The organism is Arthrobacter sp. Helios, assembly GCF_023167125.1.
Classification (GTDB): Bacteria; Actinomycetota; Actinomycetes; order Actinomycetales; family Micrococcaceae; genus Arthrobacter_B; species Arthrobacter_B luteolus.
In genome coordinates, this window is sequence record NZ_CP095402.1 from 3693721 (window position 1) to 3751049 (window position 57329).

General features: G+C 66.9%; 47 protein-coding genes and 2 tRNA genes (2 of these 49 only partly in view). 19 read left to right on the forward strand and 30 right to left on the reverse strand.

What is annotated here, in order from left to right; translation table 11 throughout:
* The 3 genes from ArtHe_RS16970 to ArtHe_RS16980 form a co-directional block, all read right to left on the reverse strand.
* A protein-coding gene (locus tag ArtHe_RS16970) for an HNH endonuclease signature motif containing protein (RefSeq protein WP_248318035.1) crosses the window boundary here: on the reverse strand, positions 1-1022 show its 5' portion. Its footprint begins 700 nt before the window's first position; only the first 1022 of its 1722 coding nucleotides appear in the window; the start codon lies at positions 1020-1022; its stop codon lies beyond the left edge, outside the window.
* A 316-nt stretch (positions 1023-1338) separates the two neighbouring features.
* On the reverse strand, positions 1339-2148 hold the full coding sequence (locus ArtHe_RS16975; protein WP_248318036.1) for a DNA-formamidopyrimidine glycosylase family protein: 810 nt from the start codon (positions 2146-2148) through the stop codon (positions 1339-1341).
* Positions 2149-2264: 116 nt separating this feature from the next.
* Positions 2265-7331 (reverse strand): crosslink repair DNA glycosylase YcaQ family protein, encoded by a 5067-nt coding sequence (locus ArtHe_RS16980; protein WP_248318037.1) that lies wholly within the window; start codon positions 7329-7331, stop codon positions 2265-2267.
* A gap of 176 nt (positions 7332-7507) precedes the next feature.
* Between ArtHe_RS16980 and ArtHe_RS16985 the strand changes: the two genes are divergently transcribed.
* Genes ArtHe_RS16985 through ArtHe_RS17000 form a run of 4 tightly spaced genes read left to right on the forward strand, consistent with a single transcriptional unit; the run spans position 7508 to position 12828 of the window.
* Positions 7508-9769, forward strand: coding sequence for an HtaA domain-containing protein (locus tag ArtHe_RS16985; RefSeq protein WP_248318038.1), 2262 nt, complete (start codon positions 7508-7510; stop codon positions 9767-9769).
* Positions 9762-10889 (forward strand): ABC transporter substrate-binding protein, encoded by a 1128-nt coding sequence (locus ArtHe_RS16990; protein ID WP_248318039.1) that lies wholly within the window; start codon positions 9762-9764, stop codon positions 10887-10889. The genes ArtHe_RS16985 and ArtHe_RS16990 overlap by 8 nt, the downstream gene beginning before the upstream one ends.
* A complete protein-coding gene (locus ArtHe_RS16995; RefSeq protein ID WP_248318040.1) occupies positions 10889-11995 on the forward strand; it encodes an iron ABC transporter permease in 1107 nt (368 codons plus the stop codon). Before ArtHe_RS16990 ends, ArtHe_RS16995 begins: the two co-directional genes overlap by 1 nt.
* Before the next feature lie 2 nt (positions 11996-11997).
* Positions 11998-12828, forward strand: a complete 831-nt coding sequence (locus ArtHe_RS17000) for a heme ABC transporter ATP-binding protein (protein ID WP_248318042.1) — start codon at positions 11998-12000, stop codon at positions 12826-12828.
* 27 nt (positions 12829-12855) lie between these two features.
* Here ArtHe_RS17000 and ArtHe_RS17005 read toward each other — a convergent pair whose 3' ends face one another.
* The 3 genes from ArtHe_RS17005 to ArtHe_RS17015 form a co-directional block, all read right to left on the reverse strand.
* On the reverse strand, positions 12856-13560 hold the full coding sequence (locus tag ArtHe_RS17005) for an alpha/beta hydrolase (protein ID WP_248318043.1): 705 nt from the start codon (positions 13558-13560) through the stop codon (positions 12856-12858).
* Positions 13561-13610: 50 nt separating this feature from the next.
* The gene (locus ArtHe_RS17010) at positions 13611-14273 is read right to left on the reverse strand and encodes a DUF4232 domain-containing protein (protein ID WP_248318044.1); all 663 of its coding nucleotides are present in this window, start codon (positions 14271-14273) and stop codon (positions 13611-13613) included.
* A gap of 194 nt (positions 14274-14467) precedes the next feature.
* The gene (locus ArtHe_RS17015) at positions 14468-14923 is read right to left on the reverse strand and encodes a 23S rRNA (pseudouridine(1915)-N(3))-methyltransferase RlmH (RefSeq protein ID WP_248318045.1); all 456 of its coding nucleotides are present in this window, start codon (positions 14921-14923) and stop codon (positions 14468-14470) included.
* A 115-nt stretch (positions 14924-15038) separates the two neighbouring features.
* Here ArtHe_RS17015 and ArtHe_RS17020 point away from each other — a divergent pair, with 115 nt between their 5' ends.
* On the forward strand, positions 15039-15929 hold the full coding sequence (locus ArtHe_RS17020; protein ID WP_248318046.1) for a patatin-like phospholipase family protein: 891 nt from the start codon (positions 15039-15041) through the stop codon (positions 15927-15929).
* A 47-nt stretch (positions 15930-15976) separates the two neighbouring features.
* Here ArtHe_RS17020 and ArtHe_RS17025 read toward each other — a convergent pair whose 3' ends face one another.
* A complete protein-coding gene (locus ArtHe_RS17025) occupies positions 15977-16252 on the reverse strand; it encodes a hypothetical protein (RefSeq protein ID WP_248318047.1) in 276 nt (91 codons plus the stop codon).
* A gap of 281 nt (positions 16253-16533) precedes the next feature.
* Between ArtHe_RS17025 and ArtHe_RS17030 the strand changes: the two genes are divergently transcribed.
* The gene (locus ArtHe_RS17030; protein WP_248318048.1) at positions 16534-17556 is read left to right on the forward strand and encodes a DUF808 domain-containing protein; all 1023 of its coding nucleotides are present in this window, start codon (positions 16534-16536) and stop codon (positions 17554-17556) included.
* A gap of 40 nt (positions 17557-17596) precedes the next feature.
* On the opposite strand, the gene ArtHe_RS17035 is transcribed toward ArtHe_RS17030, so the two are convergent.
* The 6 genes from ArtHe_RS17035 to tadA all read right to left on the reverse strand — a co-directional run bounded on the left by ArtHe_RS17035 (position 17597) and on the right by tadA (position 21479).
* Positions 17597-18601 (reverse strand): hypothetical protein, encoded by a 1005-nt coding sequence (locus ArtHe_RS17035; RefSeq protein ID WP_248318049.1) that lies wholly within the window; start codon positions 18599-18601, stop codon positions 17597-17599.
* A gap of 111 nt (positions 18602-18712) precedes the next feature.
* The gene (locus ArtHe_RS17040; RefSeq protein ID WP_248318051.1) at positions 18713-19540 is read right to left on the reverse strand and encodes a CPBP family intramembrane glutamic endopeptidase; all 828 of its coding nucleotides are present in this window, start codon (positions 19538-19540) and stop codon (positions 18713-18715) included.
* Between the two features lie 74 nt (positions 19541-19614).
* Positions 19615-20061: a rhodanese-like domain-containing protein gene (locus ArtHe_RS17045; protein WP_248318053.1), complete on the reverse strand. Its 447-nt coding sequence runs from the start codon at positions 20059-20061 to the stop codon at positions 19615-19617.
* A gap of 160 nt (positions 20062-20221) precedes the next feature.
* Positions 20222-20311: transfer RNA gene (locus ArtHe_RS17050), tRNA-Ser, on the reverse strand.
* 104 nt (positions 20312-20415) lie between these two features.
* A complete protein-coding gene (locus ArtHe_RS17055; RefSeq protein WP_248318054.1) occupies positions 20416-20904 on the reverse strand; it encodes a pyridoxamine 5'-phosphate oxidase family protein in 489 nt (162 codons plus the stop codon).
* Positions 20905-20987: 83 nt separating this feature from the next.
* Positions 20988-21479, reverse strand: a complete 492-nt coding sequence (gene tadA / locus ArtHe_RS17060; protein WP_248318055.1) for a tRNA adenosine(34) deaminase TadA — start codon at positions 21477-21479, stop codon at positions 20988-20990.
* 80 nt (positions 21480-21559) lie between these two features.
* Between tadA and upp the strand changes: the two genes are divergently transcribed.
* From upp to ArtHe_RS17075, 3 genes are all read left to right on the forward strand, one after another.
* Positions 21560-22195 (forward strand): uracil phosphoribosyltransferase, encoded by a 636-nt coding sequence (upp, locus tag ArtHe_RS17065; protein WP_248318056.1) that lies wholly within the window; start codon positions 21560-21562, stop codon positions 22193-22195.
* Between the two features lie 512 nt (positions 22196-22707).
* The gene (locus tag ArtHe_RS17070; protein ID WP_248318057.1) at positions 22708-23562 is read left to right on the forward strand and encodes a winged helix-turn-helix domain-containing protein; all 855 of its coding nucleotides are present in this window, start codon (positions 22708-22710) and stop codon (positions 23560-23562) included.
* A 56-nt stretch (positions 23563-23618) separates the two neighbouring features.
* Positions 23619-24146: a histidine phosphatase family protein gene (locus ArtHe_RS17075; RefSeq protein ID WP_066299901.1), complete on the forward strand. Its 528-nt coding sequence runs from the start codon at positions 23619-23621 to the stop codon at positions 24144-24146.
* Between the two features lie 30 nt (positions 24147-24176).
* Here ArtHe_RS17075 and ArtHe_RS17080 read toward each other — a convergent pair whose 3' ends face one another.
* Positions 24177-25601, reverse strand: a complete 1425-nt coding sequence (locus ArtHe_RS17080) for an NAD(P)/FAD-dependent oxidoreductase (protein ID WP_248318058.1) — start codon at positions 25599-25601, stop codon at positions 24177-24179.
* A gap of 136 nt (positions 25602-25737) precedes the next feature.
* A tRNA-Arg gene (locus tag ArtHe_RS17085) sits at positions 25738-25813 on the reverse strand.
* A gap of 304 nt (positions 25814-26117) precedes the next feature.
* On the opposite strand from ArtHe_RS17085, the gene ArtHe_RS17090 reads away from it, so the two are divergent.
* Positions 26118-28013, forward strand: coding sequence for a phosphoenolpyruvate carboxykinase (GTP) (locus ArtHe_RS17090; protein ID WP_248318059.1), 1896 nt, complete (start codon positions 26118-26120; stop codon positions 28011-28013).
* A 107-nt stretch (positions 28014-28120) separates the two neighbouring features.
* Here ArtHe_RS17090 and ArtHe_RS17095 read toward each other — a convergent pair whose 3' ends face one another.
* Both ArtHe_RS17095 and ArtHe_RS17100 read right to left on the reverse strand, forming a co-directional pair.
* The gene (locus ArtHe_RS17095; RefSeq protein ID WP_248318060.1) at positions 28121-28606 is read right to left on the reverse strand and encodes a hypothetical protein; all 486 of its coding nucleotides are present in this window, start codon (positions 28604-28606) and stop codon (positions 28121-28123) included.
* Between the two features lie 4 nt (positions 28607-28610).
* Positions 28611-30017, reverse strand: a complete 1407-nt coding sequence (locus ArtHe_RS17100; protein ID WP_248318062.1) for a phosphomannomutase/phosphoglucomutase — start codon at positions 30015-30017, stop codon at positions 28611-28613.
* A gap of 132 nt (positions 30018-30149) precedes the next feature.
* Between ArtHe_RS17100 and ArtHe_RS17105 the strand changes: the two genes are divergently transcribed.
* Positions 30150-32336 carry a RecQ family ATP-dependent DNA helicase gene (locus tag ArtHe_RS17105; protein ID WP_248318064.1) on the forward strand — a complete coding sequence of 729 codons (2187 nt, stop codon included), beginning with the start codon at positions 30150-30152 and terminating at the stop codon, positions 32334-32336.
* Positions 32337-32533: 197 nt separating this feature from the next.
* Here ArtHe_RS17105 and ArtHe_RS17110 read toward each other — a convergent pair whose 3' ends face one another.
* From ArtHe_RS17110 to ArtHe_RS17150, 9 genes are all read right to left on the reverse strand, one after another.
* Positions 32534-34285 carry an FAD-dependent oxidoreductase gene (locus tag ArtHe_RS17110; RefSeq protein ID WP_248318066.1) on the reverse strand — a complete coding sequence of 584 codons (1752 nt, stop codon included), beginning with the start codon at positions 34283-34285 and terminating at the stop codon, positions 32534-32536.
* Positions 34286-34331: 46 nt separating this feature from the next.
* Positions 34332-35174 carry an aldo/keto reductase gene (locus ArtHe_RS17115; RefSeq protein ID WP_248318068.1) on the reverse strand — a complete coding sequence of 281 codons (843 nt, stop codon included), beginning with the start codon at positions 35172-35174 and terminating at the stop codon, positions 34332-34334.
* 14 nt (positions 35175-35188) lie between these two features.
* The gene (locus ArtHe_RS17120) at positions 35189-36022 is read right to left on the reverse strand and encodes a sugar phosphate isomerase/epimerase (RefSeq protein ID WP_248318070.1); all 834 of its coding nucleotides are present in this window, start codon (positions 36020-36022) and stop codon (positions 35189-35191) included.
* Entirely contained in the window at positions 36019-38118 is a 2100-nt protein-coding gene (locus ArtHe_RS17125; protein WP_248318072.1) for an FAD-dependent oxidoreductase, read from the reverse strand. The genes ArtHe_RS17120 and ArtHe_RS17125 overlap by 4 nt, the downstream gene beginning before the upstream one ends.
* A gap of 25 nt (positions 38119-38143) precedes the next feature.
* Entirely contained in the window at positions 38144-39346 is a 1203-nt protein-coding gene (locus ArtHe_RS17130; protein ID WP_248318073.1) for a Gfo/Idh/MocA family oxidoreductase, read from the reverse strand.
* Positions 39347-39424: 78 nt separating this feature from the next.
* Entirely contained in the window at positions 39425-40801 is a 1377-nt protein-coding gene (locus ArtHe_RS17135; protein ID WP_248318074.1) for an MFS transporter, read from the reverse strand.
* A gap of 174 nt (positions 40802-40975) precedes the next feature.
* On the reverse strand, positions 40976-41779 hold the full coding sequence (locus ArtHe_RS17140; RefSeq protein WP_248318075.1) for an IclR family transcriptional regulator: 804 nt from the start codon (positions 41777-41779) through the stop codon (positions 40976-40978).
* A gap of 47 nt (positions 41780-41826) precedes the next feature.
* On the reverse strand, positions 41827-42612 hold the full coding sequence (locus ArtHe_RS17145) for an SDR family oxidoreductase (protein ID WP_248318076.1): 786 nt from the start codon (positions 42610-42612) through the stop codon (positions 41827-41829).
* Positions 42609-43508, reverse strand: a complete 900-nt coding sequence (locus ArtHe_RS17150) for a fumarylacetoacetate hydrolase family protein (RefSeq protein ID WP_248318077.1) — start codon at positions 43506-43508, stop codon at positions 42609-42611. The genes ArtHe_RS17145 and ArtHe_RS17150 overlap by 4 nt, the downstream gene beginning before the upstream one ends.
* Before the next feature lie 199 nt (positions 43509-43707).
* Here ArtHe_RS17150 and ArtHe_RS17155 point away from each other — a divergent pair, with 199 nt between their 5' ends.
* The 7 genes from ArtHe_RS17155 to ArtHe_RS17185 all read left to right on the forward strand — a co-directional run bounded on the left by ArtHe_RS17155 (position 43708) and on the right by ArtHe_RS17185 (position 50884).
* Positions 43708-45030, forward strand: a complete 1323-nt coding sequence (locus tag ArtHe_RS17155) for an L-fuconate dehydratase (protein WP_248318078.1) — start codon at positions 43708-43710, stop codon at positions 45028-45030.
* A 1-nt stretch (position 45031) separates the two neighbouring features.
* The gene (locus ArtHe_RS17160; protein ID WP_248318079.1) at positions 45032-45343 is read left to right on the forward strand and encodes an L-rhamnose mutarotase; all 312 of its coding nucleotides are present in this window, start codon (positions 45032-45034) and stop codon (positions 45341-45343) included.
* On the forward strand, positions 45340-46302 hold the full coding sequence (locus ArtHe_RS17165) for an aldo/keto reductase (RefSeq protein ID WP_248318081.1): 963 nt from the start codon (positions 45340-45342) through the stop codon (positions 46300-46302). Before ArtHe_RS17160 ends, ArtHe_RS17165 begins: the two co-directional genes overlap by 4 nt.
* Positions 46292-47254 (forward strand): amidohydrolase family protein, encoded by a 963-nt coding sequence (locus tag ArtHe_RS17170; protein WP_248318083.1) that lies wholly within the window; start codon positions 46292-46294, stop codon positions 47252-47254. The genes ArtHe_RS17165 and ArtHe_RS17170 overlap by 11 nt, the downstream gene beginning before the upstream one ends.
* Positions 47247-48755: a sugar ABC transporter ATP-binding protein gene (locus tag ArtHe_RS17175; RefSeq protein ID WP_248318084.1), complete on the forward strand. Its 1509-nt coding sequence runs from the start codon at positions 47247-47249 to the stop codon at positions 48753-48755. The genes ArtHe_RS17170 and ArtHe_RS17175 overlap by 8 nt, the downstream gene beginning before the upstream one ends.
* On the forward strand, positions 48752-49816 hold the full coding sequence (locus ArtHe_RS17180) for an ABC transporter permease (protein WP_083521632.1): 1065 nt from the start codon (positions 48752-48754) through the stop codon (positions 49814-49816). Before ArtHe_RS17175 ends, ArtHe_RS17180 begins: the two co-directional genes overlap by 4 nt.
* 96 nt (positions 49817-49912) lie before the next feature.
* On the forward strand, positions 49913-50884 hold the full coding sequence (locus ArtHe_RS17185) for an ABC transporter substrate-binding protein (protein ID WP_248318085.1): 972 nt from the start codon (positions 49913-49915) through the stop codon (positions 50882-50884).
* Positions 50885-50958: 74 nt separating this feature from the next.
* On the opposite strand, the gene ArtHe_RS17190 is transcribed toward ArtHe_RS17185, so the two are convergent.
* The 4 genes from ArtHe_RS17190 to ArtHe_RS17205 form a co-directional block, all read right to left on the reverse strand.
* The gene (locus tag ArtHe_RS17190) at positions 50959-52332 is read right to left on the reverse strand and encodes an NAD-dependent succinate-semialdehyde dehydrogenase (protein ID WP_248318086.1); all 1374 of its coding nucleotides are present in this window, start codon (positions 52330-52332) and stop codon (positions 50959-50961) included.
* Between the two features lie 25 nt (positions 52333-52357).
* Entirely contained in the window at positions 52358-54007 is a 1650-nt protein-coding gene (locus ArtHe_RS17195) for a thiamine pyrophosphate-dependent enzyme (protein WP_248318087.1), read from the reverse strand.
* A gap of 59 nt (positions 54008-54066) precedes the next feature.
* Entirely contained in the window at positions 54067-55719 is a 1653-nt protein-coding gene (locus ArtHe_RS17200) for an amidohydrolase (RefSeq protein ID WP_248318088.1), read from the reverse strand.
* Positions 55720-55825: 106 nt separating this feature from the next.
* The gene (locus ArtHe_RS17205) at positions 55826-56731 is read right to left on the reverse strand and encodes a LysR family transcriptional regulator (protein ID WP_248318089.1); all 906 of its coding nucleotides are present in this window, start codon (positions 56729-56731) and stop codon (positions 55826-55828) included.
* A 132-nt stretch (positions 56732-56863) separates the two neighbouring features.
* On the opposite strand from ArtHe_RS17205, the gene ArtHe_RS17210 reads away from it, so the two are divergent.
* Positions 56864-57329, forward strand: the 5' portion of a protein-coding gene (locus tag ArtHe_RS17210) for an MFS transporter (RefSeq protein ID WP_248318090.1). Its footprint extends 851 nt past the window's final position; the window shows 466 of its 1317 coding nt (coding positions 1-466); its start codon is at positions 56864-56866; its stop codon lies off the right edge, out of view.

Genomic DNA, 57329 nt, shown 5'->3' on the forward strand with positions numbered 1-57329 from the left:
TTCACCGGATAGGAAGCGTCCACCAGACAGCCTCCGGCCGAGGACGAACCAGCAGAGGACAAGCCAGTAGCTGATGGGCCTGGGGCCGCTAACGGTTCTGGAGCAGGGGCCCAGCTGAGATCGGTCTCTGATCGGTTGGAGTGGAGCATCAGGGACGTGAAAATATCCGAGCGCAGCTGGTCCAATGTTCGAGGGTCGCCCGCCTTCCGCTCGCCCTGGGCGGCAAAGGTCAGAGCAGTGAAGATCGCCTGGCCCTTTCCTACGGCGATGCGGGCACAGAAATCTCCCATACCGTCCGCGGCTGGGTCGAAGCTCACTCGCCGCCGGTCGAGCGCCGATCGGTGACGGGCAGAAACGGTGTCGGGCCACCGGCGCTCCCTCAGGCGGCGGGCGGTTCGGACGAACTGGGCACATGTTCGCCCCTTAGCAGCCGAGAGCAGTTCAATTTCGAAGCCTGGAGCCTGAGCACGCGGGACGTTTTCCAGCTGGTCCAGCACGGCCCGGGCGTGGCGGTAACTGATGTGGCCATGAGAGAGTGCGGCCAGTGTTGCAGTGTGATCGGTGCAGAGCTGGCTGGACTCGCTCACGAGCTGCAGTGCGCTCATATGGGGAAGGTTCAGCACCGCACCTGCCTCGGCTGCTGTCAGCGACAATGTCATGCCCGCATCGGGTCCCTGGAACGACCCTTCCACTTCCGCTGCGATCAGCGCTTCCATGCGGTGCACAACCCGGGACTGCTGAGCCTCGGCCCAGCTGGCCAGTGCTGCCAGGCGTGCGAGGACCGTACCTGCATCTTCCGGCCCAAGCGTCTCCGGAGAAGTGAGGGCGAGCGTGCCAATAAACGCTGCGGGGCCGTTAGGTGCCGTGGAAGCCGAAAACGTATCCAGACACGACAACAGGTCCTCCGAATCCGGTTTGGCACCGGGGTTTGAACCGCCGGACTGTGAACCGCCGGACTGTGAACCGCCGGCATCAGACTCCGGTTCAAAGAGCCGGTCTTCGGAACGGGCCGTTGTTGTCATGCCATAAGGCTTCCACCCGGGGTGCGACGGGCAAAGCAAAATTGGTCATTGTGGAGGACTGGTCACTACTGGATATCGGCCAAAAATACTCAGTCTTAGAGGGCTTATCCACAAGGTGCCCACGGACGGTTGACTTTGGCAGGGCAGATGCGTCCAGGAAGGCTCGGCTGCGCCGTCGGACCCGGCTGCGTCCCTGCCCCGACCGGCTGCGCCTGCGTCCCCCGCCCGGCTGCGTCGTCGGACCAGGCCCCGCCCCGTTGCGTCGTCGGACCAGGCCCCGTCCGGCTGCGCCGGCGGACCAGGCCTGCCCGACCGGCTACTCGCTCCGCGGCTGACAGTGGGGGCAGAAGTACAGGTCTCGAAGCTCGAGTTCGTTGTCGCCGACAAGCTCATGGACGACCCGGGTGCCGCAGCGCAGACACCCACGCCTCTCCCGGTTGTAAACCCACAACGGATCCCGCCCGGTCGACATGCCCGTGGTGATGCGCCTGGAGCGGGCCTTGTTCGCTTCCAGAAGCCGCTTGGAAAGATCGACCAGCCGCGGCAAATCAGGCACCTGGGCCACAGGAGTCAACGGATGCACACCGATCAGAAAGCAAAGCTCGCACCGGTAGACATTGCCCAAACCGGCGAGATTCCGCTGGTCCAGCAGTGCCAGACCGACCGGCCGCTCCGGAACGGAACCCAGCCGCCGGAGTGCTTCATCGGCATCCCAATCCGGCCCCAGCAGATCCGGACCGAGATAGCCGACAGCCTCCTCCTCACCGCTGCGCGGGAAGATCCGCAGAAATCCGAGCTCGAAACCAACCGCCTGCCGGCCGGACGTTTCCAGCACCGCACGGGCTTTGAACGCAGGACGACGCCACCGCTCACCCCGCGCATAAACGTGCCAAAGCCCTTCCATTTTCAGATGGGAATGGATCGTCCACCCCTCAGCTTCGGCTTCCCCAGGAGCTACCCGGATCAGCAGGTGCTTCCCGCGTGAAACGACTTCCTCCACGGTCCGCCCACTGAGATCGGTGGCCGCGAAGCGCGGAACACGGAAATCTGTCCGCGTCAGCTCGGCACCGGCCAAAGCGGCATTCAGCTCCCGCGCCGCCCGCCAGACGGTATCCCCCTCAGGCACAGTTCACCGTGCCCGACGGCGGGACCTGCGCAGTCGCTTCAGCCCCGGCCCCAGCTTCAGCCCCGGCAGCGCCACGGCTCACCACAACGCGCCGCAGCCCGCATACACCAGCCAGCTCAGACACGGAACCGCAGCCCCTTCGGCGTCGAGTAGAACCCCGCAGCCATCAGCGCGGTAGCCAACGGAGTGTCCAGGACATCCACACCGTTCGCCTTCTCCACAGCCATCTTCTCCGCAGCACCCCGGCGGATAATATGCACCAGAGCAGCCGCGGCAAGCAGCAGCGTCTCAGCGTCGTCCGTATAAGCGAGCAGGGTCTTGCCGCCGCGTTCCACATAAAGGACCAGATCGCCGTCGACCATCACCACCAGCGCACCGGCCTTGCGCCCGGGACGGTGGCCGCCCTCCGAGGCAGGCCACGGCAGTGCAGCTCCATACGGATTCGCAGGATCGGTCGCTGCCAAGGCCACCGCCTGCGGCTCCGGAACGGCCAGCTGATTCTCCCGCGAGAAGGAACGGAGCCGGTCCACAGTGGCCGGGACAGCGAACTGCGCCGCACCAAGCTGCTCGATGAAGTACCCGCGCCGGCACCGGCCCATCTCCTCCAGCCGGGCCAGCACCTTGTACAACAGCCCGAAACCGCCGGGAACACCCTCGCTCATCACGGAGCCGCGGGTCAGAATGCCGTACCGGTCCATCAGCAGCTCGGCAGTGGCATGGGCATGAATGGTGGTGTCCGCTTCCACCGGGGGAAGCAGGCTCCAACGGCCCGCAGCCAGCGGCTGCGGACCCCGCGCCGGCGAATTCCCGGATGAACCGTGCACAGTTGAACCGTTCACAGTTGAACCGTGCGCCGCCGAATCCTGCCCGCCGGCCAGCCGAAGTGAAGAACTGCTCAGGTTTCCGCGCGGCATACGGCCCAACCTGCCCAGACGTGCCGTCCGTGCCCGGGGTGTCGTCGCGCGCTGCTTATGCGCCGTCTTGCCACCCGCGAGCAGGGACCGCACGGGCGTAAACGTGTCGTTCGTGATCCGGCCGGCCCACACAAGTTCCCACAGTGCGGGAATGATCTCCGAGTCCGGCAGCAGCGCACCGCCGTCCTGCAGCGGCTCGCGATTCAAGGCCTCGGCGAGCTGGCGGAAGAAAAACGCACCGGTTCCGGAAAGCAGCTCCAGCAGCCGGGACTGCAGCTCGCTGGGCGTGAAATCGGGCTCGGGATTCAGCGTCAGCGGAGCATTCTCGGCCAGATGCAGGGCAATCCAGCCGTCATTCCCCGGCAGCGACCCCGTGCCGGACCAAATGACCTCGCCCGTCGCCGTGAGCTCATCCAGCATCCCCGGCGCATAGTCCCTGACCCGTGACCCAAGAATCAGCGGCTCCCACGCGGACGCCGGAATGGGCACGCCCGAGAGCTGGTCGATCACCGTCACGACGCCGTCGAGTCCCCGCAGCGAGGACCCCACGTTCTGCCACGCGGGCAGGAAACGCCCGTAGGTGGGCGGGTCCACAGGTTCGACGTCGGAACGCAGCGCAGCGAGCGAGCGGCGCCGCAACCGGCGCAGCACCTCCGCATCGCACCACTCCGACCCGGCGGGAGCGCCCGGCACCGTGACGGTGGCAGCAGGGGTCTGGTCGACGCCGGCGGCGGCGTCGAGGATCAGCGCTTCGGTGGGGCGGAACTCGCCCTCAGCGACCCGGCCCTCGCCCGCCAGACGCTGCAGTGTAGTGGTGACGACGGCGACACCCAGTCCCAGCCGGGCCGCGGCTTCCGCAGCGGTGAACGGCCCGTGCGTGCGGGCGTAGCGGCCGACCAGATCGCCCAGCGGGTCAGGGACAGGTTCCACAAAGGCCAGCGGAACCCCCATCGGCAGCGGCACACCGAGTGCGTCGCGGAGCCGGGCCGCATCCTCAATCGCGGCGTACCGCTGGGTTCCGGCGATGCCGGCCAGCAGGGCCCGGTTCGCGCGGATGAGTTCCTGCAGCAGTCCGGCAGCTTCGGCTTCGGTGGCGTGGCCGGTGTCCGGGGCATCAGTGTCCGGAGCCGCGCCGTCACCGGCAGGCTCCAGCGGCTCCAGCCGCACGGCAACCTCGGCAGCCGTCAGCGGTCCGAGCAGCCGCAGCAGGTCCGCCACACCCTCCAGCCCGCGGGCCCGGCGGTCCGGCGCGAGCCGCTGCAGCTCGGCCTCGGTCTGCGCAATGATCCGCGCGTCCAGGAGTTCACGCAGTTCCGCCCGGCCCAGCAGCTCGTTCAGCAGCGTCGGGTCCAGCGACAGGGCGGCAGCCCGGCGCTCGGCCAACGGCGAATCCCCCTCATAGAGGAACGCGCCCACATACCCGAAAAGCAGTGACCGGGCGAAGGGCGACGGCTGCGGCGTGGTGGTCTCCACCAGCCGGATTTCACGGCGTTCGACGGCGGCGGCCAGGTCCTTCAGCGCCGGCAGGTCGTAAACGTCCTGCAGACATTCCCGCACGGTTTCCAGCACGATCGGAAAAGTGGGGAACTTCCGGGCGACGTCGAGCAGCTGCGCGGAACGCTGCCGCTGCTGCCACAGAGGTGTCCGCTTAGCCGGGTTCTGCCGCGGCAGCAGCAGCGCCCGGGCCGCACACTCGCGGAACCGGGAGGCGAACAGTGCCGACCCGCCGACCTCGGCGGTGACGATGGCTTCCAGCTCATCGGGTTCAAAGAGGAACAGCTCCGCGCCCGGCGGTTCGTCCTCCATCAGCGGCACCCGCAGCACAATTCCGTCGTCGGACGCCATCGCGGAGCCGTCCAGCCCGTAGCGCTGCTGCAGCCGCGCGCCGACAGCCAGCGCCCACGGCGCATGCACGGGCATCCCGAACGGGCTGTGGAGGACTACCCGCCAGTCGCCGAGCTCATCATGGAACCGCTCGATGACCAGGGTCCGGTCGCTCGGCACCACCTCGGTGGCCAGCTGCTGCTCGCGCAGGTAGGCGACCAGGTTCCCGGCAGCCCATTCATCGAGTCCGACGGCGGCGAGGCGTTCGCGGGCAGCGGGTTCGGATGAACCTGCCATTTCCCGGACGAACCTGCCCAGTGCCCGGCCCAGTTCCACCGGCCTGCCCTGCGAATCACCCCGCCAGAACGGCAGCTTGCCCGGCTGGCCGAACGCAGGGGAGACCAGCACCCGGTCGTGGGTGATGTCTTCGATCCGCCAGCTGGTGGCACCGAGGGCAAACACGTCGCCAACCCGGGACTCGTAGACCATCTCTTCGTCGAGTTCCCCGACCCGGCGGCTGTTCTTCCCCTCGGAATCACCCACCAGATAAACGCCGAACAGGCCGCGGTCCGGAATGGTGCCGCCGGAGGTGACGGCCAGGCGCTGCGCCCCGGGACGCCCGGTGATGGTGTTTTCATTGCGGTCCCAGATGATCCGGGGCCGCAGTTCGGCGAACTCATCGGACGGATAGCGGCCGGAGAGCAGGTCAAGCGTCGCGTCGAACGCGGAACGCGGCAGCCCGGCAAAGGGCGCCGAACTGCGCACGACGTCGAACCATTCCTCCACATCGATGGTTCCGAGGGCGGTGGCCGCCACGGTTTGCTGCGCGAGGATGTCCAGCGGATTCGCCGGAATAAAGAGCGGTTCGATCTGCCCGGCAAGCATCCTTTCCACGGTGACGGCGGAGTTGAGCAGGTCCCCGCGGTGCTTGGGAAACATAACGCCCTGCGAGATTTCGCCGACCTGGTGCCCGGCGCGGCCCACCCGCTGCAGGCCGCTGGCCACCGACGGCGGGGATTCGACCTGGACCACCAGGTCCACGGCACCCATGTCGATGCCCAGCTCCAGTGAACTGGTGGCCACGACACAGCGCAGCCGCCCGGATTTCAGGTCGTCTTCGATCAGCGCCCGCTGGTCCTTGGACACCGACCCGTGGTGGGCCCGGGCCAGGAGCGGCTCAGCGTTATCGAGGGCAGCGTCGTCGACGGCGGTGCCTCCAACAGCGGTGCCTCCAATAGCGGTGCCTTCAACGGCAGTGTCACCAACGTCGGTGCCTCGGCCTGCGTCACGCACTGATGTGCCTTTAGCTGCACCGCCTCGCTGGCCGGTGTCCTCCCGGCGGGTCCTGATGGAGACGCCGGCCTGAGCCATCAGCTGGGCCGGGACGCGCCCGGCCGATACCCGGTCAGCCGACGGGGGCACGGGAGCGCCGTCGGTTCCGGTGGCAGCCTGCGCGGCCTCCAATCGGTAGGCGTGAATTTCGTTGAGCCGGGCGGTCAGCCGTTCGGCCAGCCGCCGGGAATTGGCAAAGACAATGGTGGACCGGTTCGCCTCGATCAGGTCGGCGATCTTCTCCTCCACATGCGGCCAGATGCTGGCCTGCGGAGCGAAACCGCCTTCCACCGTGTCCTGGGCAGGAGTGTTGCCGAGGTCCGTCATGTCCTCCACCGGGACGGTGACGGTGAGGTTCCAGTTCTTCTTGGACTTCGGGGCAACAATCTTCACCGGGGCGTTTCCGCCCAGGAACCGGGCCACGGTTTCCTGCGGTTCCACGGTCGCCGACAAGCCGATCCGCTGCACCGGCTTGTCCAGCATGGCATCTAGCCGGGCCAGGGACACAGCCAGATGAGCCCCGCGTTTGGTGCCCGCCACGGCGTGCACCTCGTCCACAATCACGGTGTCCACTTCGGCGAGCGTTTCCCGCGCCTGCGAGGTGAGCATCAGGAACAGGGACTCCGGCGTGGTGATGAGGATGTCCGGCGGCCGGGTCAACAGCGCGCGGCGTTCGTTCTGCGGCGTGTCCCCGGAGCGGACGCCCACGGTGATGGACGGCGCCGGCAGCCCGAGGCGCTTGGCAGTCTGGGTGATGCCGATCAGCGGTGCCCGCAGGTTCCGCTCCACATCGACGCCGAGGGCTTTTAACGGGGAGATGTACAGAACCTTGGTTTTGCGCTTGGGGACCCGGGAGCGTCCGCGGCCGCCGCCGTCGTCGGGCGGGGTTTCCTGTTGGGGCGCCGCCGCCGCGGCGATGAACCGGTCCAGGGACCAAAGGAAGGCGGCCAGGGTTTTGCCCGATCCGGTGGGAGCGATCACCAGCGCATTGGACCCGCTGGACACCGCGTCCCATGCCCCGACCTGCGCAGGGGTGGGCTCGGTGAAGGCGCCCTGGAACCAGTCCCGGGTTGCGGGGGTGAACTTCGAAAGCACCGAGGCGGCCGACGTCATGACCCCATTCTTCCCCACACCGGTGACACTGCGGAGCAGCGCGCGCCTACGAGTGCAGAGCGTACTAATTGCGTCATAAAAGTCTGACCTATTTGGCTGTACTGTAGGTAAGGCTTACCTTAACAAGTGCTGCATGACTGGCTCCCGCACCCCGCCTCACTAGCAAGAGAGACCCGATGACGTTCACCGCGCCCGCCCCTGCCCGAAGACTGTTAGCACTGCTGCTGACACTCGCCCTTGCCCTGGGAACCCTGCTGGCCCTTCCCTCCATCGCCAACGCCGTTGGCCCCTCGACCACGGTGACGCCAGGCTATGCAGGCGGCACGGTCACGGTCAGCGGCACGGGTTTCGCTGCCGCTTCGCCCGGTATCTACGTGGCCGTTGCGCCCGCCGGAGCCAGCGGTTTCTACGCATCGGGGGCAGCACAGTCAAGCACTGTCTGGGTCGCCCCCGGCAACGAGGCAACCGCCGCCACCGCGCCCATGGGCGCAGACGGAAGCTTCTCCGTGAACGTGCCGCTGCCTGCTGGCGGGGACCTCGCTGTCTACACCTCGAAGGCACATGGCCAGGGTTTCGCGGACAAGAGCCAGGACACCATCACCTCGGTTCAGGTGCTGCCGGCACCGTCCGTCACCGTGGCACCGGTCTCTGAAGCCGGCGGAACGCTGACCGTCACGGGCAGCGGCTTCTACCCCGACAGCACCGGAGCCTATGTGGCACTGGGCGACGCCGCCACAACCACCATCGACCGGACCAACCGCACAGCCCAGTGGCTGCGCCTGGGCAACGGACTAAACGCCGACGGTACATTCACCGCCACGTTCGAAGTGGGCGCACGGAGCGCGACGGGTGACCTCTACGTCCTGACCTCCCGCGGACACCTGCTCACCGACATTGACCTTTCGACGCGCACCCCCGTGGCCTACACCGCCGCCCCGGAGCCTTCGCCCACCCCGACCGATACGCCGACGACGCCCGCTCCCACCCCGACCGACACGCCGTCGACGCCGGCTCCTACCCCGACTGATACGCCGACGACTCCGGCTCCTACCCCGACTGATACGCCGACGACGCCGGCTCCCACCCCGACCGATACCCCGTCGACTCCGGCAGCCGGAAACATCCAGGGCGCGACCCTGCAGTGGGGGTTCAAGAGCTCCTTCATCTCTTACCTGAAGTACGGCGCTGCCGGCGGCTGGGCCCTGAGCGACGGCGTCCGCGAAGCCAACGGGATCTTCAGCTGGTCCAACGGCAGCGGCTCGATTAACGCTGCCGGCGTTGGACGCGTCAGCTTCCCCGGTTCGGTGCGTTTCACCGGACACGCCGGTGCCCTGGACCTGACGTTCTCCCAGTTCGCCGTAAACCTCACCTCCGCCAACCGCGGCACCCTGCAGGCACTGGTCAGCAACAACGCAGGCGGAGCGGCCGCCCTGACCAGGGCCGGCGGCGCCATTGACCTGGTTGACCTGGATCTCACGGGAGCCAACCTGACGGCTGGCAGCTTCTCGCTGGCCGGTGCCAAAGCAACGCTTACCGCTGCCGGCGCCGCCGCCTTCAACGGAATGTACGCCGCCGGAACCGTCATGGATCCGGTGACTGCAGCCGGGGCCGGCGTGGTGGTGCCTCCGGTGGTCCAGGTTCCCGGAACCACGCCCACCACTCCCGGCGCTTCTGTGCCCACCGAGACCGGGCCCGCCGCCGTCGTTCCGGCCGGCACCACCGAGAAAACCCCGGAACCGCGCTTCACCACCGTCTGCACGTCCAACGTGGTGCAGGGCGCCACCCTGGCCTGGGGAGTCAAGAGCTCCTTCCGCAGCTACCTCACGTCGGCAATCGCCAATGGCGGCTGGAGCCTGTCCGGCGTCAGCGAGTCTGCCGGCACGTTCGGTTTCGGCTCCGGAACCGGTACCTACGCCTCGGGTTCTCGTACCGGCACAGTCGGCTACCCCGGCACCATCAACTTCTCCGGCCATGACGGAACCCTGAACCTGACGCTTTCCGGAATCCGGATCCAGCAGACCGGGCCCTCCTCCGGCGTGCTGATCGCAACGGTTGACTCCTCGGACATGGACGGCAACAAACAGAGCCACGGCGCCGTGCAGTTCGCCACCCTTGACCTCTCGGGTGCCTCCGTGACCTCCCAAGCGGTTTCCGTTTCCGGTGCTCCGGCAATCCTCACCGCCGCCGGTGCCGCTGCCTTCGCAGGCTTCTACCCGGCCGGGGCAGCACTGGACCCGGTGAGCTTCACCTTCCCGCTGGGAGCGGAAACGGACTGCAGCCAGGTCCTGGTTGATGCCGACGGAAACCCGATCGGATCGCTGGCCTCGACGGGTGCCTCCGGCACCTCGGTCATGCTCGGCTCGGCCGCACTGGCACTGCTGCTGGGCGTGGGCCTGACCATCGTGGCAGCACGCAGGAACCGTGGGGCACATGCCTGACCTGAGCACTATTGGCCGCCGGCTGCGGACGCGTTCCGCTGCCGGCACCGCCGCCGCAGTGGCCGCCGTCCTGATCCTCTCAGGGTGTGCGGCCGCTGGGCCGTCGTCTTCACAATCCAGCCCGCCTGCCGCGGTTCAAACGGACGCAGCTGAAACCCCGCAGGCGGAAGGCAGCTATTCCCTGGTGACCGGCCCGGCAACCGTCCAGCCGATCGGCGGCGTTGTTCCGGTGACCGGGACGGGTGCACCCTCGCTGCCGGCCACCGTCACCGATTTCACCGGGAACAGCGTCACCGTCACGGACATCTCCCGCATCCTTGCCCTGGACCTGTACGGCACCCTCGCCCAGACGGTCATCGGGCTCGGCCTGGGGGAGAACCTGGTTGGCCGGACGTCGTCGGACTCCGATTCCTCCATGGCGGACCTGCCCACGGTGACGGCCAGCGGCCACGAACTGAATGCTGAAGCGATCCTGGCCCTCGGGCCCACGGTTGTCCTGGCGGACAAAACCATCGGCCCTCCGGAAACACTGCAGCAGCTGTCCGACGCCGGAATCACGGTGGTCTACTTCGACTCCGAACGTTCCATCGAAGGCATCGACGACGGCATTACCGCCGTCGGTGCCGCACTGGGTGTGGAGGCGGCGGCCGAGAAGCTCAACACCCGGGTGGCCCAGGAACTGGCGGATGTACGTGCGGAAATCGCCGGGATGGTTCCTGCTGAGAAGGCCAGCGCCGTCTTCCTGTACATCCGGGGTACCGGAGCGGTGTTCTTCGTGCTCGGTGAAGGCGGCGGAGCGGAAGGGCTGATGTCCGAACTCGGGCTCGAGGACCGTGCCGTGCAGGCGGGCATCTCCGGCACGCGCCCGGCGAACCCGGAAGCCCTCGCGGCTTTGAACCCAGACGTCCTGCTGGTGATGAGCGACGGCCTGGCGTCCACCGGCGGAGTTGATGGTCTCCTCGAACGGCCCGGAATCCTGCAGACCGCAGCCGGGCAGAACCGGACAGTGGTGGATGTGCCGGACGGACAGGCGTTGAACTTTGGGCCGTCAACTCCGGCCGCACTGCTCGCGGCTGCCAAGGCCCTGTACACCTCAGACGCCGGGCAGGAGGCCCGCTAATGGCTGCCGCCCCGGCGCTGAAACCGGCTCCGGCCACGCCGGGAGCCAACCGCCCGGGTTCCAAACCGCCGTCGGGGCGGGCCCGGCGGGCTGCCTTTGTCGGCGCCGGCCTCGCGGTGGTGCTGGCGGCACTGGTGCTCCTGTCCGCCGGGACCGGTCAGTTTCCCATCGCGGCCGCGGATGTTTTCGAGTCGATCATCCGCCGGATGAACGGTACCGCCCCTGCAGGTGACGCCGTGCTCATTGACGGCACCCTGTGGAGCGTGCGCTTCCCCCGGCTCGTACTGGGAATCCTGGTGGGCGCCGCGCTGGGGATGGCAGGTGCCCTCATGCAGGGCGTCTTCGGCAATCCGCTGGCAGAGCCGGGCGTCATCGGCGTCGGATCGGGCGCAGCCGTGGGCGCCTGCCTCGTCATCGTGCTCGGGTTCGACGCCGTGACTCCCTTCGCGCTGCCGGCCGCGGCCTTCGTCGGCGGTTTGCTGACGACGGCGGGTGTCTACCTGCTCTCGCGGGGCTCCGGCCGCTCCATGGTGCTGACCCTGGTCCTCACCGGCATCGCGATCAATGCGGTGGCCGGTGCCGTGATTTCGTTCCTCGTGTTCGTGGCCGATACCTCCAGCCGGGAACAGATCATCTTCTGGCAAATGGGTTCCCTCGCCGGTGCCACCTGGGCCGCGGTTGGGGCGGTCGCCGTCGTGATGGCGCTTGGCACCGCCGGGGCGCTGGCGATGTCCCGGCGGCTGGATCTGCTGGCCCTCGGCGAGCAGGGTGCCCGGCATGCCGGCGTCAACGTCGAACGGCTCCGGATCGGTGCCATTGTCTGCGTGGCCCTCCTGACATCCGCGGCCGTGGCCTACGCCGGCGTCATCGGTTTCGTCGGGCTGATTGTTCCGCATGCCCTGCGGCTGGTGGTGGGGCCGTCGCACCGGTTTTTGATTCCGTTGTCCGCGGTAGGCGGAGCGGTGCTGCTCTCCGGTGCTGACCTCGTGGCCCGCACCGCGATAGCCTACGCAGACCTGCCCATCGGGATCTTCACGGCGCTGGTCGGCGGGCCGGTGTTCTTCCTGCTGCTGCGCCGGACCCTACGCCGCCAAGGAGTGCTCTGACCATGACCATTGCTGCGACCCGGAAGAAGCAAGTGGCTGTCGAGCCCTCAGGCATGCTCCCGGAGACGCCGGCCCTGCAGGCCTCGGAGGTCCGCTTTTCCCCGGGCGGGCACGAGGTGCTGCGCGGGGTTTCCCTCGACCTCCGGCCGGGTGCCGTCACGATCATCATCGGGCCCAACGGCGCCGGAAAGTCCACGCTTTTGTCCGTGCTGGCCGGTGACGTTCCCCCGGATTCCGGCACAGTGGCGCTGGGCGGAAAACCGCTCGCGTCCTGGAAAACACTTGACGCGGCACGCCGCCGGGCCGTGATGGCGCAGGACACGTCGGTGTCCTTCCCCTACACCGTCCGCGAGGTCGTCCAGATGGGACGGAACGCCTGGCGGCGCACCGAGCGGTCCGCGCAGGACGAGGCCGTGGTGGACAGCGCGATCAGTGCAACCGGAATCGGCCATTTAAGCGCCCGCAGCGTCACGCTGCTTTCCGGCGGCGAGCGGCAGCGGACCGCCCTGTCACGGGTGCTGGCCCAGGAGGGCAGCGTGCTGCTGCTGGACGAACCGGTGTCCGCGATGGACATCGCCCACCAGGAGCAGACCCTGCAGACCTGCCGCCGGCTGGCCGCCGAAGGTGCCGCCGTCGCCGTCGTGCTCCATGACCTCGACGCCGCGGCAGCCTACGCGGACTGGCTGGTCCTGCTGCACCACGGACAGGTGCATGCCGCCGGAACCGTGGAGGATATCTGCCGGGCGGAGGTCCTCAGCGAGGTCTACGGGACCCCGATCGAGGTGTTCCGCACCGAGGAGGGCGGCCGGCTCCGCGTGGCTCCGCGCAGGTAGCGCGGCGGGGCGGCATGAACAGACCCGCTACGCCGTCCGGTCCACCGCGGCCAGAATCGCATCGCCCAGGTCAGCCGGCCGGGTGAACTGCGGCCAGTGCCCGGTGGGCAGGTCGACGAATTCGACGTCCTTGATCCGGGCCAGTTCCTGGACGAAGGGGTGCCCGTCCGCTACCCACTGCTGCAGCACAACGGACGGGAATTCGCAGGCAATCAGCGTGGCGGGTACGACCCAGCGCCGCTCGTCGGACAGCTGCTGCGGATCATAGGCGACGGCTGTCGGCTGCGGGATGGAACGGTCCCGGAACATGGTCCGTAAATCGTCGGTGAGGCCGATGAGATCCGCGGCTTCGAAGAACTGCCAATCCGGCAGCGGGATCTCCCCGTTCACCTCGGGCAGCTGGTCATTGATGACCCCGCCGTCGCTCATCGGTCCCGAGTCCACATACACCGTGTGGGCGATCCGCTCCGGGCGGGCGTCCACCACCCCGTAGGCAATCGCCCCGCCGCCGGAATGCCCCACCAGGACCAGGGGTCCGTCCAGGTTGTCGACGGCCTGGACAACCGCGTGGATGTGGTCCCGCAGACCGATGCCGCTGCGGTCCGCGTCCGGAGACTCAAGCCCCGGCAGCGTCAGCGGATGAACCGTGTGCCCCGCGGCAGTGAGCGCAGGCGTGACCGCCGACCAGGAGGAGCCGTCCAGCCAGAAACCGGGAATAAGGAGAATGTCCATGGGCGGCACCTTATGCCAGCCCGGTGGCACTGGCTAGCGGGCAGGCCCGGTCAGCCTGCCTGGAGCCTGTCGATGCCCAGCAGCTCGATGTCCTCGCTGCTGCAGCCGGAACCGGCATGGGCAATGGTCAGGGACGCCGTGTCTTCCGGCGGGTACACAAGGAACCCGGACGTGGCCACGAGGCCGCAGGCGTCTCCGTAGTTCTCCGGACGGGTTTCCCGCAGGACGGCAGTGGCCGACTGGCCCGGTTCCAGGACCACCAGGGTCTCCGGTGTGCCCTCCGACCGGACCGCGGGGGCGCCAACCTGGCTGCCGGAGACACTGAGGTAGGAGACGCCGGGGAAGCCCATGGTGGAGCAGGTTGCCGAGGAGGTGTTGGTCAGCACCAGCGTGCGGTACACACTGCCGGCCGCGCCGCCGCCGGCTGTGTCCTCAACAGCTCCGGTCAGCTTGTCCGCCGTGCACAGCGGCACGGTGGACGGAACCCCGGGCTCCAACGAGGCGCTGGGGGCCGCCGTTGCGGTTTCCGACGGAGTGGCGCTCGGCGACGCACTTGAGGAGGAGCTGGAGGGGCTGGAGGAGCTGGCGGAAGGGGACTCGTCAGCATCGTTGCTGCTGCCGGCGCAGCCGCTGAGCAACACCGAGCCAAGTACTGCCAGGCCTGCCAGCCGGATGGTCAGGGCCGCCGGGGACTTCGAAACCGTTGTTCTCATGGATTCACCCTGAACCTGCGGCCGGACCGGGTCAAACCGCATCGCGGGACGCGTCAGAAGCACACCAGATTGTTACGCAGTGACTAGGCAGTGAATGCGCCGTGAATACGCAGTGAAGTGGAAAGAAGCGCCACGTCGTGGAGCTCTCAGGTCACACACCCGCGGCCCGCTGGGAGCTGAGAGACCAGGCGGGATTATTCGTGATGATAGGGACGGCCGCCGGCGATTTCCTGGGCCCGGTAGACCTGTTCCGCCAGAATCAGCCGCACGAGCTGATGCGGGAAAACCAGCGGGGAGAGGGACCAGACGAAGTCCGCGCGGTCATGCACGCCCTGGTCGACGCCGTACGCACCGCCGATGATCAGAGTGACGTTGCGTGAGTTGTCCAGTGGCTTCTGCAGCGTTTTGGCCAGCTGCGGGGATGTGATGGCCTTGCCCCGCTCATCGAGCAGGATCACGTAGTCGCTGCCCAGTTTCGCGAGGAGCCGTTCAGACTCCTCCTTACGAGCGGCGTCATTCTCCCGGGCGGAGTGCGGAATGGACACCCAGGACAGGTCGAAGGGCTTTTTCAGCCGCTTCTCGTAGCGTCGGATACCGTCAACCACCCAGTCCTCGTGCTTGCGGCCGACCATCAGAACGCGTAATGCCATGCCCCTATTCAATACCGGGCACGTCCTGTGCCGAAATGAACCCGGCGGCTGCCGCTCGGCGCTGCGCCGGTCTAGACTCCCGGCAGTGGTGCCGAGAGCTGAAGGAGCGCGGAACATGAGCGAGACACGGGCCATCGTCCTCGGTGGCGGGGGAGTTGCCGGAATTGCCTGGGAGATGGGAGCGCTCGCGGCACTGCTGCAACAGGGGATCAACCTTAACGCCGCGGACCTGGTCATCGGCACGTCGGCGGGATCTACAGTGGGCGCGGCCCTGCGCATGGGCCAGCTGCCGGCCGTGCTCGCGGCCCAGCTGGCGGACGCCGAGCAAGCCCCGGACACCGGCCCGGCTCCGGCCGCGGATGAATCCTATAAGGAGCCCAGCGGGTTCAGCAGCGAGGCATTCATTGAGCTGACCGCGACGGCGGGACGGGGCGACGGAGACGAGCGGGCCGCCCGCGCCCGGGTCGGCGAGCTGGCGCGCACCACGCCCGCGGTGATGACGGAGGGCGAGTGGGTCGCCAGCATCCGGGCGTTGCTGCCGGGCAGGCAATGGCCGGACAAACCGTTCGGCATCACCGTGGTGGATGCCGAAGATGGAACCTTTACCGTGCTGGATTCAACGTCCGACGTCGAACTGGCCCGGGCGGTCGCGGCCAGCTGCGCTGTGCCCACGGTGTGGCCTCCGGTCACGATCCTCGGCCGGCAGTACATGGACGGCGGCATGCGCTCGGCCACGAACGCCGATGTGGCCGAGGGATACGGAAAGATCCTGGTGCTGGCGTGCGGTCCCGAAACGCCCGGAAGCCCGTTCGGACCAAGCCTGCCCGAGGCCATCGCCAAACTGGACCAGCACAGCCGGACCTTTCTGCTCGAAGCCGACGAGGCGGCGCTCCGGGACTTCGGAGCCAACCCGCTGCTGCGCTCCACCCGCGGGCCCGCGGCCCAGGCCGGGTGGCGCCAGGGAGACGAAGCGGCGCAGGCGCTGCGGGAGTTCTGGGAGAACTAAGCCTGCAGGTTGGCCGAGCAGATGTGCCAGAGGGGGGGAAGGCCGGCTCAGGGCGGGGGCAGCTTCGTGGACTTGGGCCGCCCATCCGCCTTGCCGCCGTCGAGTCCTCCCACGCTCGCCACGTCACCGATGAACCGACGTCCGGAGACCTCGTTCCAGCGGGGCGCGGAGATTTCCTTGCGGACCAGCCACTTGCCGTCGTCGGGGCACTCCAAGACCACCAGCACCCCGCCCGGAGTCACATGGTAGGCGTAACGGGTGCCGTTCTCTTCGTCGTCGAGCTCTTCCACCGGGCTGTCAGGCCGCAGGATCCGTACCGTCACGGTGAATCTCCTGTCCGTGGGTGTGCCGGGGGTCCCGGCCCAATCGGGGTCTCACCGATAGGGTAGCCGCACAGCAGCCGCAAGCGAATGGGGACGCAACGGATCAGCAGCTGGGGCGGGGTGGGAGCCGGGAGAGGGTGCTGGCCTCGGTCCGTCCCAAACTGATGCGCTCCGTGCGTGTCGACGGTCAGCCAGCCGCCATATAATCCGAAGATGCTAAACACGCGTTTCAACAGACGCTTCTCCGCCCAGCCGTCCATCTGCCTGCTGGGGAGCGGGCTGTGAGCGGCGGTCTCGTAGCCCTGCTGGATGACGTCGCTGCCCTTGCCCGGATAGCGGCGGCCTCGGTGGACGACATCGCGGCCGGAGCCGCCAAAGCGGGAGCCAAGGCCGCCGGTGTGGTGATCGACGATGCCGCGGTCACCCCGCAGTATGTGTCCGGAGCGGACCCGTCCCGCGAACTGCCGATGATCAAGCGGATTTTCTGGGGTTCGCTGCGGAACAAGCTGCTGATCATCCTGCCGGCCCTGCTGCTGGTCAGCGCGTTCGTTCCGGCGGTTATTCCGTTCATCCTGATGCTGGGCGGCACCTACCTCTGCTATGAGGGTGCGGAAAAGGTATGGCACAAGTTCTTCGGCCACCACACCGCCGAAAAGACGCCGGCCGTCGACCGGGGCCCGGACGCGGAGGCCAAGGTCGTTAAGGGTGCCATCACCACGGACTTCATCCTGTCCTGCGAGATCATGGTCATCTCGATGAACGAGGTGGCTGGGGAATCCCTGTGGGTCCGCGCGATCATCCTGGTTGTTGTAGCGCTCGCGATTACGGTGCTCGTTTACGGTGCCGTCGCACTCATCGTCAAGATGGACGATATTGGCCTGCACCTGACCACCAAGGACTCCGCGCGTTCGAAGCGCTTCGGCGAACTGCTGGTCAAGGGGATGCCCTCCGTGCTGGCAGCGATCACCCTTGTTGGCACGATCGCCATGCTCTGGGTTGGCGGCCACATCATGCTGCAGGGGGCCTACGACCTCGGCTGGCATCTGCCGTACGACCTGGTCCATATCCTCGAGTCACCTGTCGCCGGGATTCCGGTGGTGGGAGGGGCTCTGGCCTGGCTCGTGAACACCCTGTGCTCGGCCATCCTCGGACTGGCCTGGGGCCTGGTGGTGATGGCGGTCCTGCACCCGCTGCTCAAGGTCCTGCCGTTCGGCAAGAAGAAGGATGCGCACGGGGAGGGTGGTGACCGCGCGGAGGTTACCGGAGATCGGCCGATGGAACGCGACGTCGATCCGGGCGCCTGACCGAACTGCGCCAGTCTCAGGCGCGTTGCGTTGCAGGTGTCTACTCCCGCTCGCGCGCGAGATGGTTGCGGCGCTCCTCTTCGCGCTTTGAATACGCGGCGGCCCGGATCGCTTCGTCCGACTCCAGGCCGCTGCCGAGGGCGCCGCCGAGGGTTGCCGCCGACGCGACGAACCAGGTCAGCACAAACAGATCGCCGTAGCCGAGCGATGTCTGGAGGTAGCCGCCCACCACCGCGGGGTCGAGGACAAACAGTGCCCAGGCCAGGTTTATGGTGTAAAGCGCCAGATAGCAGATGAGCACCCCGATGGTCAGAGTCACCAGCGTCGAGGTGTTGTAGAGACGGGACCTTTCCCTGGCATCGGCAGAGTTGTGTTCGGGGCGGTCCCATAACTGGCCGTCGATCACGAGCCAGCCGACGACAAGCGCGATGGAGACGATCGTTGCGATTGCGAGATGCCACCACGACAGGGAGCCGGCCAGCAGCCAAACCGTCGAGTCGACCGTAGCGATAGCTCCCGTTGCCAGCGCCGCAACAAGCGCTGATTTGAGCCCGGGCACGAGCAGCCAAGGACGATTGGCAAGTACCATGCCCAGGAGCACCCGCCTGCGGCCGCTGAGACGGGGGAGCTGGACGCGCTGCCCGTCTTGCGGGGTGTGCTCGGCCATGCCGCTGACGAGCTCGCTCACTGCGTGACGGGCGCGCGTGTGGATGCGGATGCCGCCGAGCGCGGGTAGTGACAGCACCGCCGTGCGTCGCTGTGGGTCGGTCTCAGCTAGCAGGTACCGGCCGTCGTCGTCCCGAAGCGGAAGCTCGGTTAGTCCGATGACGAGGTCCCATTCGTGTTGGCGAGATTGGTCCTGCAGCCGCTCCAACGCGGTGCCGATGTCCTCGAATCCCGTGGTGAATGACTCGCTCACGACCTCGATGTCCCAGGCGTCGGGATCCGCACCGCCCGGAGGGCTGAGATCGATCATCCCGCGAGCATTCTTAGTGGGTGAGGCCGGGTCGGCGACGAGGCCGATGTGGAGCGGCTTCTTCATCATCACGGCAAGCTATCACAGAACATCAGGGAGCCGACCGGTTGGGTGCGAGACCGGATAGGGCAGGTCTCCTCAGTGTCGTAGCCGGCTGGTGACGGCGGGACGCCAACTACGTCAGGGGAGTCTCAAGCGTGAATCATGCCCTCGGGGACGCTCCGCAAACCTGCCGGAGACGGCCACCGCTGCGGCGGCGAAGGCCACCACTGCTGCGTTCGCCGCGATGGTGCCCGCCCAGGTAGCCGGTGGGATACCGAAGGTGAAGCTGGCGGCGTTGAACATGGTGTGGCAGAGGATGCACAGGAACACTGCGTTCCTGGGCGAAACCGTGAAGATCGCGCCGTAGAGGAAGCGGAACGCCATGACCTGGACAGCGAACATCCAGAAGTTGATGAGGCCCGACTCGTGGTTTGTGCCGGGGATGAAGAACAGCGGGATATGCCAGAGCAGCCAGATGAACCCGACCACCAGGGAGGAGACAATAAAGCCCCAGCGCCGATCCAGCCCGGGCTGCAGTGCGGTCATCCAGCCGGCCTCTTCCATACCGCCGATGATGAGGTTGCCGGGCAGAGACAGTACGAACATGATCCAGGGAAGGGCATGGACAGAGGGTCCTGAGACCAGCAGATGAAGCGAAAAGTACACGACGAGTGCCGAGACGACCAGCAGATAGCCCACCGGGCGGCCCCTGACGAAGAACACGAGCTTCAGCCAGTCCCCAAGACCAGTGACCTTCCGGTTCCTTCTGAGGATGACGTAGGAAGCGATAGCCGGCGAGAGAATGTAGATCGAGAAGGGCACGTTCGCCAGGAACTCCGGCACCGTGGTGACGACATTGTTCACCTCATACCCGAACCGGGCCGCGATGATCAGCGCGCCGGAGCAGCCGTAGGCGATCACGAACGTGAGGGCTGCGAACTGCCAGGCGATGCGTGTGTCCGTCACGCTGCAACGGTATATCACCTGCTCAGCAGCCAATATCGGGCACCTGCGGGACGGCAGGCTGGTTCAGTCCTGATTCAGTCCCGTCCGTGCAGTGCTGCCCAAGCCTGAAAACCGCCGATCAGGTCGGTCGCCCGGGAAAGCCCCAGCCGCTGCAGGGTGTGGGCGGCGAGGCTGGAGCTGTAGCCCTCATTACAGACGACGACGATCCGCCGGGCGTGGCCGCCTGCGATCGGAAGCCGATGCGGGCTGGAGGGATCGAGCCGCCACTCGAGAACGTTTCGGTCAATGACGACGGCTCCCGGAAGGTCACCGTCGCGCTCCCGCTGATCGACCGGCCGGGTATCCACAACGAGGGCGCCTGCTGCCATTTCCCGCTCAAGCTCGGAAGCGGGGACACGCTCGAGTCCGACGCGGCTTTCCGCCAGCAGCTGGCCGATTGTCATCACCCCGGGGGAACCGCTGGGATCTGCACTGCTGTGGACGGTTGAGGGACCGCTGTCGGAGATAGGACGCTCGTTCACATCTTCCTCGCTGCCTGGTCATCGGCCGGCCTTTCGCAGGGCCGGAGCTGCGGACACACCCACCCTAAAGAATGGACGGACATTTCGGGACTTTGGGCCATCCGTGCCCGTCGAGGCAAAGAAAAACCCCGTAGATCCAGGGGATCTACGGGGTTTTCCATGGCGGTGACGGTGGGATTTGAACCCACGTTGGCTTTTACACCAAACAACATTTCGAGTGTTGCACCTTCGGCCGCTCGGACACGTCACCAACGGGACAACCTTACCGGGTCTTGGGCTCCAGCCCCAAAACGCCCCGGGCTGCGCCACCAAACTGCTCACCATCAGCCGTCAGCCGCCCCGCCGCCAAACGAACTAAAGGTCGACGACGTCGTTCTTCCCGATGTCCGGAGTCTGCCCGGTCACCGCGCTCTTGCCGATCTTGAAGATGCTGGCGACCTTGGGTTCGTCCGAGACCCAGTACTCCGCGGTCTCACTGTTTACCTTGATCAGGGCGATCGTCGGGTCCTCGCGGCCCTGCTCAAACCAGGCGGCAGCCGAGGCCTTCCAGAGCTCCTGGATCCGCTCCTGGCCCTTGGTAATCTCCGCCCGGCCGCTGATCGAGAGGTAGCCCTTCTTGTCCGCCACCGAAACGTTGACGTTCGGGTTGGCGCGGATCTCATCAGCCTTCGGTGACGGGTCCTGGGTGAAGAACCAGAGGTTACCGTCCGAATCCGTCTCCTGCAGCTCCAGTGGACGGCTTACAAGGTTGCCCTTGAGGTCCATGGTGGTGAGGTTGCCGATTTTCGCGTGCTCCAGAATGCTGACGACGCGGTCGACGCCTTCCTGATGCTCTGAACTCATGCCTGCTCCTAGCTGCTGTTGCTGCCATACGGACAAAAGCAAGCCTACTTATTAGTCGGCAGTCCGGCTAGTAAGCAGCCGGGCTAGTCAGCAGCCAGGGAACCGCCGGGGGTGCGCCGGGCACCGAAAAACTCCCGCAGCAGGGCAGCACACTCAGCCTCCCGCACGCCGGGAAACACCTCCACCCAATGGTTCAGGCGCGGCTCACGCAGAATCTCGAACACCGAACCGGACGCGCCGGCCTTCTCATCCCACGCACCAAAAACCACCCGGGGAATACGGGCCAGCACAATGGCACCGGCACACATGGCACAGGGTTCAAGCGTGACCACCAGGGTGCAGCCCGCCAGCCTCCACTCGCCGACGGCGGCTGCGGCCTGCCGGATGGCCACCACCTCCGCGTGCGCGGTGGGGTCGCCAGTGGCTTCACGCTCGTTGCGCCCGGTGCCCAGGATCCGGCCTTCCGGGCCCACAACGACGGCGCCAATCGGCACGTCCAACGTCGCCAGCGCTCCGCGCGCCTCGGCCAGCGCCAGCCCCATCCAGGCCTCGTGCTCAGTGGTGATGGATTCCATACAGTCATGGTCCCTTATTTCGCGCGGGGGCCCGCAATTTCCGGCCCGGGCGCCGGGAACCGCGATGGTAGTTTGTACTCATGCGCGTACTAGTAGTGGATCATCCCCTCGTAGCCCACAAACTGACGGTTCTCCGGGATAAGGACACCCCTTCACCGGTCTTCCGCCAGCTCACCGAAGAACTCGTGACACTGCTGGCCTATGAGGCCACCCGCAACGTCCGGGTAGAGCCCGTCAACATCGAAACCCCGGTCACCGCCGCCGTCGGTACCGGGCTGGTGAAGCCCACCCCGCTGGTGGTGCCGATCCTGCGTGCCGGCCTCGGCATGCTCGAAGGTATGACCAGGCTGGTCCCCACCGCCGAGGTCGGGTTCCTGGGTATGGCCCGCAACGAGGAGACACTGGAGGCGATTACCTACGCTGAACGCCTTCCCGATGACCTGACCGGCCGCCAGGTCTTCGTGCTCGATCCGATGCTGGCCACCGGCGGCACCCTGCGCGAAGCCATCAAGTTCCTGTTCAAGCGCGGCGCCGCGGAAATCGTGTGCATCTGCCTGCTGGGCGCGCCGGAGGGCCTGAGCGTCCTCGAGGAAGAACTGGCCGAAGCCAACGTCACGATCGTCCTGGCGTCCATCGATGAGCGCCTCGATGAAAACGCCTATATCGTGCCCGGCTTGGGAGATGCTGGGGATCGGCTCTACGGAGTCGTCAACTAGTCCTCAGAGGGGATCTGACGCCGCCATTTGTCTCACTATGCGGACAAATCGCCATCGCTTGACTTCCAGCGGTTCATAAGTGTGCTTATGAGCCGCTGGTTTATTTAAGCGGCTTTCCAGGCAAAAATCCCTTATGAGAGAACGAATTAGCGCCGCAGGTCCGGAGTGACTAATCCTCCGGCAGGAGGGCATAATCCGTGAGTTCGGTCACAAAACACCACTTATGGTCCACTATCTGAGACATGCCCGACTTTGTTACTTGTGCGTATCTCTTTGTTACATGCAATAATCCGTAACGTGAACATCCACACGACAGCATGTGTCGCAGATCTTCTCATTGGCAGCCATGCCGGCGCGAAGAACTGCTGTCGTCGAATGCAGGCCTAGGGATACCACCCCCCATCCCCAGCCAACACACAAGCCCAACGAAGGGCACAACCCCTGCGCCATCTCGACCGGGCACACCCCCTGCATAGTGCCGTGATGACGGCAATTCATTATGAGGTCCCAAAATGTCAGTAGCATCCGGGTACGTCCACATCTCCCTTCGCAATGCTCAGAACCGTTCTGCAGGAATGCCCCGCCAGTCGGCGGCTGGATTCCCCCGCCAGTTCGGTGCCCCGGGTGCCGCCCAACAATTTCCCGGCCAGGTCATTCCGACCGGTGCGCGCCCCTTCCGCCCAGCTCCTGAAGGGCTGCCCATGACTGCCCCCACTCCAGCCGCAGCACCTGCCGGCGCCGCTGGTCCGGCGTCCGCATCCAATGACAACGTTGCCCGCGGTTTCGTGATCTACGTCGGGCTCGACGAAGACACTGCCGCGGCCAATGGCACCACACTGACCAAGCTGGCCCAGGAAATCCGGGCGCACGTCCAGACGCTCGTCCCCGGTGCACAGAGCCATGCCGCCGTCGCGCTGGCTCCGACTGACGCGGCCGGCTCGGATATCGACGTCGTTCGCCAGGCGCTGGGTGACCCGACCGTGAACCGCCGCCTGCGCCAGGAGACTCCGGCCCCGGCACCCGTACAGCCCAGCGCTCCGCGTCCTTCCGGAGTCCTGATCGACCTCTCCCGGCGCGAAGTCCACCTGGACGGCGAAACCCTGAACCTCACGTTCAAGGAATTTGAGCTGCTGAACTACCTGGTGGAGAACGCCTCCCGCACTGTGGGACGCGAAGAGCTGCTTTCCGGACTGTGGCGCAACGCGGAGGAAATGCCCAACGAGCGCACCATCGACGTGCACATCCGGCGGCTGCGCTCCAAGCTGGGCCGCCTGGCCAACACGGTCCGGACCGTGCGCGGGCAGGGCTACCGTTTCTACGAACACCCCGAGGTCGTCGTCTGGGCGGCACCGGAGTACAGCATCTAGTTTGCCGGGCGGGAGGCCGGCCGGGTGCCGGCCTCCCGCGCGGATAGACTTGGCCCATGAGCGGCCACCACGTAAAAAAACTGATGCTGCTGAGGCATGCCAAGGCAGACTGGCCGCGCGAGGTCACCTCGGACCACGAACGTCCGCTGTCCGGCCGCGGGCACCGCGATGCGCCGCAGGCCGGCATCTGGATGCGGGAGCACGACGCCGTTCCGGACTTCATTCTCTGCTCCTCCGCCCTGCGCACCCGGCAGACCTGCACCTGGGTATGCGACGAGCTGGGGGAGAAGGCTCCGACCGCGAAACTTGAGGACCGGCTGTACGACGCCTCCGCCGGCTCCATCCTGACCGTCATCAACCATGTGCCCGAGACCGTCACCAGCCTGCTGGTGATCGCCCACATGCCCGGCGTCCAGGATCTGGCCATGCGGCTGGCCTCGGTATCCTCCGACGAGGACTCGGTCATGGACATGGCCACCCGCTACCCGACCTCCGGGCTCACTGTGATGGACGTGGAGATTCCGTGGGCCGAACTGGACGGCCGGGACGCGAAGATCACCCACTTTGTGGTTCCCCGCGGCTGACTGGCTGCGGGTGGCACGGGCCGCCGAAGGTTAGAGCCCGTATTTCTCCAGCAGGCGCAGCCAGACCTCGCTGATGGTGGGATAGGCCGGAACCGCGTGCCAGAGCCGGTTCAGCGGAACCTCCCCCGTCACCGCGATGGTGGCTGCGTGCAGCAGTTCGGCGACTCCCGGACCGGCGAACGTGAACCCTACGGGAATCGACCGGTCCTCATCCACCACCATCTGGGCCCAGCCGTCATAACCGTCCGCGAACAGCGATGACCCCGCCACGCTGATCGGCAGGGAGGTCTCTGAAACCCGGATCCCGCGCTCCCGTGCCTGCTCCGGCGTCAGGCCCACCATCGCGATTTCGGGGTCCGTGAAAATGACCTGCGGCACGGCTCCGTGGTCCGCGGTGGCCGCGTAGGGGCTCCACGGCGGAGGGGCATCAAAGCCGATCTCACCCTTGGCGCGGGCTGCAATGGCGGCGCCCGTTGCCCGGGCCTCGTACTTGCCCTGGTGCGTCAGCAGGACCTTCCCTGCGGCGTCGCCGACGGCGTAGAGCCAGTTGCCGGCGCCGGTGACCAGGCCGCTGTCATCGGTCTTCAGCCCCTTGGGATCCAGCCCAAGGTCCTCCAGCCCCAGACCGCGGAGGGACGGACGCCGTCCGGTGGCTACCAGCAGCCTGTCGCCGTACAGGAACTCGCCGCCGGGCAGCGCCATCACAACAGTCCCGGAGTCGTCCCGGAAGACCCGTTCGGCGGACGTGTCCGTGTGGATCTTCACGCCGTCGGCCCGCAGACCGGCGGCGACCAGCTCGGCGGCGGGACGCGGGAACAGTTCCAGCAGGCCGTGCCGCGCCACCAGCGACACTTCGGAGCCCAGCCGGGCATAGGCCTGGGCCAGTTCGGTTCCGGCGACGCCGCCGCCCAGGACCAGCAGCCGGCCGGGCACCTCCTTGGCGGAGGTGGCATCTTTGGTGCTCCAGAAGCCGGTCTCTGCCAGGCCATCGAGCGGAGGAGTGACCGGGGTGGATCCGGTGGCCAGGACGACGGCGTGCCGGGCCGTGAGGTGCGCACCGGCACCGGCGTCGCCGGTAATCTCCACGGCCCGCTCGCCGCTGATCCGGGCGCGGCCGCGGACCAGTCCGATGCCTGTTCTTTCCACCCAGCTGACCTGCCCAGCGTCGTCCCAGCCGGAGGTGAAGGAGTTGCGGCGCTTGAACACGGCGGCCGCGTCGAGGGGGCCCGTTACCGCTTCGCGGGAACCGTCCACCGCCTTCGCCTCCGCCAGGGCGGTGCCGGGACGGAGAAGAGCCTTCGACGGCATGCAGGCCCAGTAGGAGCATTCACCGCCGACCAGGGCCGACTCCACCAGAATGGCCTCAAATCCCGCCTGCACCACACGGGCTGCGGCGTTCTCACCCGCCGCTCCGGCTCCAATGACTACAACGTCTGTCTCCAAGGATTCAGCCATGGAGACGAGCCTTTCATCTAGGGCAGCTGGGAACAAGGTGCGGGGGAGGAGTCCGGCCGTGGGCCTCCGGTTCCAGCAGCTGAACAAGAAAAAACCCGGTCCGACCGCATTTCTGCTGGTCGAACCGGGTTTTCAGTGGTGCGCGCGAAGGGATTCGAACCCCCAACCTTCTGATCCGTAGTCAGATGCTCTATCCGTTGAGCTACGCACGCATTCTGGAATATCCTTGGATTCTCCGCTTTTCAGCGCTTCTTTCAAGTTCTTCCGTGGCTGTTTGGCCGTAGATAACTATAGCGGGGTTCCAGGGAGAACGCCAATCGAGTTCCATTACGCCCAAACACTAGACCGGTCTATATGACCTTCGTCACACCAAAGCCCTCCGAAAGGTGAATTTGCCCTGAAATCTAGGGAGACAGGGGAGGTGTAGGACACATAGGTAGTATCTTTCCGCACCGGAATCACAGGGATGGCCAAATAGCATCAAAAAACACCACTGACCCAACGAAGGGAAGAGTCATGGGCGATGACGCGCGTCAGCTAGTTCTCGATGAGAGCGGCAACGCTGCTCCTGGCCAATTGCAGGACAGCAAGATCAAGGGAGCCTCCAATGAGGCGCCCACAACCCACCGTGCCCTGCTTGCCTGGGTGCAGCAGGTGGCCGAGCTGACGCAGCCCTCCGCGGTCTATTGGGTCACCGGTTCGGAAGCAGAAAACAAGGCGCTGACGGATGAACTGGTCGACGCCGGCACCCTGACCCGCCTGAACCCGGAAACCTTCCCGAATTCCTTCGCGGCCTTCTCCGATCCCAAGGATGTTGCCCGCGTCGAGGAGCAGACCTTCATCTGCTCCGAGAAGAAGGAAGACGCCGGCTTCACCAACAACTGGATGGACCCGGCCCAGATGCGGACCAAGCTGGACGGCCTCTTTGCCGGCTCCATGCGCGGCCGCACCATGTACGTCATTCCGTTCGTGATGGGACACCTCGACGCCGAGGACCCCAAGTTCGGTGTGGAAATCACCGACAGCGCCTACGTGGTCGCCTCCATGCGGATCATGGCCCGCATCGGCACCGACGTGCTGCGGAAGATGGAAGAACTGGATGCCTTCTTTGTTCCGGCGCTGCACTCCGTCGGCGCTCCGCTGGCCGAGGGCGAAGCCGATGTGGCCTGGCCGTGCAACGAGGAGAAGTGGATTGTCCATTTCCCCGAAGACCGCTCCATCTGGTCCTACGGCTCCGGCTACGGCGGCAACGCGCTGCTCGGCAAGAAGTGCTACGCCCTGCGGATCGCCTCCGTGATGGCCCGGGACGAAGGCTGGCTCGCCGAGCACATGCTCATCCTGAAGCTCACCAGCCCGGAAAAGAAGGACTACTACGTCTCCGCGGCGTTCCCCTCTGCCTGCGGCAAGACCAACCTGGCCCTGCTTGACCCCACGGTCGAAGGCTGGAAGGTCGAGACCCTGGGCGACGACATCACCTGGCTGCGCTTCGGGCACGACGGCGAACTGCGCGCCACCAACCCGGAGGCCGGCCTGTTCGGCGTCGCTCCGGGCACCGGCTGGAGCACGAACCCGAACGCGATGCGCGCCATTGCCAAGGGCAACTCCATCTTCACCAACGTCGCGCTGACTGACGACGGCGGTGTCTGGTGGGAGGGAATGACCGACGAGGTTCCCGCGCACCTGACCGACTGGCTGGGCAACGACTGGACCCCGGAGACGGAGACCCCGGCAGCCCACCCGAACTCCCGGTTCTGCACTCCGATCGACCAGATCGACATGCTGGCCGAGGAATACCATTCCCCGGAGGGTGTGCCGGTTTCCGCCATCCTGTTCGGCGGACGCCGCAAGACCACGGTGCCCCTGGTAACCCAGGCACGCGACTGGGCCAGCGGTATCTTCATGGGCTCCACCCTGTCCTCGGAGACCACTGCCGCTGCCGCCGGTGCCGTGGGTGTTGTCCGCCGCGACCCGATGGCCATGCTGCCGTTCATGGGCTACGACGCTGGTGACTACCTCAAGCACTGGATCACCCTCAGCGGCAAAGCCGACCAGGAGAAGCTGCCGGGGATCTTCCTGGTCAACTGGTTCCGCCGCACGGCCGACGGCGGCTTCGCCTGGCCCGGCTTCGGCGAGAACTCGCGTGTGCTCAAGTGGGTCATCGAGCGCCTCGAAGGCAAGGCAGACGCCGTCGAGACTCCGATCGGCTTTGTGCCGACGGGGAACTCGATCGATCTCGCGGGCCTGGACATGACCCCGGCCGAGGTTGAGGCCGCGGTGAACGTGGACCCCGCCGAGTGGGAAACCGAGCTGGCCGGCATCGACGAGTGGTACGCCCGCTTCGGTGAGTCGCTGCCGGAGGAGCTCTCCGCGAAGCTGGCCGAGGTCAAGGAGCGCTTCGCTGCGGCCAAGTAGCAGCTGAACGCAGGCAAAAGGGAGGATCCCGCACCGGGTGCGGGATCCTCCCTTTTGTTTAGTGCTGTTTCCGCCGGGCGCATCCGCCCCGTAGGAAGTGGGGCAGGTTAGGCCTCGGCGTCGTCCGCTGAGTTTTCCCCCGTGTCGTCCGCAGCCCAGACGATCGGCTCGCCGGACTCCCAGATCGGGTCGCTGAAGGTCCACTGACCATCCTGCTCGGAGTAGGTCTGGATCGCGGAGATGCACACACTTTCGGAGTGCTCGGCCACCACGTGGATGGCGTCGGTGCCCTCATCCGGCAGGGTGATGTCGGAGAAGACAGCCACGGCGCGGTTCTGGTCCTTCTGATCCGCCAGCACGGTGTAGAGGTCGTCGATCATCGCCTCTGCATCCAGTTCTTCGTCGCTCTCCTCGGGGGAGACGGCGACCATCCGCAGCTCGCCATCGTTCTGCACCACGAGGGCAGCGGGCAGGAAAGCCCCCTGCGCTTCGAGCTGTTCCTGCGTGACACCGAGGGCGGTGCCCAGCAGCGAGTTCAGGTCATCCTGTACCTGGGCGGAGGGTTCTCCGCCGGCCAGTTCTACATCAGCCATGAGCTCATTTCCTAACTAGTTCAAGGACACGGTCGCGGACCTGCTCCATCGTGGAGAGGTCCTCTGCCTCGGCGTTCAGCCGGAGGAAGGGTTCGGTGTTGGACGCGCGGAGGTTGAACCACCAGGCGCCGTCATCTGAGGTGAAGGTCAGTCCGTCCAGGAGATCGACGGTGACGCCCGGGCGTTCGAACTCCGCGCGGACACGGGCCACAGCGGCGGGAACGTCGTCGAGCTTCGAATTGATCTCGCCCGAGGAGAAGTACGGCTCGTATTCCCGCGCCAGGTCGGAGAGCGGCAGTCCCTGTTCCCCGAGGGCGGCCAGCACGTGCATAGCGGCCAGCATGCCGGTGTCTGCGTTGTAGAAGTCGCGGAAGTAGTAGTGCGCCGAATGCTCGCCGCCAAAGACCGCGCCTTCGGAGGCCATCAGGGCCTTGATGAAGGAGTGCCCGACGCGGGTGCGGACCGCACGGCCGCCGGAGGCTTCGACCAGCTCCGGCACAGCGCGGGAAGTGATCAGGTTGTGGATGATGACCGGAACCTCCTCACCGGCAGCCATCGCCCGGGCGATCTCGCGGCGGGCCACGAGGGCGGTGATCGCCGACGGGCTGACCGGCGCGCCGAGCTCGTCAATAACGAAGCAGCGGTCCGCGTCGCCGTCGAACGCCAGGCCCAGGTCCGCGCCGTGCTCGACGACGGCGGCCTGCAGGTCGCGGAGGTTTTCCGGTTCCAGCGGGTTGGCCGGGTGGTTCGGGAAGGACCCGTCCAGTTCGAAGTACAGCGGGACGATGTCCAGGGGCAGGCCGGGCAGGAGGGAATCTCCCAGCACGGCGGGCGTGGTGAGACCGGCCATGCCGTTGCCGGCGTCCACCACAACCTTGAGCGGGCGGATGCCGCGGAGATCCACCAGGTTGCGCAGGTACGCGGCGTAGTCGCCGAGGACATCCTTGACGCTGACCTGGCCCGGGTTTTCCACGGACGGAATGACGCCGTCGTTGAGGTAGCGTTCCGCGGCCTCCTGGATTTCCTTCAGCCCGGTCTCGGAGGAGATGGGAACAGCACCGGCCTTGGCCATCTTGATGCCGTTGTACTGCGCGGGGTTGTGGCTGGCGGTGAAGGTGACACCGGCTGCATTCAGGGAACCGCAGGCGTAATAGAGCTCGTCAGTGGAGATCAGATCCAGGAGCAGCACAAACGCACCGCGCGCGGTGGCACCGGAAGCGAAGTCCTTAATGAACTCGGGGGAGGACTGGCGCATGTCGCCGCCAACCACGATGGTTTCCCCGGCCAGCTCCAGCACGTCCACGAAGGCAGCGCCGACAGCTTTCACGATCTGGGGGGTGATGGTCTCGCCGACGACACCCCGGACATCGTAGGCCTTGAAGGACGCAGAGAGATCAAATGCAGTAGTCACGCCTTGAAGTCTATAGGGGAGCGCAGGCCAGCCCGGCAAGCAGGCCGCCGCCGGCTGTGCACAGGCGGCTTTTTCCACAGGTGCCCGGCGGAACGCGCCCCGGTGTCGGCGGAGGCTGGAATAGTGGAAGGTATGGAATCCGCATCCGTCTCCGCGCAGAACGTCCAGTCTTCCTCCGCATCCAACCCCGGCCCGGCCGGCGGCCCAGGCGAGGCCGCAGCCCTGCGTGCAGAGGCAACTTCCTTGCTGCGGGCTCTGGTGGGCCGGGAGGATGCCGAGTTCCACGAAGGCCAGTACGAGGCGATCGAGGCCCTGGTCCGCGGTGGGCGGCGGGCCCTGGTGGTCCAGCGCACCGGCTGGGGCAAGTCCGCGGTCTACTTCGTGGCCAGCCTGCTGCTGCGGGCGCGCGGAGCCGGCCCCACCTTGATCGTCTCGCCGCTGCTGGCACTGATGCGGGACCAGGTCTCCGCGGCTGCCCGCGCCGGAGTCCGCGCGGCGGCGATCAACTCCGCCAACCAGCTCGAATGGCAGGACATCTCCGCCCGGCTGGAAGCAGACGACGTCGACGTCCTCCTGGTCTCCCCGGAACGGCTGAACAACCCCGGGTTCCGTGAGAATCATCTCCCGGAACTCATCCGCCGCTCGGGCCTGCTGGTGATTGACGAGGCCCACTGCATCTCCGACTGGGGACACGACTTCCGGCCCGACTACCGGCGGATCAGGCACCTGATCGAGCAGCTGCCGGCCGCGGTGCCGGTGCTGGCCACCACGGCCACAGCCAACTCCCGCGTTGTGAAGGATGTGGAGGAGCAGCTGGCTTCCGGCGGTGAAGAGGTCTTCACCATCCGCGGCGCCCTCGCCCGGGATTCCCTGCGCCTGGGGGTGCTCCGGCTGCCCAGCCCGCGCAGCCGGCTCGCCTGGCTCCTCACCCACCTGGCGGACCTGCCCGGCAGCGGCATCATCTACGCCCTGACCGTCTCCGCAGCCGAGGACACCGCGCGGCTGCTGCAGAAGGCCGGGCACCAGGTGCTGGCCTACACCGGCCGCACCGATCCGGCGGACCGCGAACAGGCCGAAGCGGCGCTGAAGAACAACGAAGTGAAAGCGCTGGTGGCGACCAGTGCGCTCGGCATGGGGTTCGACAAGCCGGACCTCGGCTTTGTGGTGCACCTTGGTGCACCCTCGTCTCCGGTGGCGTACTACCAGCAGGTCGGCCGTGCCGGCCGCGGCACACCCAACGCCGATGTGCTGCTGCTGCCCGGCTCCGAAGACCGGGACATCTGGGAGTACTTCGCAACCTCGTCCATGCCGGCCGAAGGCCCGGCCAACGCCGTCCTGCGGGAACTGGCGGACGGATCGGTGCTCTCAACGGCGGCGCTGGAAACCCTGGTGAACCTGAAACGTTCACCGCTGGAACTGCTCCTGAAGGTCCTTGCCGTGGATGGCGCCGTGGAGCGGGTCACCGGCGGCTGGCGGGGGACGGGACGGCCATGGACGTACGACCGCGAGCGGTATGAGCGGATCGCCGCAGCCCGGGTCAAGGAACAGCAGGCTATGCTGGACTACGAGAACACCAGCAGCTGCCGGATGGAGTTCCTCTCCCGGCAGCTGGATGATCCCGCGGCGGCTCCCTGCGGGCGGTGCGACAACTGCGCGGGGCGCTGGTATCCGGACGACGTCGCCGCCGAGGCAACGGACAGCGCCGGGCAGGCGCTCAGCCGGGTGGGTGTGGACATCGATCCGCGCGGGATGTACCCCACCGGCATGGACCGTCTGGGAGTGCCGGTGAAGGGCAAGATCAAGCCCGACGCCGCCATCTCCACCGGGCGGGCACTGGCCCGCCTGACCGACCTCGGCTGGGGCGGACGCCTGCGCGAGATTTTCGCGTCCGGAGCTGAAGACACACCCGTGGACCAGGCGCTGCTGCAGGGCTGCGTCCAGGTGCTGGCCCAGTGGGGCTGGCAGGAACGGCCCGTCGCAATTGTCAGTGTGCCGAGCCGAACGCGTCCGCAGCTGGTCGGTTCCCTGGCGCAGGGACTCTCCGAGCTCGGCCGGATTCCGTATCTGGGCGCCCTGCAGCTTCCCCACGGCGGACCGTCAGGCGGCTCCGGGGGTAACAGTGCCTTCCGGCTGGCCTCGGTCTGGGAGCAGTTCGCGGTGCCGGACGGCGGGGCTGACTGGTTCGCCGCCAACCCCGGCCCGGTGCTGCTGGTGGACGACTTCGCCGACAGCCGCTGGACCCTGACCGAAGCCGGACGCACGCTGCGGCTGGCCGGCGCGGAATCCGTGCTGCCGTTTGTGCTGGCGCTGAAGGCTTAGCTGGTTCGGGCAGAGGGGCAGGGGAGGCACCAGGCAGGGGAGGCACCAGGCCGGAGCAGGCTCCGGAGCTGGAGTGGGACCTAGCCGCCGGGCAATGCCGGGGTAATGCCGGGCAACGTCGGACAACGCCGGACAACGCCGGACACTAAGGCGCAGCAGCCCAGCAGCCCAGCAGGACCCGTGCCAGACGGTGGGAACTAAATGGCAGGCACAGCGCCGGGGGCGTCCTCGTAGGCCGTGACCCCGGCTGCGTCGCGCGCCGCCACATAGCCGAAGGTCAGAGCCGGCCCCAGGTTGATTCCGCCGGCCGGGTAATGGCCGCCCATCACGCTGGCCTGGTCATTGCCCACGGCGTACAGCCCCCCGATGGGCGTGCCGGCGGCGTTGAGGACCCGGGCGCGGGAATCAACGTCAATCCCGGCAAAGGTTCCGAAGCTGCCGGGAACCACCTTGACGGCGTAGAACGGGCCCTTCTCGAGCGGGGCCAGTGACGGGTTGGGGGAGGTCTTCGGATCGCCGCCGTAGCGGTTGAAGCTGGTCTCCCCGCGGTCGAAGTCCGGATCGGCGCCGCGCCTTGCATGCTCGTTGAACCGGGCGACGGTGTCCTTGAGGCCTTGCGGATCAATTCCGCAGTTCCGGGCCAGTTCCTCCAGAGTTCGGCCCTTCTTCAGGTAGCCGGAGCGCAGGTAGGGGAACAGCGGCACGGGCAGCGGCTTGGCCATGCCAAGCGGATACCGGCGGACGAACCGGGCGTCCGCGATCTGCCAAGAGGCAACCTCTTCCCCCTCGGGGGTGGCTTCGAAGAGCGCGGCAACGTAGTCGTAGTACCCGTTCGCCTCATTGACGAACCGCTTGCCGTCCCGCCGTACGCCGATGCTGCCGGGTTTCGCCCGGTCCATGATGTGCGGGAAAACGCCCTCGCGGCCGCTGGCGTAGGGGACCAGGGATACCGGGCACCAGGCAGCGGGTGAAGCCAGGTCGGTTTTGAACTGTGCTCCCGCCGCCTCGGCCAGGGTGAGGCCGTCGCCGGTTACCTCCTTCGGGGCCAGCGTCCAGTGCTCGATGCCGGTGGGAGTTTTGGGGAACAGCTTTCGGCGCCGCTCGACGTCCTGCGGGAACCCGCCGGTGGCGAGCACGACTCCGCGCCTGGCCGTGATCACATACCGGCCGTCCGGGCCTTCCACTTCGGCTCCGGTCACGGCTCCCGCGGCGTCGGTGAGCAGCCGTCGCGCCGGGGTCGAGACCCGGATCTCGACCCCCAGATCGTCTGCGGATTTCATCAGCCGGCCGGTCAGGGCGGTGCCGTTGACCAGCTGCATGTTCCGGCGGTGGATCAGCAGGTCGAAGACATGCGGGACAAACCGCTTGGCTGCGTGCAGCAAGCCGCTGATGCTGCCCCGGGATGCGCCGAGGAACTTCGTCAGGTCCGGTCCGGCCATGATGCCCATGCCCAGGAAGGACGTTTCGTACAGCTGGTGGCGCATCTTGGCCCGTACCTCGGGCCGGATGCGGCGCGCGTTGATCGGGGCGGGGCCCACGGAGCGGTGCCCGGTGCCGGCGCCCGGTGTTTTGCCGTAGATGTCGTTGATTTTGGCTCCGGGCGTGAACTGCAGGCTGGTTTTCTGTTCGAAGAAGCCCACCATGTGCGGCACGGCCTCCAGGAAAGCCTCCACGCGGCCGGCGTCGTAGTTGTCACCCAGCCGGTGGCGCAGATAGGTGCGGAACTGTTCGCGGTCCTCGTCCACGCCATCAGCCTTGGCCAGCGGGTTGCCGGGCGTCCAGGCCCACCCTCCGGACCAGGAGGTGGCCCCGCCGCAGACTGCGGCTTTTTCCACCACGGCGACTTTCAGCCCGTGGTAGGCGGCGGTGACGGCGGCGGAGAGGCCGCCGGCCCCGGAACCGATCACAAGGACGTCGACGTCGAGGGGCTGGGCGGTGGTGGTGCTCATGGGCGTGGATCCATTTCGGTGGTTCGGTGTGGGTGGGGCGGCGGGGTTAGTGGCCGTACTCGTCGGCGTCCAGGCGCGGACCCGCCCCGGTGTCCAGGGCGTTGATGGCGGCACACTCGCTGTCTGTGAGGACAAAGTCGAAGACGTCCAGGTTTTCGCGCTGGCGGGCGTCGCTGGCTGATTTCGGTACTGCTATGCGGCCGGAGTCAAGATGCCAGCGCAGGACCACCTGGGCGGGCGTCTTGCCGTAGCGGGCGGCAGGGCCCGTGACGGCCGGGTGGTCGAGGAAGGCACCGGCCCGCCCCAGCGGGCTGTACGCCCCGGTGGCGATACCGAGTGCGTTATGGTGCTCCAGCTGGCCCCGCTGCAGGTGGTGGGGATCCACCTGGATCTGGTTAACCGCCGGCTTCAGCCCCTCGGCGGCGACACGGTCCAGGTGCGCGGGCTTGAAGTTGGAGACTCCCCAGGCGCGCAGGAGCCCTTCGTCGACCAGATCCTGCAGGCCAGCGCAGGTTTCGATGTAGCGGTCCAGCCCGGGATTGGGCCAGTGAATAAGGAAAAGGTCCAGATAGACAAGTCCCAGCCGCTTCAGCGCTTCACCGTAAACGGTTCGGACGGCGGTGCGGGAGTGGCCGGCGAGGCTGAGTTTGCTGGTGACCCAGAGTTCGGCCCGGTCAATCCCTGCGCGGCGGATTCCTTCGCCGACCGCTTCCTCATTGCCGTATTTCTCCGCGGTGTCGACATGGCGGTACCCGTTGGTGATACCGCGGGCAACGGCGTCTGCGGCCTCCCGGTCCACCAGCGGCCACGTACCCAGACCGATCAGCGGGATGAGTGCTCCCGGTGCGATTTCGAGCTGCTTCTTCGGGGCGGTGCTGGAGGATGTCATGTCTGGGCCGGCTCTCACAGTTCGGGTGCCGCGGGCAGAGCAGCGGCTTCTTCGAGCACATCTACGGCGGCGGCCCGCAGCTGTTTTGCCCAGGCCAGTTCGCCGATCCGGGCCACGGTGCTGTCAGAGGGGGTCTCCACGCTCACCGGCACGCCGGCCGGCAGCGAAGCCACGAGCTCGGCCAGGCGAAAGCCGCCGCTGCCTGGCACTCCACGTTCGGACCGGGATTCGGTGACCAGGCCAGGCCTGTCCGCCGGCCGCTGCACCGGTCCGTCGCACAGCTGAAGCAGCGGAACCAGATCCGCATTCTGCGAAATCTGCTCCGGTGTTCCGCCGAAACGCCGCACATGCAGGGCATCGACGACGATCCGGCAGCCGGCGTGCCGGGCAAGTTCGACCGCCGCCGGGATGGAGTTCACCGCCTGGTAGGAGATGGGCTCCAAGGTCGGCATGATGCCGTACGCCCGGCCGTCCGCGGTCATCTGCGCGAGCGTGTCCGCGAGCCGGGACAGGTCAGGATCGCTGGCCGCGACGGTGAGCGACGCGGCACCCAGTGCCTGGCCTGCCTCCATCATGGCCAGCCAGGCGGCGCGCTGATCGCTGCCGTCCAGCAGCAGGAACTCGATGTCGTGGACCCGGACGCCGGTGTCCGCCATCCGGGCGAGTGTCTCGGCCAGCATGGAGGATCCGGGCTGGACGTTGAAGGGCTGCTCGGCGGTGGTCACCGGGCGTACCCGGGCGCCGATGAAATCGAATCCTGCCGCTGCGGCCAGGGACACCAGCTCCGGCGGGGAGGACTGCAGCAGGGACAGCTGGGCAATGCCGAGCTGGCGGCGTGCGGCGCTCATCGGGCAGCCTCCAGCGAAACCACGGCGGCCGGCGCTGAGGCAGGGTCGCCGAGTGCGGGTGTGGCCCCGGAAGCGGGATCGGCGCCGGCGAGGTAGGCGGCGGCCCGCTGGCCGGCATCAAAGCCGCTCTTGATGGCGTTGGAAGCGATGGCCGGCAACTGGTCCACCACCGTACCGGCCAGGGTGACCGGCACTCCGGCGGCCCGGCTGAGCGCGGCTTCGCGTCCCTCGGGGCTGATGGCCGGGCTGAGCGGGAGCACGGAGCGGGAGACCAGAAGCTCGCCCGGGGCGTCCAGCCATTCCTCACCGTGGGGACCAACAATCCGGAGCCGTCCATCGGCAAATTCGGCAATGCGGGAATCCAGCCGGATCCGCACCACCGGATTGGCCTGCAGCCGCGGGGCCGCAAGGATTTTGGCCCGGCGTCCAGCCTCAGGCGCAATTACCTCCTGCGGACCAACGAGCAGCACCGCGGTGCCGCGGTCCGCCAGGCTGTCAGCGACACTCATGGCCACCGAGTCCGTGCCCCAGATCGTGAGGGCCGCGGGGGCGGGTTCGGTGCCGTCGAGGATGCCCTGGTGGGCCTGCAGCCAGGCACGGACGTCGGAGACCAGGGGACCGCCGGCTCCGGCGAAATCCTGCTCCGGCCGGATCCCGCCGGTGGCGAGGACAATGGTGTCCGCTTGATGTTCGACGGCGAGCCGGTCCAGACGGGCCGTGTCCACGGTGGTGCCGAGCTGAAGCTGGATGCCAAGGCGCTGGTTCTCCTCGGCGGCCCAGCTGGTGAAGCGGTGGAAGTCCGGCGTGGATTTCATGCGCTCGGCCTGGGCAAAGTCGCCGCCCAGCCGGGTGCCGGCGTCGAGCACCGTGACCCGGGCACCGGCGCAGGCAAGTTCGCGGGCCGCCGTCAGGCCGGCAGGGCCGGCGCCAACGACGACGGCGCGGGAACCGGGCCGCACCGCGGGCGTCGGAACGGGTGTCCGGGACCGGCCGACGGCCGGGTTGACGGTGCAGGTGACCTGCCCGATGCCGAGATTGTCGATGCAGACGTTGCAGGCGATGCAGGGGCGGTAGCGTTTGCCGTGCAGGACGGCGGGAACAAAGTCCGGGTCGGCGTGCACGGCCCGGCCGAGCGAGACGAAGTCGCACAAACCGTCCCGCAGCACGGCGTCGATGATTTCCGGGGAGTTCAACCGGCCAGCCAGGCCCAGCGGCAGGCCGTAGCGGCGGTACTCCCGGGCGTAGCGGCCCAGGACCCCGGGCGCCCATTCGCCGGACTGCACAATCCATTCCCCGGCCTCGTAACTGCCGGCGGAGAGGTCGATGAAGTCCAGGGCGTCAGTGTTGACCCGGTCCAGGACGGCGAGCTGAGCAGCGGCATCGAGCCCGCCCTCGACGCCTTCCACGACGGAAATGCGGATCCCGACGACGGCCTGCGGCACCCGGGCGCGGATTTCGTCGATAACCAGGTTCACGAACGCCTCGCCGGCACCGAACTCGTCCCGGCGCCAATTGGTGCGCGGAGACATGAACTGGTGGACCAGGTAGCCGTGGCCGCCGTGGATATTGATGATGTCGAAACCGGCCTCAACGGCCCGGCGCGCTGCCTCCCCGTACGCGGCGGCCAGCTCGCGGACCTCCTCCGTGGTCAGCTCGCGGGGCAGTTCACCGCCGGCAACATCGCAGGCAGACGGTGACGGCGCCACGTTCTTGAATCCCGTGACCTCGGCCTGTGCGGTGCGGCCGCCATGGTTGATTTCGACGGCGGCCAGGGCGCCCTCCGCATGGACGGCGTCGGTGAAGATCTTCATACCGGGTACGGTGCGGTCGGTGTGCAGGCCCAGTTGATGGGTGCGCCCCTTGCCGTCAGCACGGACGTACGTTGCTTCGGTCGTCACGATTCCGAGCCCCGCCCTGGCCCGGGTGAGCAGGTAGTCCAGGTACTGTTCGGTCATCCGGCCGTCGGTGGTTCCGTAGTTGCGCTCCATCGGCGAGGAGGCGAGCCGGTTCCGCAGCAGTACCGGTGTGCGTCCGCTGCGTCCGAGTTCGAGCGGTTGCCGGGCATGGGCTGAGCCGCCTTGGGGAGTGTGGTTCACGTGGTTCTCCTTGGAAGAGGTGCGGCTAGCCGGCAGCCGCGGCGGAGGCGGTGCTGGCAGCGGAGGCGGTGCCAGCTGCGGAGGCGGCCAGATCTGCGGTGCGGGCGACGACGGTTTCGGGGGCCGTGGGAACATCCGCCGGGAACGGTGCGAAGCGGACCGGCAGGCCGGTGCGTGCGGATTCATAGACCGCGAGCAGGATCCGGAGGGCATTGTTGGCGTCCCAGCCGGTGATTGCCGGGTCGTTGCCGCCGGCCAGGGCCTCGACAAAATCGCGGATCTGGCTGGTGTGGTGCGGAATGAGCTGGGCATTGATGGAGGTCAGGTCAACGTTGGCCGCGGCGCCGCTGGGGTGCACGGGGGTGGTCTCCACGGTGCCGCCGGCGGCCATGAGGGTGACCCGCCCGTCGGTTCCCTCGGGGAACTCACTGAGCTCGGCGGTAGCTCCGGTGGAGCCGGTGATGCGGATCTGGACACCCAGTGAGGGAGAGGCAGCCGTGGAGGCCGACAGGGTGGCGATGGCGCCGGAGGTGAACTTCAGGACGGCGGTGGCGGAGTCTTCCACTTCAATATGCTCGCCGTGTTTGAAGGTATTGATCGCGCCGTAAACCTCGGCGACGCCGCCCATGTACCACTGGAGGAGGTCGATGTAGTGGATTGCCTGGGTCATCAGCACACCGCCGCCGTCGGTCTGCCAGGTACCCCGCCAGGCATCCGCCGAATAGTAGCTGGGATCGCGGTGCAGCAGCACGGAAACGTGTCCGATCACGGGCGTTCCCAGGGTTCCGTCGTCGATCATGGTGCGGACGCGCTGCGCCGCCGGCCAGAAGCGGCGCTGGAAGAGGACACCGAGCTTGACGCCCGCGGCACCGCACGCAGCCACCATGCGTTCAGCGGAGGCGAGGTCAACCGCGATGGGCTTCTCGCACAGGACATGCACACCGGCTTCGGCCGCCTCGAGGACCACGGCTTCGTGGGTGGGATGCGGGGTGCAGACCGAGACGATGTCGAGTCCGAGGGCCAGCAGCGCCGCGACGGAGTCGACGGCGTTCGGTACCGCCCAGGCGGCAGCCGTCGCCTGGGCGCGGCCAAGGTCCGTGTCACAGACGCCGACGACTTCTGCCGCGTCCAGTGCCGCGAAGGCCTCGAGATGGTTGCGGCTGATCATGCCGCAGCCAACGATGCCGACGCGCAGCCGGCGCTGGGGGACAGGGAGCTGGTGGTTCACGGGGAAATGCCTTTCGCAAAGGAGCGTGGGGTGGCTTGGGAGGGGAAGCTGGCGGGGCCAGGGGAGGGGGCGCGGTGGCTAGGAAATTCCAGCCGGCCGGGGGTTGCCCAGTTCCTTGAGCGGAGTGAAGGCGGTCTCCCGGGCCGTGGCGATGGCGATGCTGGAGATCGCCACGCAGGATACGGCGAACACGGCCACAGGCACCCAGCCGTTGACGCCGTCGCCGGCCAGAAGGGTGGCAATAGCCGGGGCGAAACCGGTGAGGACCAGGCCGAACTGGTTGCCGATCGCCATGCCCGAGTAGCGGACCGGCGCGGCGAACATTTCGGGGAAGAAGACCGTCCAGACGCCGTTCCAGCAGGAATAGAACAGGGACATGTTCAGGAAGCCGAACAGGAAGATCAAGCCAACGTTCTGGTCGCTGATGGCCCAGAAGTATCCGAAGATGGTGATCGAACATCCCACGGCGCCGGTCAGCAGGACGGGTTTGCGGCCAAAGCGGTCAGAGAGCATACCGGCCAGGGGGATGGTGAACATGGAGAGTCCTACGGTCACCGCATTGATGGTCAGCATCACCGCACGGTCCAGGCCAACCTGGGGGCCGGTCGCGTACGCCAGGGTATAGACCGTGAAGATCGTCTGCATCACGGAATAGAGGCTGATGACAACGATCCGCAGGACGTCCCGCCACTGGGTGCGGAGCACGATCGCGGCGGGCGTGCTGGGCTTGGCGGCCTTCTCCTTCGCCGCCTCTTCCTTGACCTCTTCAAAGACCGGGGTTTCATCGAGATGGGTCCGGACCCAGTACGCAACGGCCAGGACAACCACGGAAAGCCAGAACGGAATGCGCCAGCCCCAGCTCATCAGGGCCTCTTCGGGAAGGGACGCGATGGGAATGAAAACGATGGTGGACAGCACCATTCCGGAGGCATAGCCGGTCATCACGAAGGAGGTGAAGAAGCCGCGGCGGCCTTCGGGCGAATGCTCAACTGTCAGGGTTGAGGCGCCGGCAGCTTCAGCCCCGGCGGAGAACCCCTGGGCGAGACGGCCGATGACCAGCAGGATGGTGGCCCACCAGCCGACCTGTTCGTAGGTCGGGAGGAAACCGATCATGAGCGAGGCGACCCCCATGATGACCAGGGTGATCATGAGGGCCTTCTTGCGGCCGACCCGGTCGCCGACGTGGCTCATCACGATGCCGCCCAGCGGGCGGGCGAGGTATCCGACGCCGAACGTTGCCATCGAGCCGAGCAGGGCGATCACAGGATCGCTTCCGGGGAAAAACAGCTTGTTGAAGACCAGTGCGGCGGCGGTGCCGTAGATGAAGAAGTCGTAGTACTCGAGCGTGGAACCGAGGAACGAGGCCAGCGCAGCCTTGCGGGGTGTCTGGCGCCCCGCGGAATCCGCCGGGCTCGGCGGCGTTGCCGATGCGGTGCTGGGGCCGTTGTGGGCCATGGTGTCTCCTGTCGGGCAGGGCAGGCCAAAGGCATGCCGTGCTAAGCGGGGGGCCGCAGCCGATGGCTGCGGAACTGAAAGGGGGACCTGGATCACAACGCTATGGGACGTGGGTCACAAGGCTTAAATCTTGCCCGTTCAATGGGAACGGGGCTGGCGGGCCGTGCTGCCGGGCTAGGCCCGGGCCGTCCGCAGCCAGGGCCGGGAACCATAGGGACGGCGTTCTGCGCCCATGGTGCGGGAGAGTGTCCGCCCGGCGGCGACGAGCACCGGAATGATGAGTTCCGGGGCGTCTTCGGACAGCGGCGTGACGACGCTGACTGCCCCGATGACCTTATTGGCGGGCCCCAGGACCGGCACGGCATAGGAAACGTTGTCTGCGACCAGGACCCCGGCCAGCCGGGCGAAGCCGCGTTCCCGGATCAGCGCGAGATGCGCCCGGATCCTGGCAGGGTCGGTCTCGGTGGCGGCGGTGGTCTGTTCCAGCTCAGTGGAGAGCAGCCGGTTCTGGACGTCGAGGGGCGCATGGGCCATCATGGCCAGGCCCGGCGACGTGTTGTGTGCGTCCAGCCGGCCCGCTACCTCGGAGAGGATCACGGCGCTGCCGTGCTGGTCCAGGCGCTCAACGTAGAGCACCGTGAAGTTTTCGAAGCGGGGGACGGCCAGGGAGACATGCTGGCGCACGGCGGCATGGATGCCTTCCAGGACCGGCAGCCCCCGCCGGCGGAACTCCTCGACGGGGTTGGACCGGGCTGCCAGTTCCCACATCTTGGCACCGACGCCGAAGCGTCCGTCCTTGTCCCGTTCCAGCAGGCCGGCGGCCAGCAGATCGCTGGCCAGCCTGTGGGCGGTACTGCCGGGAAGGCCGGTGGAGCGGGAAAGCTCACTCATGCTCAGCAGCGGAGCGTCCTTGCTGAACGCGCTGAGGATCTTGACGACACGGTCGATCACCGATTCGCCCGACTCTGAGTTCGCCACGGTGCCGGTCCCTTTCCCTCCGTACGTCAGCGACCAGCCTAGCGGTTTCAGGCCGGGGCGGCCGCCGGATCCGGGGTGGCCGCCGGGCGCAGCCGCAGCCCCTGCATCCCGCCGTCGACCGCCAGGGACGTCCCCGCCGTCGAGCCGGACAAAGGGCTGGCCAGATAGGCGACGGCGCCGGCCACCTCATCGGCTGAGACCAGCCGGCCGTGCGGCTGGCGGGCGTTAAGCGCTGCCCGTTCCGCCGCTGGATCGGCGGCGGCGTCCAGCAGCCGGCCGACCCACGGGGTGTCGGCGGTACCCGGATTGACCGCGTTGACGCGGATGCCTTCGCGCAGGTGGTCGGCTGCCATGGCCAGCGTCAGTGACAGCACTGCGCCCTTGGTGGCGCTGTAGAGGGCCCGCTCCGGCAGCCCTGCCGTCGCGGCGATCGAGGATGTATTCACGATCGCCGCTGCGGAGGAACGCCGCAGCCAGGGCAATGCGGCCCGGGACACCCGCACCATGCCCAGCACATTCACGTCCCAGACCCGGTTCCATTCCTCATCGGCGTTGGCCTCGATCGTGCCCTGCGCGCCGATTCCCGCGTTGTTGATCACCACGTCCAGCCCGCCGAGCGCTTCCGCGGCCTGCGCGACGGCGGCGCGTACCGAGGCGCCATCGCTGACATCGCAGCGGATCCCCAGATGCGGGCTGCTTCCCGGTGCCGGCGGGTTGAGGTCCAGGACGGCGACCTTGGCCCCGAGCCCGGCCAGCCGGTCGGCGACCGCTGCTCCGAGCCCGGAGGCTCCTCCCGTGACGATGGCGGCCAGGCCGGTCATTTCCCCGCTCATTGGGTATCTCCTGTCTGTGGGTGGTGGCTCGGGACGGCAGCGAAGTACTCCTGCCGCTGGGTTCCCAGGCCGTCGATTTCCAGTTCTGCCAGGTCCCCGGCCGCAAGGTAGGGAAACCGTCCGGACAGCGCCACGCCCTCCGGAGTGCCGGTCAGGATCAGGTCGCCGGGCTCCAGCAGCATGTACTGGCTTACGTGGTGGACCAGGACGGCAGGGTCGAAGAGCATGTCCGACGTTTTGGAGTCCTGCCGTACGTGGCCGTTGATCCGGCTGCGGATGCCCAGTGCCGACGGGTCCAGCTCATCGGCGGGTACCAGCCACGGGCCCACCGGGGTTGAGGCCGGCAGGGATTTTCCCTTGGTCCACTGTCCGGCGTCGCCGGGAATCTGGTAGGCGCGCTCTGAGAGGTCGTTGGCCACCGTGTACCCGGCGATGACCCCGGTGGCGTCCTGCGGAGAGGCGAGGTAAACGGCCGGGCGGCCGATCACGATTCCCAGTTCCACCTCCCAGTCATATTTCCGGGCGCCCGGGGGGATGGGGGCGGGATCGTAGGGCCCGGCGATGGTGTTGGCCGGTTTGAGGAACACCACCGGGATGCGCGGTGGTTCGGCACCGGACTCGGCGGCATGGGCGGCGTAGTTCATGCCGATGCAGATGATGGAGCCGGGCCGGGTGATCGGTGCTCCGATCCGAAGGTCACCGGTATCCGTAAGCTCCGGGAGGGTGCCGGCAGCAAGTGCGCGGCGGGTGGCTTCGATTCCGCCCGCGGCGAGGAATGCGCCGTCGACGTCCGCAGTCAGCGGGTCCAGGGCATAGGTTCGCTCGGTGCCGCCGGAGTCAGCCGCCAGGACGGCCGGGCGCTCACTGCCGGCGGGACCTAACCGTACAAACTTCATTGCTGTGTCCTTGCCTCGTTGCCGTTACGGAGCCCCGCAGGCAACCGAAATCAACGGCACCATACGGAGTGAACATCCGAACTATCTGGGGTTCTGGGTCCAGAGTCTACGGGAAAATCAATGATTGACAACATAGACATCCGATGTTTAGTGTCGGTGAAGCGCCAACCAGTTACCACCGAACACGGGAGAGCCGAACGTGAGCACCATTACCGCCGTCGAGACCAGCGACGTCCGCTTTCCGACCTCCGTGGAGCTGGACGGATCGGATGCCATGAACCCCGATCCCGACTATTCCGCGGCCTATCTGGTGATCCGGACCGACAGCTCCGACGGGCTGGAGGGGCACGGCTTTGTGTTCACTATCGGGCGCGGCAACGAGGTGGAGGCAGCCGCGATCCAGGCCCTCGCCGGCCACCTGCTGGGGCAGAACTGCGAGGAACTGCTCGCGGATATGGGCGGCACCTGGAAGATGATGGTCCACGATTCGCAGCTGCGCTGGCTGGGACCTGAAAAGGGCGTGATGCACATGGCCATCGGTGCCGTGGTGAATGCCCTCTGGGACCTCAAGGCCAAGCGGGCAGGCCTTCCCCTGTGGCAGCTCCTGGCGCGGATGAGTCCGGAGGAAATTGTTGCCCTGGTGGATTTCCGCTATCTCAGCGACGCGCTGACCCCGGACGAAGCGCTGGCCATCCTGCACCGGGCGGCACCCGGCCGGCAGGAGCGGGAAACCACGCTCCTGGCCGAGGGATACCCCGGCTACACCACCACCCCGGGCTGGCTGGGATACTCGGATGAACGGCTGATCCGGCTTTCCGGTGAGGCCGTCAAGGACGGCTTCGGGCAGATCAAGCTCAAAGTCGGTGCGGACCTCGACGACGATATCCGCCGGCTCCGCGCTGCCCGGGAAGCCGTGGGACCCGATGTCCGGATCGCTGTGGACGCGAACCAGCGCTGGGACGTGGACACCGCCGTCGACTGGATCCGGCAGCTGGCCCCCTTCGATTTGGCCTGGGTGGAAGAACCCACCAGCCCGGACGACGTCCTGGGCCACGCAGCCATCGCCCGGGCCATCGCCCCGGTCCGGGTGGCCACCGGCGAGCACGTGGCCAACCGGGTGGTCTTCAAGCAGATGCTGCAGGCCGGATCCCTGCAGGTCCTGCAGATCGACGCCGCCCGCGTGGCCGGGGTCAATGAGAACGTTGCCATTCTGCTCCTGGCCGCGAAATTCGGGGTCCCGGTCTGTCCGCATGCCGGCGGAGTCGGGCTCTGCGAAGCGGTGCAGCACCTGTCCATGTTCGACTTCGTGGCCGTCTCCGGAGAGAAGGAAGACCGGGTCATTGAATATGTGGACCATCTCCATGAGCACTTTGTGACGCCCGTCGATGTCCGCGAAGGCCGGTACTGGGCACCGCTTGCTCCCGGCGGCGGGTCACAGATGCTCGCAGCGACGCTGCAAACGTACGCTTTTCCGGACGGACCGGCCTGGGCCGCCGGAATCGAACAGGAGATGGCGCACTGACATGGAACGCATCGCACTGCACACCCGGCTAAAGCCGGGACGGGAGGCGGAGTACGACGCCGTGCACGCCCGGATCCCGGCGAACCTGGACGCCGCCCTGCGCGAGGCCGGGGTTTCCAGCTGGCGGATCTGGCGCAGCGGACTGGACCTCTTCCACGTGGTGGAAGCCGATGACTACGCAGCCATGCGCCGGTTCCTCGCCTCCCACCCGGCCAACCTGCCCTGGCAGGCCCGGATGGCGGAACTGCTGGACGTGCAGGACGATTACTCCGGAACCGGCCGGGGCATCAACCAGGTGTGGGAGCTGCCATGACCACCGCGGAGGTGGGGCCGCTCGGGTTCGGGTGCGCCAGCGTCGGCAATCTTTACCGGGAAATGTCCGACGCCGACGCCGCCGAAACGCTGCAGGCAGCCTGGGACGGCGGCAGCCGGTACTTCGACACTGCGCCGCACTACGGGCTGGGGCTGTCCGAGGAGCGGCTGGGCCGGTTCCTGGCGGACCGCCCGCGGGACGGCTTCCTGGTCTCCACCAAGGTGGGCCGCCTGCTGGTGGAGAACCCGGAGTTTTCCGCCGGCCAGAACGACGACGAGGGCTTCGCCGTGCCGGCCACGCACAAGCGGCAGTGGGATCCCAGCGAAGCGGGCATCCGCCGGTCGCTGGAGGAATCCCTGGCCCGGCTGGGCCTGGCGCGGACGGACATTGTCTTCCTGCATGACCCCGATGCCTACGACCTGGCGGCCGGGATCGAACAGGGGCTGCCAGTGCTCGAAAAGCTGCGCGCCGAAGGAACCGTGGACGCGGTCGGCGTCGGCGCGAACTCCGCCGAGACCCTGCTGGCCTGCATCGAAGCTGCCGAGCTGGACTACATCATGCTCTCCGGCTGCTACACGCTGCTGGATCAGCCCGCCGCGCGCGAACTGCTGCCGAAATGCCTGGCAAAGGGCGTGAAGGTCATCAACGTAGGCGTCTACAGCACCGGCATCCTCGCCCAGCCGAAGGTCCCGGCGCAGGCACACTACAAGTACGCCCCGGCGTCCGCGGAGGTACGGGCCAAGGCCGCGCAGATCGCCGCTGTCTGCGGGCGTTTCGGCACCGATCTGCCCACCGCCGCACTGCACTTCAGCCTGCGGCATCCGGCCGTGGCCGCCGTCGTTACCGGAGCCTCCAGCGCGGCCCAGGCCGCACAGAACGCGGCCCGCCTCCAGGCCGGGGTCCCCGAAGAACTGTGGACGGCGCTCGCCGCTGAGGAGCTGATTCCGTATGACTCGTGAGAACGGAACCGGAGCCATCACCCACCCCGCCCGCCGCACCGATACCCAGCCCGCCCAGCCCGTCCCGCGCCTCGACGCGCACCTTCACCTGTGGGACCTTTCCGCCGGTGGATACCGCTGGCTCGAACAGGCCGAGCCGGAACTTCGCCGCAGTTTCCTCCCCGGCGAAGCGGGGCAGCTGCTGGACGCCGCCGGAATCGACGGAGCCGTGCTGGTGCAGGCCGAAGACAGCCTCCGGGACACCGCCTACCTGCTCTCGGTGGCTGCCCGGCACAGCTTCGTGCGGGGCGTCGTCGGCTGGATCCAGCTGGACACTCCCGCTGCCGCAGCCGAACAACTGGACGACTGGAGCCAGGACTCCGCTTTTGTGGGTATCCGGCACCTGGTCCATGATGATCCGCGCCCGGACTTCCTGCAGCTGCCCGCCGTCCGGGCTTCGCTCTGCCTTGTGGCCGAGGCCGGGTTTTCCTTCGACATTCCGGATGCCTTTCCCGGGCACCTGGACCAGGCTTCGCAGCTGGCAGCCGCGCTGCCCGGGCTGCGAATCGTCGTCGACCATCTGGGTAAACCGCCCCGCGGAGCCGGGGCCGAGCGGGAGGACCGCTGGGAGCGGCAGCTGAGGCAGGCCGCGGAGCTGCCCAACATCACCGCCAAGGTTTCGGGACTGCGTACCTCCGGCGCCGGCTACACCATCGAGGAGCTGCGCCGGACGTGGGAGATTGCCCTGGACGCTTTTGGCCCCGAACGGCTGCTTTATGGCGGGGACTGGCCGGTCAGCGGTCCGGACCGGTACGGCGAAACACTGAACGTGATCGAGGCACTGGCCGCAGAGCTGTCCCCGGCCGAACATGCAGCCCTCATGGGCGGCAACGCCGCCCGGATCTACCGGCTGCCGGCGGCGGAAACCCGGCGTGAATCAGGGCATGAGATGAAAGCAGGCAGCCATGAGTGAATACCTCCTGGAAGTGCAGGGGATCAGCAAGGCCTTTCCGGGCGTCCAGGCCCTGGACGGGATGCATCTCAACCTGCGCCACAACGAGGTCCTGGCGCTGGTGGGGGAGAACGGCGCGGGAAAGTCCACGCTCATGAAGCTGCTCTCCGGCATCGAAACCCCGGACGCGGGCAGCTTCACGCTGAACGGGGAGCAGATCTCCGTGGCCAGCCCCCGCCATGCGCAGCAGCTGGGCATCAGCATCATCCACCAGGAATTCCACCTGATGCGGGACCTGACCGTGGCCCAGAACATCTTCATCGGACGGGAGCCGCGCACCGGCCCGTTCCTGAACGAGCGTGCGCTGAACCGCAAGGCGCAGGAGCTTTTTGACCGGATCGGCATTGACCTCGACCCGCGGCAGCCCGTAGCGGGGCTGACCGTCGCCCGGCAGCAGATGGTGGAAATCGCCAAAGCCCTCTCCTGGGATTCGGTCCGGGTCCTGATTATGGATGAGCCGACGGCGGCCCTGAACGATGCGGAGGTGGCCGCCCTGCACGGACTCATCCGCCAGTTCACCACCGCGGAAACCGGCGTTATCTACATCTCCCACCGGATGGACGAGCTCAAGGCGATTTCCGGGCGGATCACGGTTATCCGCGACGGGGAATACGTGGACACCGTGGACACCGCCGCCACCACCATGCGGGAAGTCATCTCCCTGATGGTGGGGCGGCAGGTGAAAACCGACCAGCGTCCTGCAGAAACCCGGGTCAGCGGAGAGCCGCTGCTCAGCGTCCGCGGTCTCAGCACCAAGACCTTGCTGGACGACGTCAGCTTCGACCTGCATCCCGGCGAAATCCTGGGGTTCGCCGGACTGATGGGGGCCGGGCGCACCGAAGTTGCCCGGGCCGTCGTCGGCGCCGACCGGATCACCGCCGGAACCATCCACCTCCGCGGGCGTGCGGTGAAGATCCCGACGCCGGCAGCAGCCGCGGCGCTGGGCATCGGCTATCTGTCCGAAGACCGCAAGCATTTGGGCCTGATGCTCGAACGCAGCGTCGCCGAGAACATTGTGCTGACGTCGCTGCCCAAACTCAGCACGGCCGGGTTCGTGAAGCCGAAGGCCATCCGGGACCAGGCCGTGGCGTCCGTGCAGCAGCTGCGGATCAAAACACCGGGAATCCGGCAGAGCGCCAAGAACCTCTCCGGCGGAAACCAGCAGAAAGTGGTGATCGCCAAGTGGCTCTTCCGCGACTGCGACATCCTCATTTTCGACGAACCCACCCGGGGGATCGACGTCGGCGCGAAGGACGAAATCTACGCCCTCCTGAACGAGCTCGCCGCGGCGGGGAAATCGATCATCATGATCTCCTCTGAACTGCCCGAGGTCCTGCGCATGTCCCACCGGATAGCGGTCATGAGCGAAGGCCGGATCACCGGTGTCCTCGAAAACTCCGCGGCAACGCAGGAAAACATCATGGAACTGGCTACACAAGGCAAAGGAGCCCCAGCAGCATGAGCACGGTAAATAAAGCACCAGCGGCTCCTGCGGGAAGCCCGCAGCCGCAGCCGGGAGGCCCCGGAAGAATCCGCAGCGCCCTGGCCGTCACCAGCCCGGGCCTGCGCGTCCGGTTCCAGACCTCGCTGCAGCAGCTGATGGCTTTCGGCTCCCTGATCGTCCTGGTCATCCTCTTCGGCATCCTGAACCCCCGGTTCCTGCAGCCCACGAACCTCTCCGACATCCTGCTCTCCACCGTGGTCATCGGGCTCCTGGCCCTCGGCGCCACCTTCGTGATCGTTACCGGCGGTATCGATCTCTCCGTCGGCACGGGCATGAGCCTGTGCTCGGTGATGACCGGTGTGGTGCTGACCAACCTTGGGATGCCGCTGATCTTCGGAGTGCTTGGCGGGATCCTGGCCGGCGCCCTGATGGGAGCCGTCAACGGGTTCTTCGTTTCCTACCTGAAAATTCCGCCCTTCATTGCCACTCTGGCCATGATGATGGTGGCCCAGGGACTGGCCCTGGTGATTTCCGGAACCAAGCCGATCTACTTCAACGACACCCCCGGGTTCAGTGCCCTGGCGCTGGGAAAACCGATTGCCGGACTGGTAATTCCGAATGCCGTCTTCATCTTCTTCGCAGCCGCCGTCGTCGCCGGAATCCTGCTCAGCCGCACCCTGATCGGCCGGTACACGTTCTCCATCGGCAGCAATGAGGAAGCCACGGCGCTCTCCGGGATCAACGTGCGCAAGTGGAAGCTGCTCATCTACACGCTCGCCGGATCCTTCACCGGCCTCGCCGGCGTCATCATCGCAGCCAGGCTCAACTCGGCGCAGCCCGGACAGGGCATGGGGTACGAACTGCAGGCCATCGCGGCCGTCGTCATCGGCGGCACGTCCCTGGCCGGCGGCAAGGGCTCGATTATCGGCACCGTCATCGGTGCGCTGATCATGTCGGTGATGACCAACGGGCTGCGGGTGATCTCGGTTCCGCAGGAATGGCAGAACGTGGCGATCGGCGTCGTCATCCTGATTGCCGTCTACCTGGACATGCTGCGCCGGAAGGAGAACAGCACGTAGCCCCACGCTCCCGGGGTGTTCCCGTCCCCCAAACCTCCGAGGCAGTACAACGCTCTTCAACCACTCAACGGTTCTTCCAACAAAGGAGTTTGAGAAATGATCCGGAAAAAGCTTGCGGCAGTCACCGCCGCGGCAGCGCTGATGCTCACCATGACGGCATGTGAAAGTACCGAAAGCAGTGCGGATTCCGACGGCGGAACCCCGTACATCGCGATTGTGTCCAAGGGCTTCCAGCACCAGTTCTGGCAGGCCGTCAAGCAGGGCGCGGACCAGGCCGCGGAGGAATTCGGCGTCGAAATCACCTTCGAAGGACCGGACAAGGAAACCAACGTGGACCAGCAGATCCAGATGCTGACCACCGCGCTGGGCAAGAATCCCTCCGCCATCGGCTTCGCGGCCCTGGACAGCCAGGCGGCCACCCCGCTGCTGGAGGAAGCCAAGTCCAAGAACATTCCCGTGGTGGCCTTCGACTCCGGTGTGGACAGCGACATCCCGGTGGCCACCGCCACCACCGACAACAAGGCAGCCGCCGCCGAGGCCGCCAAACAGCTGGCGGACCTGATCGGCGGCAAGGGAAAGATCGCCGTGATCGCCCACGACCAGACCTCGAAGTCCGGTACGGACCGCAGAGACGGTTTCCTGGAATGGATGGAGGAGAACGCTCCGGACATTGAAGTGGTGGACGTCCAGTACGGTGACGGCGACCAGCTGAAGTCCACGGACGCCGCCAAGGCGATCATCGCGGCCCATCCCGACCTGGCTGGAATGTACGGAACCAACGAAGGCTCGGCCATCGGCGTCGTCAATGCCGTCAAGGAACTGAACCTCAAGGGCAAGCTGACCATTGTCGGCTTCGACTCCGGCAAGGCTCAGATCGATGCGATCAAGGACGGCACCATGGCCGGCGCCGTCACGCAGAACCCGGTGGGAATCGGCTATGAGACGGTCAAGGCCGCCGTCGCCGCTTCCAAGGGTGAAAGCGTGGAGAAGGTGATCGACACCGGCTTCTTCTGGTACGACGCCGAGAACATTGATTCAGATGAAATCAAGCCGAACCTCTACGAATAGCCGCTCCTGCTTTAAATGCTCTGAAGAAGGAATGTCCCGCCGGCCGCAGCCGGCGGGACATTCCTTCTTGCACCCTACTTTTTGATCCGGATGAGTTTCCGGTTCACAAACTCGTCCATCCCGTATTTGCCCAGCTCCCGGCCGATGCCGGAGCGTTTGATCCCGCCGAAGGGCAGTTCGGCGGAGGTGCCGCCGGCCTCGTTGATGAAGACCATGCCGGCTTCAATATCCCCGGCCAGCCGCAGGGCCAGATCTTCGTCGGCGGTGTGGATGGAGGCCCCCAGCCCGAAGGGCGTGGCGTTTGCCAGGGCGACTGCTTCCTCCGCGTCCCGTGCCTTGAAGACCATGGCGACCGGGCCGAACAGCTCCTCCTGGAAGACATCCATCTCCGGTGTCACATCGGTGAGCACGGTGGGCAGGAAGTAGGCCGAATCCCCGGCGGTCTTCGACCCTCCGGTCCGCACGACGGCTCCCGCGGCGACAGCATTTTTGACCTGGCGCTCCAGCCCGTCGGCAGCTGCCTGTGAGGACAGCGGGCCCAGGAAGGTCTTTTCATCGGACGGATCTGCCGGCACGATCCCCTCGAGGGCAGCGGTGAACTTCTCCACGAACTCGTCGTAGATGTCTGCCTGGACAATAAAGCGCTTGGAGGCGTTGCAGGCCTGGCCGCCGTTGACCATGCGGCCAAATACCGCCCGGCCCACGGCTTCCTTCATGTCCTCGGTGTCGAGGAGGATGAACGGATCAGAACCGCCCAGTTCCAGGACCACCTTCTTCAAATGCCGGCCGGCGGTCTCCGCCACGGCGGAACCTGCCCGTTCGGACCCGGTGAGCGAAACACCGTGCACCCGGGGATCAGCGATCACGTCACTGATCTGCTCATTCGTGGCAAAAATGTTCACGTAGGCGCCGTCCGGTGCGCCGGCGTCGGCGAAGATCTGTTCCATGGCCAGCGCCGATTCCGGGCACTGCGGGGCGTGCTTGAGCAGGATGGTGTTGCCGTTCATCAGGTTCGGGGCGGCGAAACGGGCCACCTGATAGTACGGATAGTTCCAGGGCATAATGCCGAGGAGCACCCCCAGGCCCTCCTTGCGGACGACGGCAGTGCCTCCGGCAGCCACCGCCAGGGACTCGTCCGCCAGAAAGGCCGGTCCGTGCTCAGCGTAATAACGGTAGATGGACACCACGATGTCCACCTCGATGCCTGCCTGGAAAACGGGTTTCCCCATCTCCTTGGTGATGATGGCAGCGAGTTCGGTCCGGCGCTCTTCGTACAGGTCCGCTACGCGGTTCAGCAGCGCAGAGCGTTCCTCGACCGCGGACCGGCTCCACTTGGCAAAGGCAGCATCGGACCGGGTAATGGCATCCCGGACTTCCGCGTCCGTGGCGGTGGGGTAGGAAGCCAGGACTTCGCCCGTGGCGGGATTAGTGACGGCGTAGGTACTCATGGGTTCTCCTCGGGGGTGGGAAGGCTCAGGGCAGCATGATTTTCGGGTCGGTAACAACGTGGATAACCGCGGGCCGGCGGTCGACCATAACGGCCTTGATGGCGCGTTCAACGGCTGCCGCTGCCTGGCCATCGCTGGTGACCTTCTCTCCGTGGCCGCCGAAGGCTTCGGCGAAGGCGGCAAAATCCGGGTTGGTCAGCTGGGTGCCGGAGACCCGGCCGGGAAAGTGCTGTTCCTGATGCGCCCGGATGGTGCCGAACTGGCCGTTGTCCATCACGACGGCGAGCAGCGGGGCGTGGTACTGCACGGCGGTGGCCAGCTCCTGTCCGTTCATGAGGAACTCGCCGTCACCGCAGACGGCTACGGCCAGCCGCCCGGGAGCCGCCAGGGAGGCAGCCACGGCTGAGGGAATGGAGTAACCCATGGAACCGTTGCGGGTGCTCAGCTGTGCGGGGAAAACGTTGGTGGGAATGTAGGACTGAGCCCAGGCGCAGTGGTTGCCGGCCCCCATCGTGCGCACCACGTCCTCCGGCAGGTGCCTGGCCAGCTCGGCCATCACCACGGACATATGCGCTGTACCCTCGGCGGTTTCGGGCAGTGACCCGGCTTCCGGCAGAGCAGTTAGCTCCTCCTGCGCGGTCCGGCCCCCAGCCCGCCAGTCATCCCACTCGGCCGCCCGGCCCAGGTCCAGCCCGTCAACTGCCTCGGCGAAGGCAGCCGGGGATGCCACCACGTGCCTGGAAACGGCGCCGGAACGCCCGCGCAAAGCCGTATCGATGTTAACCAGGATGTTCACGGCGTCCGGGTGCTGGCGCAGGGTGAAGCCGTCCGTCGGCACGTCGGAGGGCACTGCGCCGACGGCAAGCAGGACGTCGGCGTCGTTGAACATCCGTGCCGCAGCCTCCTGCCGGCCGTAACCCAGCGAACCCGCGTTGACCGGCGAATTAAAGGGAACGCGGTCATCAGCGTGCCAGTCCTGAAGCACCGGGATTCCGTTGCGCTCCGCGAAGCCCGTCACCTGCGCCGCCGCCTCCGGGGTCCAGCGCTGACCGCCGAGGAAGAGCAGCGGACGGTCCGCGCCGGCCAGGGCGGAGCGGAGGGCTTCCAGCTCCTGGCTGGAGACGGCGCCGTCTGCCACCGGGATGGGACGGTGGAGCACCCCGGTGAACCCGTGCGTGATGATGTCTTCGGGCAGGCCGATGATGACTGGCCCGGGGCGGCCGGACTTCGCGGCGAAGAACGCCTCAGCCACGATTTCGGAGGCGCGGTCCGCCTCGTCGAGCACAAACACCCGCTTGGCCTGGGTTCCGAACCAGGCTGCGGGGTCGAACTCCTGGAAGGACTCCCGCATCCGGTCGGCCACCGGAACCAGCCCGACGAACAGCACCATCGGCGTGCCGTCCTGCCACGCGCTGTGAACTGCCACAAAAGCGTTGGCAGCGCCGGGTCCGCGGGTGACCAGCGCGACACCGGGCTCACCGGTGAATTTGCCGTGGGCTTCGGCCATGTACGCCGCGCCGCCTTCATGCCGGGTAACAACATTCTCGATTTCGCCGCCGTGCAGCCCGTCCAGGACTGCCAGGTAGCTTTCGCCCGGGACGGAGAAAACCCGCCGGACGCCATGCAGGACAAGGGAATCGACGATGGCCTGGCCGGCGTGTCTGGGTGTGTTCATGGCAGTGCTCCTGATGGATAGACGGTCCCGGGCAGGGGACTCAAGATGGCTGGGGGGAGTCAGAGGGACCCGGCGGCGATCCGGCCGCCGACTACGGTGGCGGTGACCTTTACCGAGGCGATTTCACTGTCCGGGATCGTGTAGAGGTCCTCGGACAGGGCCACGAAATCGGCCAGCTGTCCGTGCGTCAGGGTTCCCTTGTCCCGTTCCTGATGCACCGCGCGGGCGCTTCCAACGGTGTAAGCACGGACCGCCTGGGCGACGGTGATGCGTTCCTCCGGTACGAACCCGGTGCCCGAGGCGGTGCGGCGGTTCACCAGGGAATCAATGTTCAGGATCGGGTCGGCGTTTACCACCGGAGCGTCAGTGCTGGCCGGGATGTCGATGCCGGCGTCGAGGAAGGCCTTCACCCGGTAGGTGAGTTTTGCCCGTTCCGCGCCCATGGCGCGGGCGGCGCCGTCACCCAGTTCGTGAATGAACCGGCCCTGCGGAACCGGAACCAGGCCCAGCCCGGCGATCCGGGCGATCTGGCTGTCGCTGGCAACGGAAACGTGTTCCAGTCGGTGCCTGGCGTCGGGGCGCGGAAGCAGCTTCTGGGCGTCGGCAAGGATATCCATCGCTACGTCCAGGGCGGCGTCGCCAATAGCGTGCACGGCCAGCTGCCACCCGGCCAGGTGCGCACCGATCAACCGTTCCCGCAGATCGGATTCCGGGAACTGCAGCAGCCCGCGGTTCTGTTCGCCGGCAGCCAGGTCTGCCTCGTAATCGCAGCACATAAAGGCGCTGCGGCCAATCAGGGAACCGTCGGAAAGCACCTTGACCGGACCGATGCGCAGGAAGTCATCGCCCAGACCGCTGCGCAGTCCCAGATCCAGGCCGTAGAGCGGATGGCCGCCAACCTCGGCGTCACCGATCCGGTGCAGCGTGGTCAGGTACGGCATCACGGTGGCCCGCACACCCAGGTCGCCGCGGTCGGCAGCCAGCTGGAAGCCGGCGAGGTCAAAGCGGGACATGCCGATGTGGTCCGGGGCGCCGATCCCGGGTTCGGTAATGGAGGTGATGCCCAGCTTCAGGACGGCATTGGACCCGGCTGCCACCCTGTCGGCGACGTCCGCGGCGGAGTTCGCCGGAATGTGGTCCATGACCAGGGCACGGGCAGTTTCCTGGAGCAGGCCCAGGGCCCGGCCATCGGCAGCGGCGGGAACGGCACCGCCGTCCGGAACCGGCACATTGCGGCGCTCCGGGAAGCCCGCCAGCTCGAAGGCCCGCGTGTTGGCCACGCCCATATGCCGGGAATTGTGGATGAGGTAGACGGGGTGTCCATGGCTGACCGCGTCAAGCTGTTCGGCGGTGGGGTGCTCGCCCAGGTAATTCTGGTCGTACCCCTGGCCGAGGACCCAGCTGCCGGCGGGGGCGCCGGCAGCGAAGCTGTCCACCGCTGCCAGCAGTTCGGCCATCGAACGGACTGCGGCCGGGCGCAGGTCCACCTGCATGGTCGCCTCGCCAATGTGGCTGAGATGGCAGTGCGCGTCGTTGAATCCGGGAACGGCAGCAGCACCGTGCAGGTCAACCACATCACGGAACGCCGTGGCCGGCAGCTCGTCATCGAGGCTGATAATCCGTCCGCGGTGTACTCCCACACTCTTGGCGGTGGGGCGGGCAGGATCCTGCGTGTAGAAGGTTCCATTGGTGTATAGCGCATCGAACTGCATGAACTTCTCCGAATCTGTGAGACCGACCTCTCCCAGTATCCGCAGGTGGTTTCATGCCGTCTAATGCATATCCGGTTCAGGCATCATGCTCTTTAGGCATAAAGGTCTATAGGCCGCGTTCTTCCGTTTCAAGGAAACTGCGGATGGAGGCGGAAATGGAGCGGATCGTTGCCTCGGCGAAATGCCCGGGGGTCCACGTGGCGTGCAGCGGCAGCTGCAGCACGTCAGGTTCAGTATCCTTACCCGGCCGGCGGGTCAGGATCCGCAGGCCATGCACGCCAAAACGTGGCCGGTCCGTGGTGATGCCTATGCCGTGGCCGGCAGCAGCAAGGGCCAGGATGGTCTGTCCGTCATCGCATTCCGAGACTTCAGGGAAAGCCAGGTGCTCCAGGTTCAAAGCGTCGTCGAGCAGGTGGCGGCTGGCGCTGCCGTGGGACGGGAGGATGGCATGCTCCCGGCATATCTCGGCCAGGGGCAGCGCGTTAATCCCCTGCACCGCCCACCGGTGGTCCGCCGCCACGTAAGCCTGCACCGCCACACTGCCCAGCGACATGGTGGCCAGCCCGGGGGCCGGGGGCGCCGGGGAGACCGCGAAGTCGGCGCCCAGCAAAAGCGCTTCCGGAATGCTGAAGTGGCTGGTCTCGCGGGTGATCAGCAGCGGATCTCCCGAACCAGTGGTTGCTATAAACGGTGCAAGGAATCCGTGCACGGAGGCATGCGTGGCTGCGACCACCAGGCTCGCCACTTTCCCCGTGCGCAACGCGGCGGCAGTCTCCTGCACCCCGCGGGCCTCCACCATCATTCTTCGTGCCGCCGGCACGAAGGCCCTGCCGGCTTGGGTGAGGGAGAGCCGGTTGGCCTTCGGCTCAAACAGTGCCAGTTTCAGCTCCCGTTCCAGGGTCTTGATCTGGCGGCTGAGCGCCGGCTGGGCAATGTGCAGCCGTTCCGCGGCAGCAGTTACCGTGCCGGCATCAACAACTGCGAGGAAGTACTCAAGGCGACGAAGATTCACGTGGCAAGTATGCCCTAAAGGCATGAAGGTACGCCCGGATTGGCATTGGACACATATATGCGTCCGGCATCACAGTGAAGGGATTCAACAGCTCGTCCCGCGTTTCTCACGCGCTATCCACCTGGAGCAACTATGAGTACAGCGACGCCGGCAGATCAAAAACGCCGTCAAAACCGCGCCACCGCAGGAGCCTTCGTTGGCACCGCCATCGAGTGGTACGACTTCTTCATCTTCGGCACGGCCGCCGCCCTGGTCTTCGGCAAGGTGTTTTTTCCCGACGCAACACCCGCCGTCGGCATCCTCGCCTCGTTCGCAACATTCTGGGTCGGTTTCCTGGCCCGCCCGCTCGGCGGCGCGTTCTTCGGTCATCTCGGTGACAAGTTCGGCCGGAAAAACACCCTGGTCGCCACGCTGTTCCTGATGGGTACGGCCACCACCCTGATTGGCGTCCTGCCCGGCTACGCCACCATTGGCGTCGCGGCTCCCGTGCTGCTGGTGATCCTCCGGGCCTGCCAGGGCCTGGCGGTCGGCGGAGAATGGGCCGGTGCCGCCCTGATGGCTACCGAGAGTGCGAGTGCCAAGAAGAAGGGGCTGGCAG

What these genes read in the sequence shown, in the direction of transcription:
- ArtHe_RS17015 (WP_248318045.1), bottom strand. Translation starts at nt 14,923, where the DNA reads ATGGCATTACGCGTTCTGATGGTCGGCCGCAAGCACGAGGACTGGGTG.
- ArtHe_RS17070 (WP_248318057.1), top strand. Translation starts at nt 22,708, where the DNA reads ATGTCAGTAGCATCCGGGTACGTCCACATCTCCCTTCGCAATGCTCAG.
- ArtHe_RS17115 (WP_248318068.1), bottom strand. Translation starts at nt 35,174, where the DNA reads ATGACATCCTCCAGCACCGCCCCGAAGAAGCAGCTCGAAATCGCACCG.
- ArtHe_RS17120 (WP_248318070.1), bottom strand. Translation starts at nt 36,022, where the DNA reads ATGAGCGCCGCACGCCGCCAGCTCGGCATTGCCCAGCTGTCCCTGCTG.
- ArtHe_RS17005 (WP_248318043.1), bottom strand. Translation starts at nt 13,560, where the DNA reads ATGGACATTCTCCTTATTCCCGGTTTCTGGCTGGACGGCTCCTCCTGG.
- ArtHe_RS17035 (WP_248318049.1), bottom strand. Translation starts at nt 18,601, where the DNA reads ATGATGAAGAAGCCGCTCCACATCGGCCTCGTCGCCGACCCGGCCTCA.
- upp (WP_248318056.1), top strand. Translation starts at nt 21,560, where the DNA reads ATGCGCGTACTAGTAGTGGATCATCCCCTCGTAGCCCACAAACTGACG.
- ArtHe_RS17000 (WP_248318042.1), top strand. Translation starts at nt 11,998, where the DNA reads ATGACCATTGCTGCGACCCGGAAGAAGCAAGTGGCTGTCGAGCCCTCA.
- ArtHe_RS17180 (WP_083521632.1), top strand. Translation starts at nt 48,752, where the DNA reads ATGAGCACGGTAAATAAAGCACCAGCGGCTCCTGCGGGAAGCCCGCAG.
- ArtHe_RS16980 (WP_248318037.1), bottom strand. Translation starts at nt 7,331, where the DNA reads ATGACGTCGGCCGCCTCGGTGCTTTCGAAGTTCACCCCCGCAACCCGG.
- ArtHe_RS17190 (WP_248318086.1), bottom strand. Translation starts at nt 52,332, where the DNA reads ATGAGTACCTACGCCGTCACTAATCCCGCCACGGGCGAAGTCCTGGCT.
- ArtHe_RS16985 (WP_248318038.1), top strand. Translation starts at nt 7,508, where the DNA reads ATGACGTTCACCGCGCCCGCCCCTGCCCGAAGACTGTTAGCACTGCTG.
- ArtHe_RS17200 (WP_248318088.1), bottom strand. Translation starts at nt 55,719, where the DNA reads ATGCAGTTCGATGCGCTATACACCAATGGAACCTTCTACACGCAGGAT.
- ArtHe_RS17080 (WP_248318058.1), bottom strand. Translation starts at nt 25,601, where the DNA reads ATGGCTGAATCCTTGGAGACAGACGTTGTAGTCATTGGAGCCGGAGCG.
- ArtHe_RS17170 (WP_248318083.1), top strand. Translation starts at nt 46,292, where the DNA reads ATGACTCGTGAGAACGGAACCGGAGCCATCACCCACCCCGCCCGCCGC.
- ArtHe_RS17185 (WP_248318085.1), top strand. Translation starts at nt 49,913, where the DNA reads ATGATCCGGAAAAAGCTTGCGGCAGTCACCGCCGCGGCAGCGCTGATG.
- ArtHe_RS17095 (WP_248318060.1), bottom strand. Translation starts at nt 28,606, where the DNA reads ATGGCTGATGTAGAACTGGCCGGCGGAGAACCCTCCGCCCAGGTACAG.
- ArtHe_RS17055 (WP_248318054.1), bottom strand. Translation starts at nt 20,904, where the DNA reads ATGAGTTCAGAGCATCAGGAAGGCGTCGACCGCGTCGTCAGCATTCTG.
- ArtHe_RS17105 (WP_248318064.1), top strand. Translation starts at nt 30,150, where the DNA reads ATGGAATCCGCATCCGTCTCCGCGCAGAACGTCCAGTCTTCCTCCGCA.
- ArtHe_RS17010 (WP_248318044.1), bottom strand. Translation starts at nt 14,273, where the DNA reads ATGAGAACAACGGTTTCGAAGTCCCCGGCGGCCCTGACCATCCGGCTG.
- ArtHe_RS17150 (WP_248318077.1), bottom strand. Translation starts at nt 43,508, where the DNA reads ATGAAGTTTGTACGGTTAGGTCCCGCCGGCAGTGAGCGCCCGGCCGTC.
- ArtHe_RS17075 (WP_066299901.1), top strand. Translation starts at nt 23,619, where the DNA reads ATGAGCGGCCACCACGTAAAAAAACTGATGCTGCTGAGGCATGCCAAG.
- ArtHe_RS17020 (WP_248318046.1), top strand. Translation starts at nt 15,039, where the DNA reads ATGAGCGAGACACGGGCCATCGTCCTCGGTGGCGGGGGAGTTGCCGGA.
- ArtHe_RS17135 (WP_248318074.1), bottom strand. Translation starts at nt 40,801, where the DNA reads ATGGCCCACAACGGCCCCAGCACCGCATCGGCAACGCCGCCGAGCCCG.
- ArtHe_RS17165 (WP_248318081.1), top strand. Translation starts at nt 45,340, where the DNA reads ATGACCACCGCGGAGGTGGGGCCGCTCGGGTTCGGGTGCGCCAGCGTC.
- ArtHe_RS17090 (WP_248318059.1), top strand. Translation starts at nt 26,118, where the DNA reads ATGGGCGATGACGCGCGTCAGCTAGTTCTCGATGAGAGCGGCAACGCT.
- ArtHe_RS17145 (WP_248318076.1), bottom strand. Translation starts at nt 42,612, where the DNA reads ATGAGCGGGGAAATGACCGGCCTGGCCGCCATCGTCACGGGAGGAGCC.
- ArtHe_RS17195 (WP_248318087.1), bottom strand. Translation starts at nt 54,007, where the DNA reads ATGAACACACCCAGACACGCCGGCCAGGCCATCGTCGATTCCCTTGTC.
- ArtHe_RS17175 (WP_248318084.1), top strand. Translation starts at nt 47,247, where the DNA reads ATGAGTGAATACCTCCTGGAAGTGCAGGGGATCAGCAAGGCCTTTCCG.
- ArtHe_RS16995 (WP_248318040.1), top strand. Translation starts at nt 10,889, where the DNA reads ATGGCTGCCGCCCCGGCGCTGAAACCGGCTCCGGCCACGCCGGGAGCC.
- ArtHe_RS16990 (WP_248318039.1), top strand. Translation starts at nt 9,762, where the DNA reads ATGCCTGACCTGAGCACTATTGGCCGCCGGCTGCGGACGCGTTCCGCT.
- ArtHe_RS17160 (WP_248318079.1), top strand. Translation starts at nt 45,032, where the DNA reads ATGGAACGCATCGCACTGCACACCCGGCTAAAGCCGGGACGGGAGGCG.
- tadA (WP_248318055.1), bottom strand. Translation starts at nt 21,479, where the DNA reads ATGGAATCCATCACCACTGAGCACGAGGCCTGGATGGGGCTGGCGCTG.
- ArtHe_RS17110 (WP_248318066.1), bottom strand. Translation starts at nt 34,285, where the DNA reads ATGAGCACCACCACCGCCCAGCCCCTCGACGTCGACGTCCTTGTGATC.